This is a genomic window from Microbacterium lushaniae (assembly GCF_008727775.1).
Taxonomy (GTDB): Bacteria; Actinomycetota; Actinomycetes; order Actinomycetales; family Microbacteriaceae; genus Microbacterium; species Microbacterium lushaniae.
Genome location: NZ_CP044232.1, coordinates 170,227 through 227,897, shown reverse-complemented (window position 1 = coordinate 227,897; position 57,671 = coordinate 170,227). Strand labels below are relative to the sequence as shown.

At 72.6% G+C, this 57,671-nt stretch carries 44 protein-coding genes (2 of these 44 only partly in view); 12 read left to right on the top strand and 32 right to left on the bottom strand.

Annotated elements, in window-relative coordinates; genetic code table 11:
* The 4 genes from F6J85_RS01005 to F6J85_RS00990 form a co-directional block, all read left to right on the top strand.
* Positions 1-948 carry the 3' portion of a glycosyltransferase gene (locus F6J85_RS01005; RefSeq protein ID WP_150923466.1) on the top strand. 186 nt of this gene lie to the left of the window's left edge, so only the last 948 of its 1,134 coding nucleotides appear in the window; its start codon lies beyond the left edge, outside the window; the stop codon is at positions 946-948.
* A 66-nt stretch (positions 949-1,014) separates the two neighbouring features.
* Positions 1,015-1,248, top strand: coding sequence for a glutaredoxin family protein (locus F6J85_RS01000; RefSeq protein ID WP_150918177.1), 234 nt, complete (start codon positions 1,015-1,017; stop codon positions 1,246-1,248).
* A 49-nt stretch (positions 1,249-1,297) separates the two neighbouring features.
* A complete protein-coding gene (locus F6J85_RS00995) occupies positions 1,298-2,164 on the top strand; it encodes an LLM class flavin-dependent oxidoreductase (protein ID WP_150923464.1) in 867 nt (288 codons plus the stop codon).
* A 56-nt stretch (positions 2,165-2,220) separates the two neighbouring features.
* Positions 2,221-3,966, top strand: coding sequence for an aldehyde dehydrogenase family protein (locus tag F6J85_RS00990; RefSeq protein WP_238707019.1), 1,746 nt, complete (start codon positions 2,221-2,223; stop codon positions 3,964-3,966).
* Between the two features lie 43 nt (positions 3,967-4,009).
* Here the strand turns inward: F6J85_RS00990 and pip are convergent, their stop codons facing one another.
* Positions 4,010-4,984: a prolyl aminopeptidase gene (pip, locus tag F6J85_RS00985; RefSeq protein ID WP_150923462.1), complete on the bottom strand. Its 975-nt coding sequence runs from the start codon at positions 4,982-4,984 to the stop codon at positions 4,010-4,012.
* 90 nt (positions 4,985-5,074) lie between these two features.
* On the opposite strand from pip, the gene F6J85_RS00980 reads away from it, so the two are divergent.
* On the top strand, positions 5,075-6,817 hold the full coding sequence (locus F6J85_RS00980) for a cation:proton antiporter (protein ID WP_150927082.1): 1,743 nt from the start codon (positions 5,075-5,077) through the stop codon (positions 6,815-6,817).
* Positions 6,818-6,866: 49 nt separating this feature from the next.
* Entirely contained in the window at positions 6,867-7,346 is a 480-nt protein-coding gene (locus tag F6J85_RS00975) for a dehydrogenase (protein ID WP_150923461.1), read from the top strand.
* Between the two features lie 128 nt (positions 7,347-7,474).
* Here F6J85_RS00975 and F6J85_RS00970 read toward each other — a convergent pair whose 3' ends face one another.
* The 18 genes from F6J85_RS00970 to F6J85_RS00880 all read right to left on the bottom strand — a co-directional run bounded on the left by F6J85_RS00970 (position 7,475) and on the right by F6J85_RS00880 (position 36,968).
* Entirely contained in the window at positions 7,475-8,314 is an 840-nt protein-coding gene (locus F6J85_RS00970; protein ID WP_150923460.1) for a DUF4097 family beta strand repeat-containing protein, read from the bottom strand.
* Positions 8,311-8,988 (bottom strand): LuxR C-terminal-related transcriptional regulator, encoded by a 678-nt coding sequence (locus F6J85_RS00965; RefSeq protein ID WP_150919804.1) that lies wholly within the window; start codon positions 8,986-8,988, stop codon positions 8,311-8,313. The genes F6J85_RS00970 and F6J85_RS00965 overlap by 4 nt, the downstream gene beginning before the upstream one ends.
* On the bottom strand, positions 8,976-10,319 hold the full coding sequence (locus tag F6J85_RS00960; protein WP_150923459.1) for a sensor histidine kinase: 1,344 nt from the start codon (positions 10,317-10,319) through the stop codon (positions 8,976-8,978). Before F6J85_RS00960 ends, F6J85_RS00965 begins: the two co-directional genes overlap by 13 nt.
* Positions 10,320-10,495: 176 nt before the next feature.
* Positions 10,496-11,089: a fasciclin domain-containing protein gene (locus F6J85_RS00955; RefSeq protein WP_150919802.1), complete on the bottom strand. Its 594-nt coding sequence runs from the start codon at positions 11,087-11,089 to the stop codon at positions 10,496-10,498.
* A 141-nt stretch (positions 11,090-11,230) separates the two neighbouring features.
* Positions 11,231-12,910 carry a serine/threonine-protein kinase gene (locus tag F6J85_RS00950; protein ID WP_150923458.1) on the bottom strand — a complete coding sequence of 560 codons (1,680 nt, stop codon included), beginning with the start codon at positions 12,908-12,910 and terminating at the stop codon, positions 11,231-11,233.
* On the bottom strand, positions 12,907-13,395 hold the full coding sequence (locus F6J85_RS00945; protein WP_150923457.1) for an FHA domain-containing protein: 489 nt from the start codon (positions 13,393-13,395) through the stop codon (positions 12,907-12,909). The genes F6J85_RS00950 and F6J85_RS00945 overlap by 4 nt, the downstream gene beginning before the upstream one ends.
* 826 nt (positions 13,396-14,221) lie before the next feature.
* Positions 14,222-15,088 carry a PP2C family protein-serine/threonine phosphatase gene (locus F6J85_RS00935; RefSeq protein ID WP_150923455.1) on the bottom strand — a complete coding sequence of 289 codons (867 nt, stop codon included), beginning with the start codon at positions 15,086-15,088 and terminating at the stop codon, positions 14,222-14,224.
* Positions 15,085-15,408, bottom strand: coding sequence for an FHA domain-containing protein (locus F6J85_RS17615; RefSeq protein ID WP_191906696.1), 324 nt, complete (start codon positions 15,406-15,408; stop codon positions 15,085-15,087). The genes F6J85_RS00935 and F6J85_RS17615 overlap by 4 nt, the downstream gene beginning before the upstream one ends.
* Positions 15,405-17,915, bottom strand: coding sequence for a transglutaminase-like domain-containing protein (locus tag F6J85_RS00925; protein ID WP_150923454.1), 2,511 nt, complete (start codon positions 17,913-17,915; stop codon positions 15,405-15,407). The genes F6J85_RS17615 and F6J85_RS00925 overlap by 4 nt, the downstream gene beginning before the upstream one ends.
* Positions 17,912-19,177: a DUF58 domain-containing protein gene (locus F6J85_RS00920; protein WP_150923453.1), complete on the bottom strand. Its 1,266-nt coding sequence runs from the start codon at positions 19,175-19,177 to the stop codon at positions 17,912-17,914. Before F6J85_RS00920 ends, F6J85_RS00925 begins: the two co-directional genes overlap by 4 nt.
* Positions 19,177-20,148, bottom strand: a complete 972-nt coding sequence (locus F6J85_RS00915; protein ID WP_150923452.1) for an AAA family ATPase — start codon at positions 20,146-20,148, stop codon at positions 19,177-19,179. Before F6J85_RS00915 ends, F6J85_RS00920 begins: the two co-directional genes overlap by 1 nt.
* Before the next feature lie 30 nt (positions 20,149-20,178).
* The gene (locus tag F6J85_RS00910) at positions 20,179-26,250 is read right to left on the bottom strand and encodes an Ig-like domain-containing protein (RefSeq protein WP_150923451.1); all 6,072 of its coding nucleotides are present in this window, start codon (positions 26,248-26,250) and stop codon (positions 20,179-20,181) included.
* Positions 26,251-26,443: 193 nt separating this feature from the next.
* Positions 26,444-28,900 (bottom strand): acyltransferase family protein, encoded by a 2,457-nt coding sequence (locus tag F6J85_RS00905; RefSeq protein ID WP_238707018.1) that lies wholly within the window; start codon positions 28,898-28,900, stop codon positions 26,444-26,446.
* 76 nt (positions 28,901-28,976) lie between these two features.
* A complete protein-coding gene (locus tag F6J85_RS00900; RefSeq protein WP_150923450.1) occupies positions 28,977-31,340 on the bottom strand; it encodes an ATP-binding cassette domain-containing protein in 2,364 nt (787 codons plus the stop codon).
* Positions 31,341-31,531: 191 nt separating this feature from the next.
* On the bottom strand, positions 31,532-33,787 hold the full coding sequence (locus F6J85_RS00895) for an LLM class flavin-dependent oxidoreductase (RefSeq protein ID WP_150923449.1): 2,256 nt from the start codon (positions 33,785-33,787) through the stop codon (positions 31,532-31,534).
* Position 33,788: 1 nt separating this feature from the next.
* On the bottom strand, positions 33,789-34,382 hold the full coding sequence (locus F6J85_RS00890; RefSeq protein ID WP_150923448.1) for a TetR/AcrR family transcriptional regulator: 594 nt from the start codon (positions 34,380-34,382) through the stop codon (positions 33,789-33,791).
* Positions 34,383-34,548: 166 nt separating this feature from the next.
* The gene (locus F6J85_RS00885) at positions 34,549-36,060 is read right to left on the bottom strand and encodes a DEAD/DEAH box helicase (RefSeq protein ID WP_150923447.1); all 1,512 of its coding nucleotides are present in this window, start codon (positions 36,058-36,060) and stop codon (positions 34,549-34,551) included.
* Between the two features lie 332 nt (positions 36,061-36,392).
* The gene (locus F6J85_RS00880) at positions 36,393-36,968 is read right to left on the bottom strand and encodes a DNA-3-methyladenine glycosylase I (protein ID WP_150923446.1); all 576 of its coding nucleotides are present in this window, start codon (positions 36,966-36,968) and stop codon (positions 36,393-36,395) included.
* Between the two features lie 51 nt (positions 36,969-37,019).
* Between F6J85_RS00880 and F6J85_RS00875 the strand changes: the two genes are divergently transcribed.
* Positions 37,020-37,337, top strand: coding sequence for a hypothetical protein (locus F6J85_RS00875; RefSeq protein WP_150923445.1), 318 nt, complete (start codon positions 37,020-37,022; stop codon positions 37,335-37,337).
* A 144-nt stretch (positions 37,338-37,481) separates the two neighbouring features.
* Here F6J85_RS00875 and F6J85_RS00870 read toward each other — a convergent pair whose 3' ends face one another.
* The 3 genes from F6J85_RS00870 to F6J85_RS00860 form a co-directional block, all read right to left on the bottom strand.
* Positions 37,482-39,587, bottom strand: a complete 2,106-nt coding sequence (locus tag F6J85_RS00870; protein ID WP_150923444.1) for an acyl-CoA dehydrogenase family protein — start codon at positions 39,585-39,587, stop codon at positions 37,482-37,484.
* A gap of 133 nt (positions 39,588-39,720) precedes the next feature.
* Positions 39,721-40,620, bottom strand: coding sequence for an SDR family NAD(P)-dependent oxidoreductase (locus F6J85_RS00865; protein WP_150923443.1), 900 nt, complete (start codon positions 40,618-40,620; stop codon positions 39,721-39,723).
* A complete protein-coding gene (locus tag F6J85_RS00860; RefSeq protein ID WP_191906695.1) occupies positions 40,617-41,255 on the bottom strand; it encodes an NAD(P)-dependent oxidoreductase in 639 nt (212 codons plus the stop codon). The genes F6J85_RS00865 and F6J85_RS00860 overlap by 4 nt, the downstream gene beginning before the upstream one ends.
* Before the next feature lie 57 nt (positions 41,256-41,312).
* Between F6J85_RS00860 and F6J85_RS00855 the strand changes: the two genes are divergently transcribed.
* Complete coding sequence (locus F6J85_RS00855) at positions 41,313-41,882, top strand: TetR/AcrR family transcriptional regulator (protein ID WP_150923441.1); 570 nt, start codon at positions 41,313-41,315, stop codon at positions 41,880-41,882.
* A 56-nt stretch (positions 41,883-41,938) separates the two neighbouring features.
* Here F6J85_RS00855 and recQ read toward each other — a convergent pair whose 3' ends face one another.
* Positions 41,939-43,948, bottom strand: coding sequence for a DNA helicase RecQ (recQ, locus tag F6J85_RS00850; RefSeq protein WP_150923440.1), 2,010 nt, complete (start codon positions 43,946-43,948; stop codon positions 41,939-41,941).
* Positions 43,949-44,176: 228 nt separating this feature from the next.
* Here recQ and F6J85_RS00845 point away from each other — a divergent pair, with 228 nt between their 5' ends.
* The gene (locus tag F6J85_RS00845) at positions 44,177-44,902 is read left to right on the top strand and encodes a hypothetical protein (protein WP_150923439.1); all 726 of its coding nucleotides are present in this window, start codon (positions 44,177-44,179) and stop codon (positions 44,900-44,902) included.
* 8 nt (positions 44,903-44,910) lie between these two features.
* On the opposite strand, the gene F6J85_RS00840 is transcribed toward F6J85_RS00845, so the two are convergent.
* From F6J85_RS00840 to F6J85_RS00815, 6 genes are read right to left on the bottom strand one after another with little or no spacing between them, the layout of a single operon-like run.
* The gene (locus F6J85_RS00840; protein ID WP_150923438.1) at positions 44,911-46,365 is read right to left on the bottom strand and encodes a sodium/solute symporter; all 1,455 of its coding nucleotides are present in this window, start codon (positions 46,363-46,365) and stop codon (positions 44,911-44,913) included.
* Positions 46,362-46,748: a heavy metal transporter gene (locus F6J85_RS00835; protein WP_150923437.1), complete on the bottom strand. Its 387-nt coding sequence runs from the start codon at positions 46,746-46,748 to the stop codon at positions 46,362-46,364. The genes F6J85_RS00840 and F6J85_RS00835 overlap by 4 nt, the downstream gene beginning before the upstream one ends.
* Positions 46,745-47,509, bottom strand: a complete 765-nt coding sequence (locus F6J85_RS00830; RefSeq protein WP_150923436.1) for a LytR/AlgR family response regulator transcription factor — start codon at positions 47,507-47,509, stop codon at positions 46,745-46,747. Before F6J85_RS00830 ends, F6J85_RS00835 begins: the two co-directional genes overlap by 4 nt.
* Entirely contained in the window at positions 47,506-48,684 is a 1,179-nt protein-coding gene (locus F6J85_RS00825) for a sensor histidine kinase (protein ID WP_150923435.1), read from the bottom strand. Before F6J85_RS00825 ends, F6J85_RS00830 begins: the two co-directional genes overlap by 4 nt.
* 13 nt (positions 48,685-48,697) lie before the next feature.
* Positions 48,698-48,937 carry a YbdD/YjiX family protein gene (locus tag F6J85_RS00820; RefSeq protein WP_150923434.1) on the bottom strand — a complete coding sequence of 80 codons (240 nt, stop codon included), beginning with the start codon at positions 48,935-48,937 and terminating at the stop codon, positions 48,698-48,700.
* Between the two features lie 13 nt (positions 48,938-48,950).
* Positions 48,951-51,239 (bottom strand): carbon starvation CstA family protein, encoded by a 2,289-nt coding sequence (locus F6J85_RS00815; protein ID WP_150923433.1) that lies wholly within the window; start codon positions 51,237-51,239, stop codon positions 48,951-48,953.
* A gap of 201 nt (positions 51,240-51,440) precedes the next feature.
* On the opposite strand from F6J85_RS00815, the gene F6J85_RS00810 reads away from it, so the two are divergent.
* Complete coding sequence (locus F6J85_RS00810; protein ID WP_150923432.1) at positions 51,441-51,779, top strand: GNAT family N-acetyltransferase; 339 nt, start codon at positions 51,441-51,443, stop codon at positions 51,777-51,779.
* 3 nt (positions 51,780-51,782) lie between these two features.
* Here F6J85_RS00810 and nhaA read toward each other — a convergent pair whose 3' ends face one another.
* Positions 51,783-53,147, bottom strand: coding sequence for a Na+/H+ antiporter NhaA (nhaA, locus tag F6J85_RS00805; RefSeq protein WP_150923431.1), 1,365 nt, complete (start codon positions 53,145-53,147; stop codon positions 51,783-51,785).
* Between the two features lie 136 nt (positions 53,148-53,283).
* On the bottom strand, positions 53,284-54,477 hold the full coding sequence (locus F6J85_RS00800; protein ID WP_150923430.1) for an MFS transporter: 1,194 nt from the start codon (positions 54,475-54,477) through the stop codon (positions 53,284-53,286).
* A gap of 194 nt (positions 54,478-54,671) precedes the next feature.
* Here F6J85_RS00800 and F6J85_RS00795 point away from each other — a divergent pair, with 194 nt between their 5' ends.
* A complete protein-coding gene (locus F6J85_RS00795) occupies positions 54,672-55,031 on the top strand; it encodes a YciI family protein (RefSeq protein WP_150923429.1) in 360 nt (119 codons plus the stop codon).
* Positions 55,032-55,035: 4 nt separating this feature from the next.
* On the top strand, positions 55,036-56,274 hold the full coding sequence (locus tag F6J85_RS00790; RefSeq protein WP_238707017.1) for an RNA polymerase sigma factor: 1,239 nt from the start codon (positions 55,036-55,038) through the stop codon (positions 56,272-56,274).
* 99 nt (positions 56,275-56,373) lie between these two features.
* Here F6J85_RS00790 and F6J85_RS00785 read toward each other — a convergent pair whose 3' ends face one another.
* On the bottom strand, positions 56,374-57,671 hold the final stretch of the coding sequence (locus F6J85_RS00785) for a S8 family serine peptidase (protein ID WP_191906694.1). The gene runs 2,281 nt beyond the window's last position; only the last 1,298 of its 3,579 coding nucleotides appear in the window; its start codon lies beyond the right edge, outside the window — the gene reads right to left on this strand; its stop codon occupies positions 56,374-56,376.

The window sequence follows — 57,671 nt, the reverse complement described above, 5'->3', positions numbered from 1 at the left end:
CATCGCGCCGAGGCGGTCGGCGGACTCGGCGGCGCGGTCGTCGCCGGCATCCAGGCGGCCACCGCCGACTGGTGCCTCGTGATGGACGGCGACCTGCAGCATCCGCCCGAGGTCATCCCCCAGCTGCTCGCCCGGGCCGCGCGGGGCGACGTCGACGTCGTCGTGGCGTCGCGCTACGTCTCCGGCGGCACCTCGAAGGGGCTGGCCGGCTCCGTGCGCACCGCGGTGTCACGCCTTTCGACGCTGCTGACCAAGGCGATGTTCCCCCGCAAGCTCCATGGATGCTCCGACCCGATGACGGGCTTCTTCCTCCTGCACCGTCCGGCCGTCGAACTCGACACGCTCCGGCCGCGCGGGTTCAAGATCCTGCTCGAGGTCCTCGCGCGCCGGCAGCTGCGCCTGGCCGAAGTGCCCTTCGACTTCGCCGAGCGGCACGCCGGCGCATCCAAGGCCTCGTTCACCCAGGGAGTGCGGTTCCTGGCGCAGCTGACGATGCTGCGGTTCGGTCGCATGTCGGCGTTCGCGGTCGTCGGAGGCGTGGGCGCCGTGGCCAACCTCGCCATCATGTGGGCGCTGATCGCGCTCGGCATGGAGTACGTATGGGCCGCGATCATCGCCAGCGAAGTGACGATCATCGGCAACTTCCTGCTCCTGGAGTACCTCGTCTTCGCCGACATGCGCGCCGACTCGGGCCTCATGCGCCACCGGTTCCTGAAGTCGTTCACGTTCAACAACCTCGAGGCGGTCATCCGCATCCCGGTGCTGTGGGTCATCGTGGAGGCCACCCACATCCCCAGCGTCGTCGCGGCCGCCCTCACCCTCGTGGCGGCCTTCGTGGTGCGCTTCGTCTTCCACGCCCTCATCGTCTACGCACCGCAGCGCCAGCGTGCGGGAGCCGCGGCGCCGGCCGCCGCAGCGCCGGTCGCCGCCGACGAACGCGCCGCCTGAGCGCCCAGGGGTCTCCCATGGGCGCTCGCCTAGCGTGAAGGTGTGACTTCTTCTGCCTCTGTGACCATGTTCGGCGCCGACTGGTGCCGCGATTGCCGCCGCACGAAAGCCCAGCTCGACGAGCTCGGCCTGCCCTACGAGTACGTCGACCTGGAGGCAGACCCGGCCGCCGCCGACGTGGCGCGGGAGATCTCCGGCCGCACGAACATCCCCGTCGTGGTCTACCCCGACGCCTCTCACCACGTCGAGCCGACCAACGCCGAGGTGGAAGCCAAGCTCCGCGAGCTCGCGCTCATCTGACCGGTCCCCGCGAAGGGCCCGCGTCGGCGGCCCATGCCAGAGTGAGGGCATGAACCGCATCGGCGCGATCTTCACCCCGTACTTCCCTCCCGAGGCGCTGCGCGACGCCGCTCAGGCCGCCGAGGAGTCGGGCGTCCCGGAGCTGTGGCTGTGGGAGGACTGCTTCCGCGAATCCGCGTTCGCCTCCGCCTCCGCGGTCCTGGCATGGACGGCGCGGATGCGTGTGGGCATCGGCGTCGCGCCCATGCCGATGCGCAACGTGGCCCTCACCGCGATGGAGATCGCCACCGTCGAGCGGATGTTCCCCGGCCGCCTCATCCCCGGCGTCGGGCATGGCGTGCAGTCGTGGATGGGACAGATCGGCGCTCGCGCGGCCTCACCGCTGACCCTCATGCGCGAGTACGTCCCCGCACTGCGCTCCCTCCTCTCCGGCGCCGAGACGACCACGTCCGGCCGCTACGTGTCCCTGGACCGCGTCCGGCTGGACTGGCCGCCCGCCGACCCGCCGCCCCTCGTGGTCGCGGGCGAGGGACCGAAGACCGTGCGCCTCACAGGCGAAGTGGGCGACGGCACCGTGCTGCCGGCCAGCAGCACGCCCGAGCGGGTGTCGCGCACCCTCGCCCTGGCCCGGGAAGGCCGGGCGGCGGCGGGGCGGACCGGCGCACACGAGCTGGTGGTGTTCGTCGAGGCGGCCTTCGATCCGCGCCACGCCCCGCCGGCACCGAGCGAGCCGACGGACGGCGACGCGCCTGCAGTCCCCATCGCCGGCGCACCGGAGGAGGTCGCCGCCGCGCTCGACCCCTACTTCGCCGCCGGGGCCACCCGCGTCATCCTGCAGCCGCCGCTGGCCGACCGTGACATCGCCGGATTCATGGCCGGCGCGGGCGCGGTCGCGACCCTGCTGCAGAACGCCTGACCGCAGGCCCTTCAGGGGCCGCACCTATGCTGGGAGGCCACCGAAGGAGAGCCCCCGTGACCCTCGAGCAGCCCGCCGCCACCCCCGCCGACGCCACGCGAGAGCGGATCGAGGCAGACCTGCAGGCCCTCACCACCGGCTCGCGACTGTGGTCGACCCTCGACCTCGCCCAGCGGGCGCGTCTGCTGGGGCGCCTGCGCGACACCGTCGGCGCCGCGGCCGAGGAGTGGGCGCTCACCGCCGCGGTCTCCAAAGCCCTCCCCGCCGGCTCGCCGCTGCGGGGCGAGGAGTGGCTGAGCGGTCCGTACACCACGCTCACGGCGCTGGATGCTGCGGTGCGGACGCTGCGCGCCCTCGCCGGCGGCCGCAGCCCGCTCGACGGCGTGCGCCTGACCGACGCTCCCGGCGGCCGCATCCGCGCGCACGTGCTCCCGGCCGAACCCATCGACCGGGTGCTGCTGTCGGGATTCCGCGGAGAGGTGTGGCTCGAACCCGGCGTGACGCGCGCCGAGGCGATCGCCGCGGCGGGACTCGGGCAGCGCACGCCGACGGACGCCGGTGGCATCGGGCTGGTGCTCGGCGCCGGCAACGTCACCTCCATCCCGATCCTCGACGTGCTGTACGAGCTGCTTTCGGCCAACCGCGTCTGCATGCTGAAGGTGAACCCGACGCAGGATGCCCTCGTGCCGGTGTTCGAGCGCGCCTTCGCGCCACTGATCGAACTCGGCCTGCTGCGGATCGTGCACGGCGGCGGGGACATCGGCGCGTACCTGACGCAGCATCCGGCGTTCTCGCACGTGCACATCACCGGGTCGGCGGCGACCTTCGACGCGATCGTGTGGGGAACGGGCGAGGATGCCGCGCGCCGCCGTGCCGCGGGAGAGCCGGCGCTCACCGTCCCGATCACCGCGGAGCTGGGCGGGGTGTCGCCGATCATCGTCGTCCCGGGCCGGTGGAGCGACGCCGACCTCCGTTTCCAGGCCGAGCACATCGTCACGATGCGCCTGCAGAACAGCGGGCACAACTGCGTCGCGGGACAGGTCGTGCTCCTCAGCGCCGACTGGCCGCAGCGGGGCGCCTTCCTCGCGGCGCTGCGGAGCGCCTATGCCGCCGCCCCCGCCCGCACGGTCTGGTATCCCCGCAGCGGCGAGACCCTCGCCGCGGTCGCCGCGTCCTATCCCGACGCGACGTGGTCGGCCGACGGCACGCGCGCGATCGTCCAGGTCGACCGGGATGCCGACGCCGACCCGGTGGAGACCACCGAGTACTTCGCCCCCGTGCTGGGCGTGCTGACGCTCCCGGGTACCGGGCGGGCCTTTCTCGACGCCGCCGTCGCCCACGCCAACGACCGGCTCACCGGCAGCCTCGGCGCCAACGTGCTCATCGACCCCGTCACCGAGGCCGAGCTCGGCGACGGCCTCGACGATGCGATCGCCGCACTGCGCTACGGCAGCATCGCGGTCAACGCGTGGACCGGGGCGATGTTCACGATCCCGGGCCTGTCCTGGGGCGCCTTCCCCGGCGGCACGCCCGCGCACGTGGGCAGCGGCATCGGCGTCGTGCACAACGCGCGCCTGCTCGACCGGGTCGAGCGCTCGGTCATGCGGGGGCCTTTCCGCCCCTTCCCGCGCATGATCCCCGGAGCGGTGCGCGGCCGCGGCGCCTTCACGGTGCTGCCCAAGCCGCCGTGGTTCGTCACGGCCCGCACCGGCGCGGAGGTCAGCGAGGGCCTCACCCGCTTCCGCGCGGACGGCAACCCGCTGCGCCTGGCCGCGACCCTCACGAAGGCCTTCGGCGCCTGACCCGCGGCCGGGTCCTCGGCCCGCGGGGCCCCGCGGCGCGGGGTCAGGCGAAGCGGTCGGCGGCCGCGCGCAGCGCGCGGGCGATCCCCGGCTCGGTCGCGGAGTGGCCCGCGTCGGGCACCACGACGAACTCGGCCTCCGGCAGCATCCGGTGCAGGTCCCATGCCGTCATCATCGGGGTGCAGACGTCGTAGCGCCCCTGCACGATGACGGTGGGGATGCCGCGCAGGCGCACGGCATCCTCGATCAGCTGCCCCTCGCGGAGCCATCCGCCGTTGACGAAGTAGTGGTTCTCGATGCGGGCGAAAGCCGTCGCCTTCGCCGGGTCGCTCATCTCGGCGATGAACCCCTCATCCGGCACGAGGGTGACGGTGGCTGCCTCCCACCGGGTCCACGCCAGCGCGGCGGGGCCGTGGACGGCTGGGTCGGGATCGTTGAGGCGCCGGTGGTACGCCTCGATCATGTGCGAGCGCTCGAGCACGGGGATGGGGGCGACGTACTCGTCCCACAGATCGGGGAACAGCGCCGAGGCGCCGCCCTCGTAGAACCACTCCAGCTCGTGGCGGCGCAGCGTGAAGATGCCGCGCAGGACGAGTTCGCTGACCGCGTCGGGGTGCGCCTCCGCGTACGCCAGGGCGAGGGTGCTCCCCCAGGATCCGCCGAACACCTGCCACTGGGCGATCCCCAGGTTGCGGCGCAGCAGCTCCATGTCGGCGACGAGGTGCCACGTGGTGTTGTGGCGCAGGTCGGCGACCGGGTCGCTCGCGTGCGGCGTCGAGCGGCCGCATCCGCGCTGGTCGAACAGGATGATGCGGTACTTCTCGGGGTCGAAGAAGCGCCGCTGCCACGGGCTGGACCCGCCCCCGGGGCCGCCGTGCAGATAGACGACCGGCTTGCCCTGCGGATTGCCGCTCTGCTCCCAGTAGAGCCGCTGACCGTCGCCGGCCAGGAGCATCCCGCTCTCGTACGGCTCGAGCGGGGGATACAGGATGTCGTCGAGGTGGGCTGGCGCGCTCACGCCCGGTGTCCTTCCGAACTCATGCCTTCACCGTATCGGTGAACGCGGCCCGCACACGGCGCGACAGGGCCACCCTATGCTCTGAGGGTGATGGCGACGCTCCTGATCGTGGTCGTCGCGGTGGTCGTCATCGCCGTGGCCACCGCGCTGGCGCCGCGCGTCAACGTCGCCGGGCCCCTCGTGCTGATGGCGATCGGGCTGGGCGTGAGCGTGCTTCCCTTCGTTCCCGCGTGGGAGATCGACCCCGAGTGGATCCTCGTGGGGATCCTGCCGCCGCTGCTGTATTCCGCCGCCGTGCAGCTGCCGGCGGTGGAGTTCCGCCGCGACTTCGGGCCGATCGCCGGCCTGTCGGTGGTGCTCGTGGTGATCTCCTCGCTCGTGCTGGGTGCGGTCTTCACGCTCCTCATCCCGGGCATCGGCCTGCCGCTGGGCATCGCGCTCGGAGCGATCCTGAGTCCCACGGATGCCGTTGCCACCTCGATCGCGAAACGCCTGGGCCTTTCGCCCCGCGTCGTGACGATGCTCGACGGCGAGAGCCTGCTGAACGACGCCACCGCGCTCGTGCTGCTGCGCACGGCGGTCGCCGCGATCGCCGGCGGGTTCGCGTTCGGAGATGCAGTGGGGGCGTTCGCGTGGGGCGTGGCGATCGCCCTCGTGCTGGGGGCGGGCGTGGGGTGGCTGAACCTGCGCGTGCGGCAGTGGGTGGCGCATCCGGCGGCGAACACCGCGCTGAGCTTCACCGTCCCCTTCCTCGCCTACCTTCCTACCGAGGCCCTCGGCGGATCCGGGCTCGTCGCCGCCGTCGTGGCCGGGATCGTCACGGGGCAGGGCGCCGCGCGGCGGTTCACGCCCGAGCAGCGAATGAGCGACCACCTGAACTGGCGCACCATCGAGCTGCTGCTGGAAGGCGCCGTCTTCCTCATCATGGGCCTGGAGCTGAAGGAGATCGTCCGCGCGAACCTCGAGGAGCACGAGGGCATCTGGTACGCCGCATCCCTCGCCCTGGCGGCGCTGGGCATCACGCTGGCCGTGCGCGCGGCCTACGTGTCGGTGCTGATCTGGGGCCAGGGGCGGCGCGCCCACCCGCGGCTGCGGCAGCGGGCGGATGCCGCCGGCGAGCGCCTGGAGGACTTGGAGGCGCAGCTGAACCGGCGCCTGACCGCGGACGCGCCCGGGGATGCGGTGGGTGCCCGTGTCCGCGGTCAGCGGCGCCGGCTGGGGTGGATGCGCCGGCGCTTGACGCGCCTGATGCGCGACATGGACTACTACCGCGATTCGCCCCTGGGCTGGCGGCACGGCACGGTGATCGTGTGGGCGGGGATGCGGGGCGTGGTGACACTCGCGGCGGCACAGACCCTGCCGCGCGAAACCCCCGACCGGGCGCTGCTCATCTTCATCGCGTTCCTCGTCGCCGTCCTCAGCCTCACCCTCCAGGGGCTGACTCTGCCGTGGGTGGTGCGCCGGCTCGGGCTCTCGGGCGAGGGCACCGACGGCCCCTCCCACCAGGAGCAGCATGCGCTGTCGGCCGAGCTGCAGGCCGCGGCGGCGGCGGCCATGGCCGCCGAGGACGTGCGCCGCCGTGACGGCGAGGCCTTCCCCGACAGCGTCGTCGAGCGGGCGAGCGCGCGGCTGACGCGTCCCCCGGAAGACGACGACAGCGCCCGCGCACACGACCTGCTCGAGCTGCGCCTCGCGCTGATCGGGGTGATGCGTGAACGCCTCGTCGAGCTGTCGCGCGACGGGCGCTTCAGCACGGCCGCCCTGCGGCACGCCCTCGCCGAACTCGACGCCGACCAGCTCAGCCTCGAGCTGCGGCTCGACGGTGAGGACTGACCCGTCGCCTCGGGCGGGAAGCAGGCACAATAGAAGGGCGGGAGGTGCCATGAGCGACACGCGAGACACGGCTGAGGTCGCGCGCACCCAGCCGCGGGGAAGCCGGGCCGACACGAGCCCCCTGCATCTGCCGCACCCCGCCGCGCAGTGCCCCAAGTGCTTCACCGAGCTCCAGCGCGACCGGGACTGGTGGCTGGCTCGCCCCGCCGGTGCACGCCTCGTGGGCCTGGTGGTGTCGCGACCGGGTATGCCGTCGGTGGTGCAGCAGCGCGACGACCTCACGCGCTTCGGCGTGCCCATCGAAGGCTTCCGGCATCCCTCGCCCGAAACGCTCGAGGACTGGTCGGAGCGACTCGCGCGGTTCTTCGCCACGCTCGGCCGGGGCGACGTCCTCGTGGTGGCCAACGTCCACGCCCTCGGGACGACGCTGGAGGAGGAGACGCGCGCCGTCGCCGAGCTGCACGCGCGCGGGGTCGTGGTCAAGGTGCTCGGCCACGGCGGCCGCCACCTCTACGACACCGGCCGCTGAACCCGCCTCTCGCCGACCCGCCTTTCGCCGAAAGTGCACCAACCCCGCGAGAGTGCACCGGATGTGGTGCACTCTCGACGAGTCGATGCACTTTGGGGGCGCGGCCGGGGCCGCCGGGGCGGCGCGGGTCAGTCGGCGAGGAGACGGGCGTTGCCGGCGGCGACCTCCACGAACACCCGGGCGGATGCTCCGGACGCGGTGCGCAGGTCGTTTTCCAAGCCGCCCGCCGAGACTTCCGAGCGCACGTCGTACACGTCGTCCGGGAGCGTCAGTTCGAGCGAACCGGCGCTGACGGTGGCTCGCACCTCGGACGGGGCCGAACCTCCCAGGCGCGCGAACAGGTCGCCGGCGCTCACCTGCAGGTCGGCTTCCCGCACACCCTCGATGTCGATGTCGGCCCGGCCCGCGCTGACCTCCGCGACGAGCGTCTCGGCGCTGCCGGTGACGGTCATGTCGCCCGCGCCCATCCCGAGGTCGAGCTCTCCGAAAGCCCCGTCGGCCGTCAGGGAGCCGGCCCCCACGGCGAGCCGCGCGTCGGAGCCCTCGAGCTCTGCCGGGAGGGTGAGGATGGCCCGGCCGTTGCCGTTTCCGAACCATGTCGTCCACAGCAGGCGCGGGCTGTGCACGAGAAGCGTCTGACCCTCCTGCCGGAGCGTCCATTCCCCGTTGGTGGAGTTGCGCACGTCGAGGGTCGCCTCCGCCACGTCGTCGAAGCGCACCGTGAGGTCGGCCGCGCCCACCTCGATGTCGAGGCCTTCCACGCGGTCCACCTCGACGCTGCTCGTGCCGGTGTACGCGAAGGCCGAGGCCATGCTCGCACGCATGCCGCTCCACACGACGGCCACGAGCACGCCGGCCCCGAGCAGGGCGACGAGGATCGTGATCACCCGGGCGGCGTCGCGGTTCGGACGTGGCCCGACCGGCTCGGCGGCCGGGGGAAGCGGCGGCGGGGTGAGTGTGCTGGTCATCGTCCTGCTCCTGTCTGCGGCGCGGATCCGCCATGTTCGATGTGGGCGAGCGCAGCCTGCACGCGCCGGTTGCCCGACTCGTCCTGCTCGAGCCCGAGCTTCTGGAAGATCGCGGTGATGTGCTTCTCGACGCTCGCCTCCGACACGAACAGCGTCGCGGCGATCGCCTGGTTGGACTTGCCCTCGGCGATCAGGGCGAGCACCGACCGTTCGCGTTCGGTCAGCCGCTGCATCCGCTCGTCGCGGCTGCGCCGGCTCAGCAGCTGGGCGACCACCTCGGGATCGAGGACGGTGGCGCCCTCGCCGATGCGCGCGACCGACTCCAGGAACTCGGCCACATCCGCCACGCGGTCCTTCAGCAGGTAGCCGAGCGCGCCGCCGCGCCCGCCGATGAGGTCGGTGGCGTAGCGCTCCTCGACGTACTGCGAGAGGACGAGGACGGGAAGCTCCGGATGCTGCGCCCGCAGCCGCACCGCGGCGCGGATGCCCTCGTCGGTGTAGGTGGGAGGCAGCCGCACGTCGAGGATGCACAGGTCGGGGGCGGTGGCGGCCACGGTCTCGTCGAGGACGGAGGCGTCGGGGAGGGCGGCGACGACGTCGTGCCCGGCGTCGACGAGGAGCCGCACGAGCCCTTCGCGGAGGAGGACACTGTCCTCGCAGATCAGAATGCGCATGGCACGCTCACCTCCAGGGCCGTCGGACCACCGTTGGGGCTGTCGAGTCGGTACGTGCCGCCGGCGCCGACGATGCGGTTGGAGATGCCGTCGAGGCCACCTCCCGGAAGGATCCGTGCGCCTCCGATGCCGTCGTCTTCGACACGGGCCCACAGGGTCCCGTCCTCCCGGCGGCGGGCGACCACGCGCACGGCGCTCGCGCGGGAGTGCTTCGCGGCGTTGGTGAGCGACTCCGCGATCGCGAAGTACACCGCCGCCTCGGCGCTGCGCTCGCACCGGCCCTCGATGCGCACGTCCAGCTGCACGGGCACGTGCGAGCGGGCGGCGAGCGCCGACAGTGCCGCATCCAGCCCCCGGTCATCCAGCACCGACGCGTGGATGCCGCGGGCCAGCTGGCGCAGCTCGGTGATGGCGGCCTTGGTGGAGGTGTGCGCCTCTTCGATGAGCGCGGTGGCCGCGGCCGGGTCGTCTTCGATCTTCTGGCGAGCCAGGCCCAGGGTCATGCCGACAGAGACCAGGCGGGGCTGGACGCCGTCGTGCAGGTCGCGCTCGATCCGGGTCCGTTCGACGTCGGCGGCGCGCACCGCGCCCGCCCGCTGCTCGGCGGACTGCCGGGCCTGCGCGGCCAGCTGCGCCTCCCGGGAGGGCACCATAATCAGACGCGAGAGCACGCCGTGCAGGATCGCGACGCCGATCAGGGCGGCCGCCGACAGCGCCACCATGACGGGCCCGACCACGAAGGCCCACGTCAGGGGCAGCTCGAGATCCCACCCCCACAGGCGGGAGACGCCCTCCCCGACCAGCAGCGGAGACAGGGTCAGGGCGATGCCAGACACCAGCACGGCGACCAGCATGATCGTGACGATGCCGAGCACGGTCGCGATCGCGAAGTTCGCGATGCCCCGCCACACGCCGGGGTCGATCGCCTGACGCCAGAACATGAGCATGACCCCGCCGAACCCGGGACGGGGCGGGCGGCGCAGCGCCGGGGCGGGCACGCCGACGTGGTAGAGCCCGTCCACGCGCGCCGCCTCGACCCACGCCACGGCCCACAGCGTGTAGACGAAGCCGATCAGCAGGAGCAGGCCGATCCCGAGGACCACCACCAGACCGATCCCCGTGCTCAGGAGCGTGATCAGCAGAGTGAACACCACCGGTCCGACCAGGCCGAGCGCGGCCAGTTGCGCGATGGTGAGGAGCACCCGCAGCGGCGAGGCCACCGGGGAGCGCAGAACGGATGTCGCGGCGGAGCGGGAGCCGTCCGCGGTCGCGGGCGCGGGCCCGGTCTCGGGAGCGGGGGGCGACGCGGGCGCCGCAGTGTGCGAGGTCATGTCCCCACGCTAGAGCCGCGGGCCCGCCGTCGCCCCCGAGTCATCCCGACGCCTGCTTCGGGTTTTCCCTACCCCCGCTCCCCGACGCGTATGCGCCCGCGGGCATTCCGTACGGGCGGCACCCCGGCCCCGCCCCGCCGCGTCCCACCGGGAGCCGCGGGGCGGGCCGGACCGGCTCAGAGGGCGGGGACGAGGACGCGGTCGATCGTGTGGATCACGCCGTTCGTCGCCGGGATCCCGATCGCCCACGGCACGAGCTTCGGGTCCTTGAGCGCCGGCGACTCGTCGCGCAGGGTGATGCCGCGCGGCTGGATCGTGCCGCCGTCGGCCATCGTGAGGGACCTCGACGTGATCACGCGGATCGGACCGAGCTTCTGACCCGGAACGACGTGGTACAGCAGGATGGTGGTGATCTGCTCGGTCGTGAAGGTGGACGTGATCGCCGCCAGCGCATCGGCCTCGGAGGCCGGACGCGATCCGGTCAGGTCTTCGACCAGGCGCAGGAACGCGCGGTCGTTCGGGGCGAAGACCGTGTACGCGGTCGAGGTGTCGGCGAGCGTGGCATCGAGCCCGGTCGCCACCACGGCCTGCACCAGCAGGTCGTAGTCCCACGGGTTGCCGTCGGGCGTACCGCCGCCGGATGCGCCGACGGCGACGTCGACGATGGTCCCGGACGGGGCGGAGCCTCCCGTGGCGTGCGCGGGGGTGGCTGCCAGTGCGAGACCCGCGGCGGCGGCGAGGGCGACGGTGAGGCGCAGCGTCTTCTTCATTTCCAGCTCCTTCGATGGGCGGCACCCGACCGGGGGTGAGCGGGTGTCCACAGGGTTATTCCGCCCGCACGCCCGATCTGGATGCAGCCGCGCCGAAGTCCCGGGACCGCCGGTGCCGGGGAGAGAGGAGAGAAGCGGGGGTCAGGGAGCGCAGGCGGTGGCCGGGTCGGAGGCCTGGCCGTTCGCGCGACGGATGAGCACTTCGATGCAGGTGGTGCCGGAGGGGTCGGCGGGCACCGTGACGGTGGTCTCCGACACCGGCTGCAGCGCCGTGTCGCCGCCCCCGCGCTCCACGAGACCCCACAGATACGCATCGCCCTGCGCGGGGTCCGGGTTCACCCACGTGAAGACGACACCCTCGGGGGTGACCGTGCCCGTCAGGTCGGCCGGCGGCTGCGCGGTGACGGGAATGACGTCGATCGGCTCGTCGGTGGGTGACGCCGTCGGCGTCGGCTCGCCCCCGCCGCCGAGGACCGCGGGCAGTGAGAGGGCGAGGATGACGGCCATCACGAGAACGAACGCGCCGGCGCCGACGGCGAACCACAGGCCGCGGCGAGACGCCGGCGGCGCGGCCTCGGGGGCCGGCGCGGCCGCGTCCCCCGACAGATCCGGGGTCGGCTGGGTGTAGGGCGCCGCACCGGCGCTCGCGCCGCCGGGTGCGGCCGGGGGCAGCGGCGGCGGGACGGCGGGACCGGCCGGATGCGTGGGCCGCAGCGGTGCGGCGGACATGCGCGCGACCGGGGACTGCGGGATCACCGACGGTGGCCGGACACGCGTGGCGTCGTCGGCGACGGCACGGCGGGTCGCCGCCTCCGGAGCCCACTGGTCGTGCCGCGGCAGCGGCGGCCGCGTGGGTCCGGCGGCGGGGTGTGTCTCGGGGTCGATGCTCACGACGCCGCGGACGCGCGTGAGGCCGTCGTCTTCGTCGTCCACGACGCCGTCGGGCGTGCCGTCGTCGAGGATGTCGATCGGCGTCACGGCATGGGCGGACTCGATCTGCACCTTCTGCAGGGCCCGCGCGAAGGCCAGCGCGGTGTCGTACCGGTCGGCGGGGGACTTGGCCATCGCCCGCTCGAGGACGCGCTCGAGCGAGGACGGGGCATCGGGCCGCTCCAGAGGCGGCAGCGGCAGCGTCTCGATGCGGGAGATGAGCTCGGCCCCGGTGTTGCGGTGACCGACCAGCTCGAACGGCGACCGGCCGGCCAGCAGGCTGTACACCGTCGCTCCCAGCGACCACACGTCCGAGCGCGCGTCGCCGGTGGGCACGGCGGCCAGCGCCTCGGGCGGTGACCACGGGATCGACAGTCCGCCCGCGTCGGCGGCCCCCGCCGTGGTCGATGCGATGCCGAAGTCGGTCAGCGCCGGGCGGTTGTATTCCGTCACGAGAATGTTGGCGGGCTTGATGTCGCGGTGGAGGACGCCGGCCCGGTGGGCGGTCTCCACCGCCGCGGCGACCTGCACGCCGACCCGCAGGGCCTCGGCCACCGAGAACGGCTCGCGCCGGTACCGGGCCTGCAGGTTCGGCCGCGAGCAGTACTCCATCACGAGGTACGGCCGCCCGTCGCCGGCCACCCCGGCCTGGTGGATCGTCACGATCGCCGGGTGCGTCGACAGCATCGCCATGACGTTGGCCTCGGCGGTGAACTCCACGATCGAGCCGCTCGTCATGCGCTCGGTGAGGAGCACCTTCACCGCGACCCGCCGCTTGGGCAGGTGCTGCTCGTACAGGAACACGTCGGCGAATCCGCCGGAGCCCAGCAGCTCCAGGTAGGTGAACCCGGGCAGATCGGGGGGAGACTGCGGCGCGCGGCGCGAGCTCACCGAACGTCCTCGACGGCGACGGTGATCCCGTCGCCGAGGTCGAGCACATCACCGGGGACCACGATCGTCTGCTCACCCGGGTGCAGTCGCACCGGGTCCGAGCCTCGGCGCAGCAGCCGTGTGCCGTTGGTGGTGTTCAGGTCGGTGGCGAGGATGCTGTCGCCCTCGACGCGCACCTCCAGGTGATTGCGCGAGATGTCCTGCTGCGGGCTGTCCACGGCGATGAGGTGGGGGAGGTCGGCGCCGCTGATCCGTGTCGAGCGGGGACGGCGTCCGATGATGACCGTGCGCTCCAGCAGCACGCTCTGCCCGCTGGAGACCCGCAGCAGCCCGGCGGCGGAGGAGGGCACGGGCGGCGAGAGCGGCGGCGCCACCGGCGGCAGCTCCCCGGCCGCCCGGAGCCGGCGCGCCTCCTCGAGGGTGATCGTGGCGTCATCCGACTCGCCGTCGGTCTCGCCGGGGCCGCGGATGATCGTGGCTTCCACATCTTCGTCCAGCGGCGGCACTGCCGGGGCCGCGGGGGCGGGCGCGGCCGGCACCTCCGGCGCAGGCGTCGCGGGAGCGGGAACGGCCGGCACCTCCGGCGCAGGCGTCGCGGGAGCGGGAGTGGGAACGGTCGGCACCTCCGGCGCGGGGGCGGCGGGGGCGGGCGCGGGGCGGCGGGCGCGGCGGGGGCGGGCGCGGGAACGGCCGGAGTCGGACGCGTCGGCGGGGCCGGGGTGTCGGGGCCCGCGGCCGCGGTGACGGGGGCTGCCGGCGGAGTTGCGTCCTCGCGCACCTCGGCCACGCTGTGCGGCTGCACCGGCTCGACGGGAGCGCCCGAACGGCGCGGCCCGGCCGGAGCCGCGGCGGGCTCCGCCTCCGCGGGGGCTGCGGCCGCGCTCTCCGCACGGGTGATGACGACCGACGCCGCCGCGACCACGCCGTCGCGCAGGGGCAGTGTGGCGGCGTCCGTGTCGGCGGGTCCGATCAGCAGGGTGTCGGCCGATCGGATGCTGCGCTCGGTCCACGTCGAGACGCCGGCACCGTCCACGCGCTCGGCTGCGGCATCCGCGCCGAGCGACACGGCCAGGTCGCCACGCACCGCCACGCGCCATCCGCCGTCTTCGTCGAGGGCGACCGCGAAGGGCGGAAGGGAGGACAGCGGCCCGCCGGCGGCGAGCGCGTCGACCACGCCGGCGAGGCCCGCGCCGCGGTGCAGCTGCTCCCACACGGCTTCGGCCGTGGCATCCGTCGCCCCCTCCCCCAGGAGGGCGATCGCGTGCGCCGCGACGACGGCTCGCAGGGATCCGGGGGTGTAACGCACGACGGTCATTGCAGTCCTCCTCGGACTCGCGCTTGCGCGCGTGGAAGGGTCTCGCCCTCGATCTCGTCGAACGACGTGGACGGGATGGTCTCGCTGCGGTCGCGGATGCCGCGGATGCGCACCGCGAGCGCGTCGACGATGACCGCGGTGACGTTGTCGCGCCCGCCCGCTTCCACGGCCTCGCGCACGAGTCGTTCGGCGGCGGCCTGCGGGTGGCGCTCGGAGCGGAGGATCACGTCGATGCGCTCCTCGTCGATCTCGGTGGGCAGCCCGTCGGAGCAGATGAGGATGCGGTCACCCTCCTCCGCCGGCAGCAGCCAGAAATCCGGCTCGCTGTCGCTGCCGGCGCCGATGGCGCGGGTGATCACGTTGCGGCGGGAGTCCTTCGCGGCCGAGGCGGCGTCCAGCTGGCCCGAGTCGATGAGCTCCTGCACGACGGAGTGGTCCACGCTCACCTGCTCGAGCACGCCGTCGCTGAGACGGTAGGTGCGGGAGTCGCCGAGGTTGACGGTGAGCCAGTACCCCTCCCCCTCCACGTCGGCGATCGTGACGCCCGCGAGGGTCGTGCCGGCTCCGGCACCGCCGCCTTCGGGGAGCGCGTCGATGCGGTCGCGCGCCGCGCGCAGCGCCCCCTGCACCTCGTGGATCGTGAGACTGTCGCGCCCTGCCAGCCGCGCGAACTCGTCGATCACGGTCGCGCTGGCGATCTCGCCCGCATGGTGCCCGCCCATGCCGTCGGCGACGAGGAACAGCGGCGGCATCGCCAGGAACGCGTCTTCGTTGAGGGAGCGGCGGCGGCCCACGTCGGTGGCCGCGCCCCACACCACCGTCACCGGCGGAGCCGGGCGCCCGGCATCGGGTCGGCCGCTCATGCCGGCCCGCTCACGGTCGCGGTGCGATCGCCCAGTTCGAGGCGGTCGCCGGGCCGCAGCGCGACCCGCTCTCCCGGGCGGAGGGCCGTGCGGACGCCTTCGCGCACGAGCACGGTGCCGTTGCGCGACCAGCGGTCGGCCAGCCACACCTCGGGGTGCTCGCCGCCGATCTCGAAATGCGTCCGCGACAGCGACAGGGTCTCGTCCCGCACGACCACGGTCGCGCACGGCCCGCCGAAGGGGTCGCGACCGAACACGGTCCTGCCGTACACCGCGACCTGCTCTCCGTTGTCCCACGTGAGCACGGCGACCGGGTTCACGAGCTGCTCCCCTCGTCGCGCGACGATCGGATGCGCCGCACCGCGGCGCTCACGCGCTGCCACTGCGAGGCGGCCCCCTGCCCGAGGGCCGTGCCGCGCTCGCGCAGCGACGGGCGCGCCGGGGCGGAGCCGGGTGCGTCGCCCGAGGGTGCGGCAGCACGCGCGGGGCGCGGCGGCCGGGTGCGCGTGATCCGGCGATCGGGCAGCGCGAAGCGCGTGCCGGCCAGGAGCGCGCGCACGTCCAGACGGGCCTTCAGACGCCGCCAGAAGCCGACGCGCTGTCCCATGCCGCCGACGATGCCGTCCACCTCGTGCCAGAACTCCTCGATCTCGGCCGGTGTGGGGTCGGACGGGCCGAACACCTCCGCGTCGGCCCGGCGCGCGAGGGTGGCCACCTGGGGCTGCTCGAACGCGGTACTCACGACCGAGGCGTCCTCCGCGCGCGTGCCGCCACGGCGGACGGGCGTGCCGTAGTCGCTCGCGCGGTCGATCAGTTCGTCCCATCCGCCGCTGATGCGGTCGGCCGGACGCTCGGCCTCGCGCCTGCGGCGACGGCGTGCCGCCTTCAGCGCGCCCACCACGAGGAACGGCCCGAGCAGCAGTGCGAGGACGCCGACGATGCTGGCCAGCACGATGGCGATGAGACCGAGGATGCCCGCCAGCGGGTTCTCCTCGTCCTCGGCGCCGCGCTCGTCGGGCACAGTGGGCGGAAGGTCGACCGGCTCCTGCTCGGGCGGCGGGGGCTGGAGCACCTGCGGCTTCGGGTCGGCGCGGGGCTTGGTGGTCTGGTCGGTGGGCACCTGGTCTTCGGGCGGCGTGGGGTCGAACGCGACCCAGCCCGACTCGTCGAAGGCCACCTCGACCCACGCGTGCAGCGTCTCGCCGGTCGCGGTGAACAGCCCGCCGGAGGCGTCCTCCTCCGGGTAGAAGCCCATGACCACGCGCGCGGGGATGCCGAGTTGCCCGGCCAGCAGCGCCATCGTGACGGCGTACTGCTCGTCGTCGCCGATCCACTGGTCACCGCGCAGCAGCGTGGCGATGCGCTCGGCGCCGTGACCTGCGCGCGAGAGAACCTGTCCCTCCAGCCCGTGGCTGAAGAACCCGTCCTGCGACAGGGTCTGCTCCAGGGCCCGCACCTGCTCGATCGGGGTTGCCGCGTCACCGACGATGTCGGAGGCGATCTCGGCGAACTCCGGCGGCACGCCCTTCTGCTTGGGCATCCGCAGCGGCGCGAACTTCTCGTCGGCCAGCCGTTCGTCGCTCGGGTCGCCGGGCAGGAGCGTCTCCAGCGTGTACGCGTCGCCCTCGCCCAGGCGCATCGTCACGACCCCGGTGCCCGTGGCGTCGTTGTAATACGCGCTGCGGCGCAGCTCATCCGCGCGCGGCCCGTCGAACTCGACCGAGCGCACCGCCCCGGCATCCGGGAGCCACACACCGCGCATCCCCTCGATCTCGATCCGGATCGTCGCCGGGGTTCCCTCCGCCTCGGGCGACATGATGCTGCGCACCGGCGTGAAGGCGCTGGAGGAGCCGGCGCCGTCATCGGCGACGTTGAAGACGGTGCCGGTGTAGGCGTCCATCGTGGCGAGGCGGATGCGGCCGCCTTCGGGGAGCCCGGACGCGGTGAACAGCGGCTCGTCGGCGAAGTCGCGCACGTAGCCGCGGAAGGACTGCAACGGGCTGGGGTACTGCCGCACGTCGAACGGCGGGATGACGACGTCGCGCAGAACGTAGCGCGGCCCCTCGGGTGCGGCCGCCGCGCCTGCCGCGACGCCCGCGCCGGTGGCCACCGCCAGGACGGCGGCCCCCGCGATCAGCCGGCGCGCCAGCATCCCGGTGGGCTCGCCGCCCTCGCCGACCGAGATCGCCGCGCGCACGGGCTGCCACGCCTGACGCACGGCGATCCACACCGCCGCGACGAGGGCGAAGACGACCCCCTGCACGATCGGGGCGGCCGGTTCCACGGTGCCCAGCGCGATCTGGCCCACGAGGTAGGCCACCGCCGGGACCAGCGCCCAAGCCGGCGGACGCACGCGCAGGGCGAGGCTTGCCACGAGGACGGCGGCGACGAGGGTGAGGAGAAACGGCACCACCAGATGGCTGTCGCCGGTACCCACGGGCGCGACGGTGGTGAGGAGTTCCTTCCACGACGTCACGATCGCGATGACCAGGCGCCACAGCGACTCCGGTGTCGGGATGAACCCGAGGAGCCCCACGTGCGGCACCGCGAGGACGGTGCCGAAGACGATGTAGGCGGCGAGGGTGAGGCCGGCGATCACGAGCACGCCCCACCGCCGCCACGTGGCGACGGTGGCGATGGCCAGGCCCAGGATCAATCCGCCCACGGCGGCGGGGAGGTACGCCGGTCCGCCGAAGGTCGGCCAGAAACCGGCGATCCCGACGGCGAGCAGCAGCGTCGTGGCCCCCAGATCCAGCGCCCAGCGGCGCACTTCGAGACCGCCGATCACGTGCGGCTCCCCGTCTGCGGGGCGGGCGGGCGCGGTCATGCGAGCACCCGCGCGAGGGCGGAGGGCAGCTGATCGAGGGCGCCGAGGGAGAGGACGTCGGCGTCGGCGATGCGGCGCAGGGCCGGCGCGTCCAGCGTCGTGTCGGCGACGACGACCAGTGCGCGGGCGCCGAAGGGCACACGACCGCACGCGACGCGCAGGCGCGCGGCATCCACGGCACTGCCGCACAGGAGCACGACCACGCTGGCCGCCGGCGCGGTGGCCGAGATGTGCCCGGCCAGGTCGACGATGTCACCGGTGCGCCCGCGCGCGAACGACAGCCCCGAAAGCCCGTCCAGGAACTGCTTGCCCGTGCCCGAGGGCAACTCGGAGCCCTGGACGCGCACCTCGACCCGCTGGGAGTCGCGCAGCGCACGCAGGCCGAGCGATCCGGCGGCCGAGATGGCGAGTTCAAACTCCTCCGCGTCGGCGTAGTCGCCCGGATTCCGCGACAGCCCGATCACGAAGTGGGAGCGCCGCGTCTCCTCGAACTGGCGCACCATGAGCTTGCCGGTGCGCGCCGTCGAGCGCCAGTGCACGTTGCGGCGGTCATCGCCGGGCTGGTACTCCCGCAGCGCGTGGAAGGAGATGTCGTCGCGCGAGAGGTCGGTGGCGGGCAGGCCCTCCAGGTCGCGGAGGAACCCGAGCGACTGCCCGTCGAACAGCACGGTGCGAGGGTGCACGTACAGGTCGACCGGCTCGTCGCGGCGGTGCACGCGCTCGAACACCCCGAGCGGGTCGCCGCGGACGACGCTGACGGGTCCGACGGCGAGCACGGCACGACGATTCGTGGGGATCGCGAACAGCTCTTCGGCCTCCTCGCCGGGGGCCAGCCGCTTCACCGCGAACTCGCCGCGACCGGCGCCGACGGGCAGAACGACGCGCGAGGGCAGGATCGCCCGCGACCCCGTGTTCGCGAGGGTCAGCGCACCGACGGCCCGCTCCCCCACGACCACGCGCGTGCGCGTGAGGTCCAGGCCCACGTCGTAGTCGGTGCGGCCGATCAGGAAGAAGGCGCAGATCACGAGCAGGGCGGCCAGCACGAGGGCCGCGACGATGAGCTCATGCCAGCCGAGCAGCTGCCCCGTGATCCACAGGACGACCGCCGTCACCAGCACGACCCAGCCCAGCGGCCGGACGACGCTCAGCACCTCCCGCGTCCCGCGCAGCACGCGCGCCGCCAGCGGCGCGGCGAGTTCACGCAGCACCTCCGTGCGGGTGGTGCCGGCGGGCACGGTGGTGCCCAGCGTCTCGCTCGTCATCAGGCCGCGGACCTCGCCTGCGGCGCCGGGATCGACTCGAGCGTGCGGGCGATCACCGTGGCGGGGGTGACTCCGCTGAACTCCGCCTCGGGGTCGAGGACGAGACGGTGCGTCCACGCCGGCGCCACGAGCTCCTTGACGTCGTCGGGCACGACGTAGTGGCGGCCCTGCGAGGCCGCCCGCACCTTGGCGATGCGCACCATCGCGAGCGAGCCGCGCACCGAGACGCCCACACGCGTCGAGGGGTCGGTGCGCGTGGCCTCGGCCAGCTGCGCGATGTAGCGCAGGACGGCGGGTTCGGCGTGGGCGCTCGCGGCGAGGTCGGCCATGTCGGCGACGGCGGAGGTCGTGATGAGCGCCGGCAGGCTGGCCGACGGGTTGCGGTCGGCGGCGCCGGCGAGGATGCGCTCGGCGATGGCGAGGTCGGGGTAGCCGATGGAGGTCTTGATCAGGAAGCGGTCGAGCTGGGCCTCGGGGAGCTTGTAGGTGCCGGCCTGCTCGATGGGGTTCTGCGTCGCGATGACGAGGAACGGGCGGCCCACCTCGTGCGGCACGCCGTCGACGGTCACGCGCGACTCCTCCATGACCTCCAGGAGAGCCGACTGGGTCTTCGGCGACGCACGGTTGATCTCGTCGGCGAGCAGGATCGAGGCGAAAACGGGGCCGCGGTGGAACTCGAACTTGTGGCTGGCCTGGTCGTAGATCGTCACGCCGGTGACGTCGGAGGGCAGCAGGTCGGGGGTGAACTGGATGCGGGCGCTCGTGCCCTGCACCGTGGCGGCGAGCGCCTTGGCCAGGCTCGTCTTGCCGGTGCCCGGCGCATCCTCCAGCAGCACGTGCCCTTCGGCGAGCATCGCCGACAGGACGAGGCTCACGACCTCGCGCTTTCCCATCAAGGCGCGGTCGACGTTGTCCACCAGGCGCGTGAAGGTGGTCTCGAACCAGGCGGCCTGGTCGGGGGTCATGGTCATGCGGTCATCCTCGTTCTCGTCTTCGTCGAATCACCAGGTGGATTTCTCGTACGCCTTGCCGTCGATCTCCACCCACACCTGCGTGCCGGGCTTGCCGTAGAAGCAGCCCAGCTGCGTGACGCCGTTGGCCGGGAGCGCCTTGTTGCTGCCCGAGGTGAATTCGCCGTCCGGCCCGCTGTGGCACGACACGCGGTACGTCCCGGCCGGGAAGTCCTTCGTGTTCACGGCGAAGTACGCGCACGACGCGGTCGAGCACTGCGAGTTGTTCACGCCGCCACCGCGGCTCACCCAGGCCCGCGGGGGGTCGGGCTCGGGCTTGTTGTCGGTACGGGCCTCCGCGCTCGCGGTCGACGTCTGATTGGCGGCATCCGTCGCACGCACCTGGATCGTGTGCTTCTCGCTGTACCCGAAGTTCACCGTGCGGGAACCGCTGCGGACAGCGACCTGCTCCCAGCCGCCTCCGGCGATCTTGATCTCCAGGTTCGTGATCGCACGCCCGTTCGCCGCGGGCGGCGACCACGCGAACTCGATCTGGGTCCCGCTCCCACGCGCACTCGCGCCGGGCGCCTGGATCGGTCCGTACGGGATCACCTGCGCGGTGGTGTTGGAGTCGGGGCTGGCGTACGTCGTGCCGTCCTGGGTCGTCACGGCGCGCAGCGTCACGGTGTAGCCGGAGCCGTTGGAGATGCCGCTGGTGATCCGGTTGCCGTTCAGGGGCGCCCAGCCGCCGCCGTTGAGCTTGTACTCGTACCGCACCGCGCCGGCATCGGCGCCGTTGGTCTCCGCCGGCTGATACGCGACGTGGATGGAGTTGTCGGGCGAGGGCGTGGACGCGCTCACGCCCTGCGGCGCACCCGGCGGGGTGAAGGCGCGCCGCGGGGCGGACGGCGCGCTGTCGGCGCCCCAACCGGCTTTGTTCACGGCGGCGACGGTGAACGAGTAGTCGGTGCGGCTGGGCTCGACCACGACCGCCTGCGAGGTCTGCCCCGCGCCGACGGAGATGGTGTTGACGAGGGCGCCACCGCGCAGCACGTTGAGGCGGTAGCCGGAGATGGCGTCGCCGTTCGGGTTCGGGGCCGCCCACGACACCTGCAACTGAGCCTGCGAGCCGACCGGGTCCAGCCGTGTCGTCGAGGGTGCCCCCGGGGCGGCCGGCGGACCGGCGGGGATCTCCGTCGCCGAGTACCCGCTCCAGCTCGACGGCTCGGGCGCGCGGTTGTGCGCCTGGACGCGCACCTGGTAGGCGGTGCCGTTCTCCAGCCCCTCCCACACGAGGGAATTGCCCGACGCCGTCTTCTGCGTGATGCCCGACGGCGGTGCCGGCGAGATCTCGAGCGTGAAGGATTCGACCGGCGAACCCGGGGTGCTCGGCGTGGTCCACGCAACATTCAGCGAGCGGTCGCCGAAGCGCAGCGTCGGCGGGGCCGGGGTGTCGGGGCGCGCGTCGGGACGCGCGGTCTCCGACGGGGCCGACGGGTCGGACTCGCCGACGCGGTTGGTGGCGGTGACGACGAAGTTGTACTCGACGTTGTTCGTCAGCCCGCTCAGCGTGCACGTGGTGGCCGGGCACTCGCGCGTGTAGTTGCCCGCCGTCGAGGTGACGGTGTAGCCCGTGATCGCGGCGCCGTTGTTCGGCGGCGGCGTCCACGACAGCACGACTGTGCGGTCCTGCACGCTCGACACCGTCGGGACGCCGGGGGCGTCGGGGCGGCCCTGCACGGTGAGGCGGATGCGGCCTTCGACCTCGCGATCGACGTCGGCCGTCGCATCCTGGATGCGGTAGCGCACGACCATCGTGCCGAAGAAGCTCGCCGACGGCGTGACCGACACCTGGTCGCCGCTGACCTGGGCGACGCCTTCGCCGGTCTCGGTGGACGCCGCGACGACCTTCAGCGGCGTCTCGGGGAACGGATTGAAGTCGTTCGCGAGCACCGGCACCGAGATGGTCCGGCCCTGATCGGCCTCGGGCAGCACGTCGTCGTTGGCGGTGGGGAGGGGACGCGTGGATGCGGTCACCCGCACCGTCACGGTCCCTTCGACGGGGTCGGTCTCGCCGTCGTCGATCCGCACCCGCACCTCGGCCGTGGTGCCCTTGCGCGTGTCGGCCTCGGCGCTGACCCGCAGCGTCTGACCGTCGACGGAGGCGCTCATGCCGCTGGGCGATCCGCCCACGATCGTGTACCGCATCCCCTCGAGGTCGCCCTCATCCGGGTCGGTCGTGAGCGCGACGAGGTCGAGGCCGGTGGCGTCCTCGCCGGGAGCGACGTCCATCTGGCCGTTGACGAACGTCGGCTGCTGGTTGTCCGGCGGCAGCACCGTCACCGGCAGTGTCAGCGTCGCCTTGCGACCCTCGGGGTCGTCGGGTCCGGTGCCGTCGGTGACCTCGAACGTGATGGCGTCCTGGCCGAAGTAGCCGTCGGCCGACGTGTAGACGAGGGTTCTCTCGTCCTCCACGAGCGAGGCGCCGTTCGCGTGTGCGGCGCTGACCTTGCCTGCCTCGGTGATGACGACGTCGCGGCCCCCGGCGGCGCGGACGTGCTCGGACAGCGGGATGCTGATGGTCTCGCCGCTCTTGACCTCGACGCCCTCGGTCGAGATCAGCACGGGCGGCAGGTCGCGCAGGCCTGGCACGTGGATGAACGCCGACGCGGTCAGGTCGTCGCGGTCGGTGATCGTGTACATCACCAGCTGCGCCTCTTCGAGGATCGGCAGCCGCACGACGCCGTCGCCGAGCACTCGCGCGCCTGCCGCCTCGACCGAGATCTCCAGCGCATCCACGGTGCCGTCGGGGTCTTCGTCGTTGGCGAGCACGTCGAGGTCGACGGAGGCCTCGTCCTCCACATCCGTCGGGCGCACCCGGTCATCGCGCGCGATCGGACGCTGCAGCGGCACGTCTTCGGCCACGGTGACCTGCAGGACTGCCCGCGCCTCGGCCCCCCGGGCGTCGCGGATCGTGTATTGCAGGCTCGTCTCGATCGGCTCGCCCGGGGAGGTCACGACCACCCGGTCACCGAGCACCCGCGCCTCCAGGCCGCCGGAATCGGCCATGATCAGGCCGTTGGAGACGAGCGTGATCGCGTCGCCCTCGGGATCGGAGTCGTTCGCCAGCACCGGCACCGCCACCTCGCGCCCGGGCCGCATGACGACGGCATCCTTCACCGCGTAGGGGGCCTGGTTGGCCGCCTCGGCCGGGGCGATGCCCACGCGGATCGACGCGATCGCCTCGGCGCCGAAGCGGTCGCGCACACGGTAGGTGAACGCATCCGGCCCGCTCTCGCCCTCGAACGCCTCGTACCTGAGGAAGTTCGCCCCGACCTCGCTGACGCGGCCCTTCGACGGCGCCGAGTCGATCCCCATCAGCTCCACCGAGTCGCCGTCGGGGTCGAGCCCGTCCAGCGGCACCGGGATGCGCACCTCGGATCCCGCCAGCACACGGCCGGTGATGTCGCGGGGGCGCGGGGCCTGGTTGGTCTCGGCGTCGACGGGGAGCACCTGGATGGTGACGTATCCGGCGTCCTTCTGGCCGGTGGAATCCTCCACCTCGTAGGTGGCGTACACCGTGCCCGGCTCATCGCTCGCCCGGAAGCGCACGGTGTCCTGCGACACGAAGATCGTGCCCTCCTCCGCGGCGGGCACCGGCTCCACCAGGTCGGGGGCGAGTCGGAGCGTGTCGTTGTTGGGGTGGTAGTCGTTGTCGAGCACCGGGATGGTGACGACGTCGCCGGCGCGGACGACCGCCGTGTCATCGCTGGCCACCGGCGGTCGCAGCTGGTCGGGCGCGGGCACCGGGATGACGACGACCTCACCCTCCGCGGTCTGCTGCCCGTTGGAGATGCGGTAGGAGATGCGCGTCTGCTCGCTCAGGGCCGACTGATCGGTGATGCGGAGGGTCTCGTGACCGATGACCGCGACCGAGATGCCGCTCGCGGGATCCACCGTCACCGACTGCACGACGAGGATCCCGCCGGAGGGATCGCTGTCGTTCGCGAGCACGTTGACGAGCACGTCGGCGCCGCTGGGCAGGAGCGCCACATCGCGCACCGCGACGGGCGGCAGGTCGGTGTCGGCGTCGGGGAGCACGTCGATGCGCACGAGGCCCGGCACGGCGTTGGGGCCGGCGGCCACGAGGTACTGCGCGTAGTACGTGCCGGGCGCCGAGGAGCGGAAGGTGAAGGTCTTGTTGGGGTAGTCGGGGACGATCTCGGCCCCGGGAACCTCGTCCACCCGCGTCAGGCGCAGCGTCTCCCGGCCCGAGCTGGTGTCGTTGGACAGCGGTGCGACGGTCGCGGACTGCCCGGCGCGCACCACGACGTGATCGGCGTTGGTGACCGGGACGGTGGAGCCGGGGGGACGCACGTCGAAGCGCACGATGCCCTCGGTGACCTCCGAGCCGTCGGAGACGATGATGGGCACGTCCTTGCGCCCCTGCGTGCCGCCGATCGCCCGATAGGTGATGCGGCCGTCGGCGGTGAAGTCGGCCTCGTCGCCTTCGGCGGGGACGACCGAGGCGAGGAAGACCTCGTCGCCGTCGGGGTCGGTCCAATCCGGCAGGACGTTGTACGTGATCGCGCCGCCGGCCTCGACGACGACCGTGGTGACGCGCTTGGGCTCAGGCGGGGCGTTGACATCCCACCCGCGGACGCTGAGCCGCACGTTGGCGGTGTCGGTGCCGCCGCGGCCGTCCTCGATCTCGTAGCGGAAGGTCTCCGACCCCGAGGCATCCTCGGGCACGGCGATCTGCAGCGCGGAGCCGTCGTGGATCGGCTGCACCTCCCCGAGCCCCGGCTCACCGTCGGGCAGGCTCACGACCAGGATGTCGCCGTCGGCGTCGGTGTCGTTGTCGAGCACCGGCAGCACCGTCGTGCGGCCCGGCCGCACCCCGAGGTCGTCATCGGCGGCGATCGGCGGGGTGTTCACCTCGGTGCGTTCGGGAAGCGTCGTCTCGACCGTCTCCTCGGTGGTCTGCTCGTCCTCTTCCGAGTCGCCCTCGGGCGGGATGATGTCGTCCCAGTTGTCCACGCGCTGCATCGCGTCGGTGGCCATCCACGCGGCGCCGCCGATGACGTCGTTGAGGATCACGACGTCGCGGTTCTGCCGGAACCGCAGCTGCGCGGTGGGCTCCAGGTCTTCGATCTGCATCGCGAGGTCGTTCGCGTCTCCGGAGCAGTCACGCACGAACCCACCCGAGCCGCTCCACGCGGCATACGTGCAGCCGGCGAGCGTCACCGGCGCCGTGGGCGCGCCCTCCCCCGCACCGGAGGGGGTCTTGGCGGGTTCGGAGCCGTCGAAGGGCACCCGCACGACCTCGGATGCGGTGGCCAGCACGAGCGCGTCGCCGGTGGCGGCGGGCTGCTGCAGGACGGCGGACTCGGCCCCGTCCACTTCGGCGCGCAGGCCGCCGGTGGTGTGCACGGTGCCGGTGTCGGCATCCAGCACGGCCGCCGTCGTCCCCACGACGGTGATCGACAGCTGGGCGTTCTCGTCGACGCCCTCCATGCCGCGGCGGGCCGCGTCCCCCGTCTCGCCGTCCGCGGTGACGGGCACCGTGACGATCTCGCCCGATTCCGCCGAGACGCCGTACACGGTGCCGTCGCGGCCGACCGCCACGTCGGCCCCCTTGCCGAGTTCGGTCACCGGCTCGGCGCCTTCGATCGTGAACGCTCCGGCAGCGCGTGCGGGGGTGATCCACAGCGAGCCCGACGCCGTGTCGAGCACGGCCATCGTCGGACCGCCGAGGGCGACCTTGGCGCCGGGAGGCACGTCGGCGGTGTCGGTGAGCATGACCATCGCCGGGTCGACCGCCGTCACGGTGGACTCGGCCTGGTCCACCACGAGGACGGTGGAGCTCTCCTGGAGGATGTCGTACTCGTCGCTCGCGGCGCGCAGGCCCGCGTCGAGCACGCGGGATTCATGGTTGAAGTGCCCCACCAGCACGCTGGACTGCTTCGTGATCCACACGCCGCCGTCGTGGAGGTCGACCTCGGTGGTGGGGAAGCCCTGATAGGCGACCGCCATCGTCGTGACCGCCAGCGCGGACACGGTCACGACGCCGGCGGACATGAGTGTCCGGCGGCGTCGTCGCAGCCATGTGAACGACCTCACGCGACGTCTGCCTCCCCCGGGCGAAAACGAGCGGATTACCCGTCAGAGCGGGCGGAATCCCCCTCAGCCTAGCGGGAGAGTACACGACCGCACGCCACCGCCTGCCGCCGCTTGCTCAGCGCTCGCGCCGTCTGGGTATCCGGTCCATGCCGTTCGCGGCACATTCGGTTGCGGCCCGTGCCGGGGTACCGGCTCAGAGGAGCCCGCGGGCACTCATGCTCCAGGATAGGAATCCCGTGATGTGCTCGGCGTACGGCACCGTGAGGTGCGTGGCGTCGTAGCGGATCGGAAGGTCGCCCGCGAAGGCGGGGCACGCGTCCTGCCAGCAGCTGAACTCGAGCGAACCGATCGCGTCGGCCTGCGTGGCCGCAGCCGTCGCCTCGGCTGCGGCGTGCATGTCGCGCCACGTCTGGTCGACCGCCGTCAGACACTGCGCCGGGGCGGTCACCGGCGAGAAGCAGCGCGCCAGGTCGCCGCCCGGGGGCGGTGGCGCCAGGTAGACGACGCCGGCCGCGCCATAGGCGGACACCTCCGCGTGCGTCGCGGCGAGCAGGTCGGCCGCGGACAGATCACGCCCCTCCACCGTGCGCCCCAGCGTGTAGGCGTTGGAGACCACCACGAGATCGGCCGGCTCGGCGGCCATGAGCGCCCGCACGTAGAGCTTGCGCTGCGGACAGGCGGCCATGACGGCCGGATCGGGGTTCTGCACGAGCACGTCGGTGAAACGGCAGCCGTACAGCCCCACCGTGGTGATCCGCCATGTACCTCCGCTGTCTTCCGCGAGCTTCTTGAACGCCGGCGCATACGACATCGCCGTGGAGTCGCCCACGAGGTACATGTGGCGCGCGGCATCCGCATCGCCCCACGTGCACCGGCCGGAGTCGACCGGCACGTCGGGAGCGAAGCAGTCGCGCGCAGGATTGACGCTGGAGGAAGCCGCCATCACCTCGTCGAGGGAGGGACGGAGGTCTGGCCATGCCTCCGCCGACACCGCTTCGGCCAGCTCTGCCTGCAGCGCGGCCGTCGGGTCCTCCGCCGGGGCGGCCACCGGGTCGGCCACCGGCGGCACGAGCGGCCCGATCACCGGCGAGCCGAACGCGGTCTGCAGCATCAGGACCACCACGATCGCCCCGATGCCGAGAGCGGCCGCCGACATCCCCATCTGAGCGCCGTACCGCGCGCGCCACTGCGCCCACGGCGACGGGGGTGCGCCCGCCGGCTCCGCCGGTCGCAGCGGCAGCCGGCGCAACGGCGCCTGGACCGGCGCAGCCACCACCACCGGCGCGGGCTGCGGTGCGTGCTGCGCCCCGCGCGGCGGTGCATGCTGCGCCGCGGGCGGCGGTGCGGCGGGCGCCCGGTCGGGGCGTGGCTGCCGGCCCGGGTAGTACCGCTGCCCCGGCACCCACCCGGCGGGGCGCGTCGTCACGACTCCGTGCCGGGCGGATGCCGGCTCGCGCGGCGGCGCCGGGGCCGGGTCGCGCGGCGGGGCGGAGGCGGGCTCGAGCACCGAGGCGGGCTCGTCCTCCGTCTGCGGTGCGGCGGCGAGCGCCGGCCTCGCCGCCCGGCGCAGCAGGAGCGGTGAGCGATGCAGCGGCTGCTCCACGCCGTAGTACGTCGACACCGCCAGAACGGCCGTTGCGACCAGCACGATCGCGGTGGTCCCGTCGCCGGCCGGGAGGAGCACCCCCGCGAACACGAGCACGGGGAAGTGCCACAGGTACAGCGCGTACGACACGTCTCCCAGCCACACGCTGACCGGGTTGGTGAGCGGGAAGAGGTGCCGGTGGCGGGGATCGCCGCCCACTCCCCCCGCCACGACGAGCGCGGTGGCCGCGACGGGCAGCACCGCCCACGGCGCGGGGAAGGCCGACGACGGGTCGATCACGAGGCACGACCACACCACGCCGGCAAGACCGGCCCACTGCAGGAGGCCGCCGACCGCGGCGGGGATGCGGGCCAGCGCGGGAGCGGCCACGGCGAGCAGCGCTCCCACGGCGAGCTCCCACGCCCGCGTCGTCGTGGAGAAGTACGCCACCGTGGGCTCGGCGGCAGTCTGGGCGACGGCCCATCCCCACGACGCGGCGCCCACCAGCAGCGCCACCGCGCCCACGGCCGCGCGTCCCGCCCGGCCCCGGCGACCGTCACGGGGCGCCAGCAGCACCGCGACCACCACCAGCACGGGCCACACGAGGGAGAACTGCTCCTCGACCGACAGCGACCAGAAGTGCTGCAGCGGGCTGACCGCCGCCTCCGAGAAGTAGTCGGTGCCCTCGGCCGCGAAACGCCAGTTCGACACGAACAGCGCCGCGGCCACCGCATCCGCCCACGTCGCATCGGCCCGCGCACGGTTGAAGAGGAAGAACGCCGCGACGCAGACGGCGAGCAGCACGAGGACTGCAGCCGGCATCAGCCGGCGGATGCGGCGCCCGAAGAACTCTCGCAGCGAGACGCGGCCGGTCTCGGCGACCTCCCTCAGGAGCAGCCCCGTGATGAGGAAGCCGGAGACGACGAAGAACACGTCGACACCGGCGAAGCCGCCGCCGGGCCACCCCACGACGTGGGTGGCGATGACCATCACGACCGCGAGCGCGCGGAGCCCCTGGATGTCTCGCCGGATCGGCGCGCGGGGGGAGGTCGGGTTCGAGGTCACGGTTTCTACGGGGTACGGCCGGCGCTCAGTCTAGGGGCGTCGGCCGCCGCGCCGTGCGCACGGCAGCCCTCGCGCGTCAGGACGCGACGTAGGCCGCGAGGTGCTCACCGGTCAGGGTGGATGCGTCGGCGACGAGGTCGGCCGGAGCCCCCTCGAAGACGATCGTCCCGCCGTCGCGCCCGGCACCGGGGCCGATGTCGATGATCCAGTCGGCGTGCGCCATCACCGCCTGGTGGTGCTCGATCACGATGACGCTGTTGCCGGCGTCCACGAGACGGTCCAGCAGCCCGAGGAGGTTGTCGACGTCGGCCAGGTGAAGGCCCGTCGTCGGCTCGTCCAGGATGTAGACCGCGCCCGACTTCGCCATCGAGATCGCCAGCTTCAGGCGCTGCCGCTCACCGCCGGACAGCGTGTTCAGCGACTGCCCGAGCGTCAGGTAGCCCAGGCCGACATCGACCATGCGCGCGAGAGTGGTGTGCGCGGGGCCCTTGGGGAAGAACTCCGCCGCGTCGGCGGCCGACATCGACAGCACCTCGGAGATGTTCTTCCCATCGAGCCGGTACTGCAGCACCTCGTCGGAGAACCCGGTGCCCTCGCACACCTCGCACACCGTCTCCACGGTGGATTGGAACCCGAGGTCGGTGATGATGACGCCCAGCCCCTTGCACGCGATGCACGCGCCCTCCGAATTCGCGCTGAACAGGGCCGGCTTCACGCCGTTGGCCTTCGCGAAGGCGGAGCGCACCGCATCCAGCACTCCCGTGTACGTCGCCGGGCTGCTCCGCCGCGACCCTCGGATGGGCGCCTGGTCGACGATGACCACGCCGTCCAGGCCCGTGAGGTTGCCGTGGATGAGCGACGACTTGCCCGACCCGGCCACGCCGGTGACGACGGTGAGCACGCCCAGGGGCACGTCGACGTCGACGTTCCTGAGGTTGTGCTGCGTGGCGCCGCGGATCTCCAGGGCGCCCTGTGGTGTGCGCGTGGAGTCCTTCAGCCGCGCGCGGTGGTCGAGATGGCGCCCCGTGAGCGTGTCGGAGGAGCGCAGGCCCGCGACATCCCCGGTGAACTGGATGCGGCCGCCGTCGCGCCCCGCCCCCGGACCCAGGTCGACCACGAAGTCGGCGATCGCGATGACCTCCGGCTTGTGCTCGACCACGAGCACCGTGTTGCCCTTGTCGCGCAGGGCCAGCAGCAGCGCGTTCATCCGCTGGATGTCGTGTGGATGCAGGCCCGCGGTCGGTTCGTCGAACACGTAGGTGACGTCGGTCAGGCTCGAGCGCAGGTGCCGGATCATCTTCGTCCGCTGCGCCTCGCCGCCGGACAGCGTGCCGCTGGCGCGGTCGAGGGAGAGATAGCCCAAGCCGATCTCGACGAAGGAGTCGACGGTGTCGCGGAGCCCGGCGATCAGCGGACCCACCGCAGGGTCGTCGATGGTGCGCAGCCACGCGGCGAGGTCGGTGATCTGCATGGCCGTCGCATCCGCGATGCCGACCCCGTCGATCTTCGACGAGCGGGCACCCTCGTTCAGGCGCGTGCCGCCGCAGTCGGGGCACGCGGTGAAGCGCACGGCGCGGTCGACGAAGGCGCGGATGTGCGCCTGCAGCGAGTCGCGGTCTTTCTGCAGCATGCTCTTGGTGATCTTGGGGACGAGGCCCTCGTAGGTGATGTTGATGCCCTGCATCTTCACCTTGACCGGTTCCTTGTGGAGGAAGTCGGCCAGCTCCTGCTCGGTGTAGTCCTGGATCGGTTTGTCGGGGTCGAGGAATCCCGACTCGGTGAACTGCCGCACCATCCAGCCGTCGACGTTGAAGCCGGGGATCGTCAACGCGCCCTCGGCGAGCGACTTCGTCCGGTCGAACAGCTCGTCCAGGTCGACCTCGCTCACTTCGCCCAGGCCCTCGCACCGCGGGCACATCCCGCCGGTGATCTCGAACGAGCGACGCTCCTTGACGGTCTTGCCCCCGCGCTCGGAAGTGATCGCGCCGCCACCGCGCACGGAGGGGACGTTGAAGGAGAACGCCTGCGGAGACCCCACACGCGGGACGCCCAGGCGGCTGAACAGCATCCGCAGCATCGCGTGCACGTCGGTCGCCGTGCCCACCGTGGAGCGGGCGTTGGAGCCCATGCGCTCCTGATCGACGAGGATCGCGGGGCTGATGTTCTCCAGCGCGTCCACCTCGGGCCGCGGGGGCGTCGACATGAACGCCTGCACGAACGTCGGGTACGTCTCGTTGATCAGCCGCTGCGATTCGGCCGCGATCGTGCCGAACACGAGGGACGACTTCCCCGATCCGCTCACGCCGGTGAACACCGTGAGGCGCCGTTTGGGGATCTCCACGCTGATGCCCTGCAGGTTGTTCTCCCGCGCCCCCACGACGCGGATGACGTCATGGCTGTCCGGCGCGGATGCGGTGGACTCGGGCGATGCTGCGGCCATGCGTGCTCCTCCTCGGTCGGTGTGCCCAGTGTTCCGCACATTGCGGACATCCCGCTTCCGCATTCCTGACCGATCCGCCTCCGCGCCCCATCCCCGCGAGGTCAAGATCCGCGAGACTGCAGCGTGCTGACGAGACCGCGACATCATGTCGCGGTCTCGTCGCGGGGATGCGGTCTCGCTGCGTAGCGGGCTCAGGACGCGGCGGCGACCTCCGCGGCGTCGTACTGCGCCACGGAGAAGTTGTCCACGAACAGGCCGTCGGGATCGACCTCGTGCTTCAGGGCGAGCAACCGCTCGAGCTTGTCCGGCGGGAAGGCGTCGAGGATGCGCTCGGGCCTCGTGGACGAGTCGAAGCTCAGGTACATGCCGCGTCCGTGCACGCGCACCGCCTCCCACGCCGCGTCCAGACGTACCGGATCGGCGCCGAGCGCCACCACGGAAAACTGCGCCGCGCGGTGCGAGTACGCGGTGTCGTCCTCTCCGACGTCGCTCACGGCCCCGCCGACGGAACGGAGCTGAAGGAAGTACGACGCGCCCGCATCGAGCATCCGCACGGCCTCCGCCGCGAACTCCGGCGTGATCTCACTCAGCAGAAGCGACCGGGCATGCGGCTCGCCGCGCCCGTGCTGGGGCCCGAGGTCGGCGTTGGCCATGACGCCCGCATAGCTCGTAACCTGCACCGACTGCTGCACGAGCGGCGCGAGCTCGGCGAACGGCTGCAGTCGCGCGATGATCGTGTCCGGATCGGAGGAGTCGACCATCGCCATGATCTGCGCAATGCGGGGCTGACCCGGCCGGCGGGCGCCCATGATGAGGAACGCCGTCAGATCGCGCGGAGCCGCCGCCATCACGGCACCGTAGCCGGTGAGGAACTCTTCGGTGTCGGAGGCGTCGAACGCCAGCTGAGCCCATCCGACTTCGCCGACCTCGTCGACCTCGAACTCGAAGCTCGTCACGATGCCGACGTTCGCGCCCGCGCCGCGGATCGCCCAGAACAGCTCGGGGTGGGTGGCGGCGTCCGTGCGCACGACCGAGCCGTCGGCGAGTACCACCTCGGCGGCACGCAGGTGATCGATCGTGAGACCGTGCTCGCGCACGAGGAACCCGATGCCGCCGGCCGTGGCGAGCCCGCCGACCCCGACCCCGCCGTAGTCGCCCGAGCTGAGCGCCCAGCCGTGCTCATCCAGCGCTGCGGCAACCTCTCGCCACCGCGCCCCGGGACCGATGCGCACCAGCCGGCGGGACGCGTCGAGCACCTCGATGGCGTTGAGCCGACGCAGATCGATCACGATGCCGCCATCGTTCGTGCTGCGCCCGCTGATGCCGTGCCCGCCGCTGCGGATCCCGAGCGGCACCCCCCGGTGTCGCCGCGCATATGTGACGGCCTCGACCACCTGCGCCGTGGAGTCGGGCTGCAGGACGATGCCCGGCGCACCGCCGCGGAGGTAGGTGGAGCTCACGTCGGCGTACGTGAAGTCGCCCGGCTCGATCGCGCGCATGCCCGCGGGCACACCGTTGTAGTCGATGCCCGCCCGTCGCCGCGCGAGCGAGGCGACCGATCGCACCGGCGCCTCCGTGGTGCCGCGCGTTCCGCGCTCACGGGCGACCAGCTCCCGCACCGCCGGTGCCAGCTCCTGGCCCACGACCTGGAACACTCGCGGATCGTCGCTGGCCACGATGAACGTCGACACGCCATCCTCGAGCGCATACCGGGCCATCTTCGCGGCCCACGCGCTCACATCACCGCTGGGCGGAGCCACGTTCAGCAGGCGGCGGATCTCCCGCGGGTCACGCGCGGCCCCCTCGGCCGCCTCGTCGATCGCGGTGTTCCCGCGCGCGAGGTCGCCAGGCTGCATGTAGGCCTCGGAGGGCAGCCAGCCGTCTCCGAGCCGACCGGTCAGCGCCAGCATCCGCGGCTTGAGAGCCCCGATCAGCAACGGGATGCGGTGTGCCGGGCGCGGGCCGCGCTTGGCCCCGTGCACGCGGTGGTACCGGCCGTCGGTGAAGACGCCGCCGCGCGCCGACGTGTCCCACAGCTCGCGCATGACCACGATGGCCTCCTCGAGTGCCGTCACGGCCTGACCGGGCGTGAGCCGAGGTTCACCCATGGCCTCGATCGCATCCCAGAACGCGCCCGCGCCGAGCCCGAGATCGAAGCGTCCGCCGGAGAGGAGGTCGAGGCTCGCGGCGGCGCGCGCGACGACGGCGGGCGGACGCAGCGGCATGTTCAGCACGTTCGGCGCGATGCGCACGCGCTCCGTCTGCGCGGCGACGTAGGTCATGAGGGTCCAGGTGTCCAAGAACGCCGGCTGGTACGGGTGGTCCTGGAACGTGACCAGGTCGAGCCCGGAGGCCTCCGCCATCTGCGCGAGGGTGACCGGAACCTGCGGGTCGACCGCGGTGGGTGTGATGAAGGCTCCGAACTCGAGTCCGTGACCGTAATCCATGTCAGCTCCCTGCTGTCTGAGGGGTGGGGGAAGAAGAAGAAGAGGGTTCGGCGGCCCGCGCGGGGCGGAGGCCGCCGAGGACGACGTCGAGGAGTATCGGCCGGTCATCGGGTGAGCCGAGGCGCACCGCGTGCTCGATGCCGCACAGCATCCGCCGCACGTGGTCGACGGTGATGTCCGGACGCACGGCCCCGGCAACCTGTGCGCGCTCGAGTGCCGCGCGCAGGCTCGTGACGAATGCGCACTTTGCCTCGCGGGCCGCACCCAGTTCGGCGTCAGGCGCGGTGATGACCGCCTGCACGCCTTCGTCGGCGAGTTGCAGCTCGAGCGCGGCGGCCAAGAGCGTGTGCAGTGCGGCGCCGGCGTCCGGCGTGCGCTCCGCCTCGCCCGCGAGGACCCGCAGGCGCTGGATCGAATCGAGCGAGAGCGCTTCGGACAGCGCCGCGACCGTCGGGAAGTGCCGATACACGGTCGCGACACCGACGCCCGCCTCGCGCGCGACGTCGTTGAGCCTCAGCTCGCCGCGAGGGATGCGCCGCGCGGCGCACAGGATCGCGTCACGGCTGCGTGCGGCGTCGGCTCGAAGGCGAGTCATGGGCGCTAGCGTACTCCTGAAACGGATGACTCATCCGTTTCGGCGTTTCGCCCCCCGCGAACTCCGTTCCCGCGAAACAGCACGCCACCGGCGAGACCGCGACATGATGTCGGGGTTTCGCCGGTGGCGTGCAGTCTCGCGGACGAGAAGAGGTGGATGCTCCGGGTCAGCCCTGAGCGCGACGGCTCGAGCGTGCGCCGTTACCGCGCACGACGTCGCCGACGCGGATGCCGCTGGGGCGAGCTCCGGCCGCGGACCCACTGGAGCGCGATCCCGTGTGCCCGCCCGAGCGGGAACCCGCGGTCGAGGCGGCAGCGCCGGCACCCACGGGCGCTGCACCACGGCCGCCGGAACGGCGACCGTTGGCGGCTCCGTCGGAGCGGCCACCCGAGCGACCGGAGCCGGCCGGGGCGCCACCGCGGGCCGCGCGCTTGCGCTGCGCGTTGGCACCCTGCGAGGAGCCGCCGCCGCGCTGCTGCGGGGCGACGACGGGAGCGGGCGTGACGTACGCCGCGACCTCGCCGACGAGGGCGGTCACTTCGGCCGAGGCCGGGGTGACCGGGGTGGGCGTGGCCGAGATGGCGGCCTTGCGGAGGATGTCGAGCGTGTCGCGACGCTGCTCGGGAAGCATCACGGTCACGACGTCACCGGCGCTGCCGGCACGGGCGGTGCGGCCCGAGCGGTGCAGGTACGCCTTGTGCTCGACGGGCGGGTCGACGTGCACCACGAGGGCGATGTCATCGACGTGCACGCCGCGCGCGGCGACATCCGTGGCCACGAGGACACGGGCGGTGCCGGCGCTGAACGCCGCGAGGTTGCGGTCGCGCTGGGGCTGCGACAGGTTGCCGTGCAGGTCGACCGACGGGATGCCCGCGGCCGTCAGCGTGCGGGCCAGCTTCTTGGCCTGGTGCTTCGTGCGGGTGAAGAGGATGCGGCGGCTCGAGCCGGACGCGAGGGTGCGCACGAGCGCGGTCTTGGCCGTGGCATCCGCGGCGACGAAGACGTGGTGGGTCATCGCGGCCACGTGCGAGGTGGCCTCGTCGACCGAGTGCAGCACCTCGTTGCGGAGGAACTTGCGCACGAGCTTGTCCACGCCGTTGTCCAGCGTCGCCGAGAACAGCATGCGCTGTCCGCCGGCGGGCGTGCGGGTGAGCAGGCGCGTGACGCCCGGCAGGAAGCCCAGGTCGGCCATGTGGTCGGCCTCGTCGAGCACGGTGATCTCGATGTCGTCCAGGCTCGCGAAGCCCTGGCTGATGAGGTCTTCCAGGCGACCGGGGCACGCGACGAGGATGTCGACGCCGGCGGCGAGCGCGTCGACCTGACGGCGCTGGTTGACCCCGCCGTACACGGTGGTGGTCGTCAGGCCGTATGCGGCGGCGAGGGGCTTGATGACGGCGTCGATCTGGTTCGCGAGTTCACGCGTGGGTGCCAGGACCAGGGCGCGCGGACGACGTCCGCGGCGCGTCGAGGTCTTCGCGCCCAGGCGAGCGACCAGCGGGAGGGAGAAGGCGAGGGTCTTGCCCGAGCCCGTCTTCCCGCGCCCCAGCACGTCGCGCCCGGCGAGGGTGTCGGCGAGCGTGTCGGCCTGGATGGGGAAGGCCTCGGTCATGCCCTGCGAAGCGAGGACGTCGACGAGAGGAGTGGGCACGCCGAGATCGGCGAAAGTAGGAGCAGTCATATGTCTTTCATGCCGACGCGCAGACGCGCAGACGGCGGATCAGAATGCGGCTGAGCCGCAGAAGATTGGCGAAGGCGTCGGGCGACGCATCCGTTCGCCGTGAAAGTTCGGGCCCTGGTCCCTGAGATTCTCGAAGGGGGCCGATGCGTTCGACGACGCAGGGAGCAGGAATCGCTCCGCAGTAGGTCCAGTCTACCCGGTGACGCGCCGTCGGCTCGCATCGAGCGGAGGATGGATCGGCAACGGAGGACCGATCGGGCCGGATTTCTCCTCCTTTCCCGGCATCTCCTCCGCTCGCGGACGGGAGATTCGCGGCGCGGCGGCGACGCGCGTCACCCGGCGCGCCAGCACCCTTCGACGTGGTCGTCGACCATGCCCGCGGACTGCATGAGGGCGTACATCGTGGTGGGTCCGACGAAGCGGAATCCGCGCGCGCGCAGCGCCTTGCTCATCGCCGTGGACTCGGGGGTCACGGCGGGCACGTCGGCGAACGAGACGGGATGGCGCGGGCGCGGCGCGGGCGCGAACGACCACATCAGCGCGTCGAGCTCGCCGTCGGCCATGCCGGCGACCAGGCGCGCGTTCGAGATCGTGGCCTCGATCTTCGCGCGGTTGCGGATGATGCCGGCGTCCTGCATGAGCCGCTCGACGTCGTCGGGGCCGAAGGCGGCGACCCGCTCAGGTTCGAACCCGGCGAACACCTCCCGGAAGCGTGGGCGCTTGCGCAGGATCGTGATCCACGAGAGACCGGCCTGGAAGCCCTCCAGGCTCATCTTCTCGAACAGCGCGCGGTCGCCGTGGAGGGGGACGCCCCACTCCTCGTCGTGGTAGCGGAGGTACTCGGCATCATCCGCCGCCCACGCGCAGCGCGCGACGCCGTCGGCTCCGGTTCGCACCTCGGTGGTCACGGCGCCACCCTATCCATCCGCTCCGACGTGCGGATGCGGAAAGGTGGAGGCATGACCTCTCCCGATCCGGATTCCCGCACCCGCGCCGCCGACATCCTGCAGGCGAGGCTCGAAGATCGTCGCATGAGCCGGCTGAACAAGGCCGTGCGGGTGGTCTCGTCGTACGCGATCGCCCTCGTCAGCGGCGGCACCGACGAGCTGCTTCCCGGAATGGACCTCGTCGTCACCCGCATCGACACGGGCGCGGAGGTGCTGCGCGTGGCTGCGGGGCAGCCGCAGGAAGCCGACCACATGCTCCAGGCGACCCGGCGCGACCTCGACGAGATGTCCGTCTCGCAGTTCGTGGCCGCGTGGCGGCCGGCGGGCTGAACCGCCGACTCGCCCGAGCATCCGTCCGTCTCCGCCGCGGCTGCGCACAACGGCGGGGATCGTCGGCGACACGCCGCAAAACGAACCCCGCCCCCGGCGTGGCGCGGACGATGTCCGCGGTTGTGCCGGGGGCGGGGGCTGGGGCTACTTCTTCGCGGGCTTGCGCTCGGGCACGGGCGCCCTGCCGGATGCGGCGAGCTCGGCGTAGTACGCCGCCGCCTCGTCCTGGCGGGCCTGCTCCGCGCCCGAGGCGATCGGCGCGCGCACGTGCTCGGGTTCGTAGCCGAAGGCGTCCACGAGGTCCTGAGCGTGCGGCCGCAGCCGCAGGCACAGGCGATCGATGTAGCTCGACACGGCCGCGGCGCGCTGAGCCGACAGGCGCCCGTTGATGAGGTACCACGCGAGGTGCTTCTCGACGACGGTCAGGCCGAACAGGTCGCGCAGCCAGGTCAGCACGGTGCGGGTGCTCTCGCCCTGCGTCTTGTTGACCGCATCCGTGAACGCCTCCCACATCAGCAGCTCGCCGTGGGCGCGGGCGGCCTCGATCAGCTCGGCCTGGTTCGCGTTGAACAGGGCCGCGGCCTCCTCGGGGGACAGCTTGGCGGCCGGGCGGAGCCGACCGGCCAGATCGGCGACCATCTGCTGCACGCGCCCGGCGAGCAGCTCGTGCTGCTGGTCGGCCCGCAGGCCGCGCTCGACGGCACGCGCGGTCGAGCCGAAGTCGCTCACCGCCTGGCCGAACTGCCGCAGGCCCGCACCGTGGAACACCTTGCCGGCGGTCTGACCGACCGCGAAGGCGGCGAGGGCCTTGGCATCCTTGCCCTTGAACTGCCGGCCGTAGTCCGACAGCAGGCGCTTGCCCACCAGCTGCAGCAGGACGTTGTTGTCGCCCTCGAACGTGGCGTAGATGTCGAGGTCCTGCCGGAGGCCCACCAGACGGTTCTCGAACAGGAACCCGGCTCCGCCGCACGCTTCCCGCGCCTCCTGCAGCGTGTCCAGCGCGTGCCACGTCGACAGCGGCTTCAGCGCGGCGGCGAGGGTCTCCAGATCCTGCCGGTCGTCGTCGGTGTCGGTGACGCCGCTGAAGACCGCATCGAACTTCTGCAGGAACTCATCGTGCGCGAAGATGTGCGCGTACGTCGTGGCCAGGCGCGGCAGGAGGCGGCGCTGGTGCTTGCCGTAGTCCAGCAGCACGACCTCGGGCGTCCCGAGGCCGGAGTCGAACTGGCGGCGCTGGTTGCCGTACGTGATCGCGATGTACAGGCCCAGGGCCGAACCCCAGGATGCGGCGCCGTCGAGGGAGATGCGGCCCTGCACGAGCGTGCCGAGCATCGTGAAGAAGCGGCGGCCGGGGCTGGCGATCTCGCTGGAGTACGTGCCGTCGGGGGCGACGTCGCCGTAGCGGTTGAGGAGGTTGGTGCGCGGGACGCGCACGCTGTCGAAGTGCAGGCGGCCGTTGTCGATGCCGTTGAGGCCCCCCTTGAGCCCGTCGTCCTCGCCGCCGATCCCGGGGAGGAAGTCGCCGTTGTCGTCGCGCAGCGGCACGTAGAAGCAGTGCACGCCGTGGTTGACGCCGTTCGTGATGAGCTGCGCGAACACCGTCGCGGCGATGCCGTGCAGCGCCGCGTTGCCGAGGTAGTCCTTCCACGCCCCGCGGAACGGGGTGTTGATGACGAACTCCTCGGTCTCGGGGTCGTACGTGGCGGTCGTGCCGATGGCCGCGACATCCGAGCCGTGCCCGGTCTCGGTCATGGCGAAGGCGCCGGGGATCTCCAGGCTCATGATGCCGGGGAGCCACTTGTCGTGGTGCTCCTGCGTGCCCAGCTGCAGCACCGCGGCGCCGAAGAGACCCCACTGCACGCCCGACTTGATCTGCAGGCTCGGGTCGGCCACGACGAGCTCTTCGAAGCCGGCGATGTTGCCGCCGTTGTCTTCGCTGCCGCCGAAGCGCTTGGGGAACGCGCGGTGCACGGCCTTGTTCTCCACCAGCAGGTGCAGCTGGCTCAGCACCCGCTCGCGGTGCTCCGCCATCGACAGGCCGTCGACGCGCCAGAAGGCGGGGTCTTTGATCATCTCGCGCGCCGTGCGGCGCGTGTCGGCCCACGTCCCCAGCAGCAGGTTCGTCACGGCGGTGACGTCGATCTGGGCTTCGGATGCTTCGGCCGCCGTGTGCGCGGCGGTGGGGGCGCCCCCCGCGGGGGTGCGCTTGTCTTCGGCGGGCGTGGTCGGTCGGACGGCGGCGTCAGCCATGTTCAACACCTTTCGGCGGGACGAGAATCGACTTTCACCGTAGGACTCCCACAACCGCCCTCCAAGCTGGTTGGCCTATCCCCACAACGCGGGTCGTCGACGTCGGCGCCCCTCCTTGTGCTCCCCGCACAGTTCAGGCGACCGCATCACCGCGGAAGAAGCGGTCGCTCGTTTCCCGGAGCCGATCCTGCACGTCGGGGTCGTAGGAGATGGGCGGCGTCGGGGTGTCGGCCGCGCGGACGAAATAGCGCCCGGTGACACCCTCCAGCGCCGCGTCGACGGCAAGGCGGAGGGTGGCCGCGGCACCCTGCTCGGGGGTGAGCAGGATGGGGCGGATGAGCCCTTCCAGCGGCCGGAGCGGGGCAGGGATGAGGCTGTCGATGATGTCGGTGGAGACGATGCCGGGGTGGACCGCATTCACGGTGACCTCGCCGGCGAAGGTGCGGGCGAGGCGGTAGCCGGCGGTGACCGTCAGCAGCTTGGCCCGCGCGTAGGCCTCGAAGGGGATGAAGCCCGCCGCCGGGTTGAGGCGCGCGAGGTCATCCAGACCGCCCACGTCGAGCGTGACCGGCCGCGGCGTGCCCAGGAGCGTGATGCGGCGGGTGTCGCGGAGGCTGTCCGAGGCGACGTTCACGACCCGCGCCCTGCCCCGCCGGAGCTGCTCCTCGAGCAGGACGGTCAGGCCGAACGCGGCCAGATAGTCGACGGCGATGTGCATCTCGATGCCGTCCGATGACCGTCGATGGTGCGCGTAGTGCGCCCCGGCGTTGTTGACCAGGACATGCACGGCATCGTGACGATCCGCGATCGCGCCGGCGACCCGCATGACGCCCGCTCGATCCGAGAGATCACCGGCGACCACTTCCCACGTGCCGCTGCCCGGCATGCCCTGGGAGAGCACGGCTTCTGCTCGAGAGGCGTCTCGGGCCACGGCGACGACGTGCATGCCGTTGCGGACGAGCTCCCGGGAGATGACCCGCCCCATGCCGCCGGTGGCTCCCGTGACCACGGCGACGCGACCGGCGACGCTCATCGACGGATCCGGGGGTAGCGGCGAACGTAGTGCGGCTCCTCCGCCTCGCGAACGAGGAAGTCGGCGAGGTCGGCGCGGCCGATGAAGTGCCAGAGCCGGATCGGCAGATCCTCCCCGGTGCGGTAGGCGCCCGTCGCCGGGCCGTCCCGGAGCATCGGCGGCCGGACGATCGTCCAGTCGAGGCGGGAGGCGGCGATGAGCGGCTCCATCGACTCCTTGTCGGCCATCTTCTCGCCCACTCGCGACCACACCGCCCGCGCGTACAGCGACCGGTCATGGGTCTCGCGCGCCCCGTGCGCACTCACGGCGATGAGCCGGGGGACGCCGGCTGCCGTCATGGCCGGGACGAGGGTGCGCATCGCGTCGGTGCACACGGTGGTGACGCCCGTCGCAGAACCTCCCAGTGCGCTGATCACGACGTCCACCCCCTCGAGCGCGTCGCGCAGCCCCGCCCCGTCCGAGACACCGGTCCAGGCCACCTCACGCACTCCGCTCTCGGGTGCGAAGGTCCCCTCGCGCCGGACGAGGGCGACGACCGCATGCCCCGCCCCGCCGCCTCGGGCGACGACGTGGCGACCCGTGCGTCCCGTGGCACCGAGCAGAAGAATGGTGCGTTTCGATACATTCTGTCTCATAGCCGAGAGGATCCCACGCGCTGGCTTTTGAGTCAACATGTCTCATAGACTGATCGCGTGACGGACGAGCCGGACCCCCGCTTCCTGCGCAGCCGGCAGGCGATCCTGGATGCGGCGCGCGAACTGCTCCTCGCGCACGGCCCCGTCGCGGTCACCCACCAGCGCATCGCCGAGCACGCGGGGATCGGCCGCGCCACCGTGTACCGGCACTGGCCGCAGCCGGAACAGCTCCTGGCCGAGGCGATGACCACCGTTCCCCTGCCGTTCTTCGAGTCGCCCGCCGCTCCGTTCCGGCCGTGGCTGACCGGTGAACTCACCTCGCTCGCACGCCAGCTGGAGCTCGATGCGGTGCGAGCCGTCGCGACGACCCTCGCCAACGCAGCCCTGTGGAACCCGGGCATGGACGCCCGGCGCGCGGGTTTCGCCGCCGCGGTATCGCAGCGCCTGGCTTCGGCCCTCACGGAAGCGGAGCGGGCAGGCGAGCTCTCCCTGAGGGGAGAGCTCTCGGATGCGGCCGCCCTCGCGATCGGTCCCCTCTACTATCGGGCGACCATCGAGCGAGCTCCCGCCGACGCGGCTCTGATCGAGCGCTGCGTCGCCGCTGTCGGGGTGTGGACGTCACCGTGACGCCCGCCGCATGCAGCCGGTGACCTGGCCCGGTCTGGGCAGCCCCCGCCGCGGCGTCAGTGGGCGGCGACGACGGCGAGGATGCGGTCGCCGTAGGCCTCGCGCTTCTTGGCGCCGATGCCGGTGATGCCGTCCAGATCGCCGAGGGAGGAGGGGCGGGCTTCGGCGAGCGCGCGCAGCGTCGCGTCGCCGAAGACGATGTAGGCCGGAACGCCCTGCTCCCGCGCCTGCTCGGCCCGCCAGGCCCGCAGCGCCTCGAACAGGTCGCGGTCGCCGGCATCCACCGACTCGGCCGCGGAAGACTTGCGCACGCGCGGCCCGCCGCCGGTGCGTCCGAGCGTGTCGCGGCGCAGCGGCACGGGCGTCTCGCCGCGCAGCACTCCTCCGCTGGCCTCGGTGAGGCCCAGCGTGCCGTAGTCGCCCTGCGCGACGAGGAGTCCCCGTGCGAGCAGCTGCCGCACGACGCTGCGCCAGTCCTGATCCGACAGGTCGGCGCCGATGCCGTAGGTGGCGAGCTTGTCGTGCCCCTGCGTGGCGATGCGGTCGGTCTTCGCGCCGCGCAGGATGTCGACGAGGTGCCCGGCACCGAAGGACTGCCCGCGCTCGCGCTGCAGGCGCACGATCGTGGAGAGGAGCTTCTGCGCGGCGACCTGGCCGTCCCACGTCTCGGGCGGCTCGAGGCACGTGTCGCAGTTGCCGCACGCGCCGGCGTGCTCCCCGAAGTAGGCGAGCAGGTTCTGCCGGCGGCAGGCCACGGTCTCGCACAGCCCCAGCATCGCGTCCAGGTGCTGGCCCAGGCGCATCTTGAAGGTGCGGTCACCGGGCGACTGGTCGATCATGCGACGCTGCTGCACGACGTCGCCGAGTCCGTACGCCATCCACGCGACGGCCGGCTCGCCGTCGCGGCCCGCGCGACCGGTCTCCTGGTAGTAGCCCTCGACCGATTTGGGCAGATCGATGTGGGCGACGAAGCGGACGTCGGGCTTGTCGATGCCCATGCCGAAGGCGATCGTCGCGACCATCACGACGCCGTCCTCACGGAGGAACCGCGACTGGTGGGCGGCGCGGACGGAGCCGTCCAGACCCGCGTGATAGGCCAGCGCGTCGATCCCCTGCCCGCGCAGGAACTCCGCGGTCTGGTCGACGGTCTTGCGGCTGAGGGCGTAGACGATGCCGGCCGAACCCTCCGGCTGCGCGCGGATGAAGGCGGCCAGCTGCTTGCGCGGCTCGACCTTCGGCGCGATGCGGTACTGGATGTTGGGACGGTCGAAGCTCGCGACGAACCGGCGGGCGCCGTCCAGGCGCAGGCGCTCGACGATCTCGCGCGCGGTCGCGGGCGTCGCCGTCGCGGTCAGCGCCATGCGCGGGACGCCGGGGAACCGGTCGGCGAGGTCGCCGAGCGCGAGATAGTCGGGGCGGAAGTCGTGTCCCCATTGCGACACGCAGTGCGCCTCGTCGATCGCGATGACGCTGAGCCGGCCGCGCGCGAGCAGGTTGAGGGTCTGCGCGCCGTTCAGCCGCTCGGGCGCGACGTAGAGGAGGTCGAGGGTGCCGGCGAGGTACGCCTGCTCGACGGCCTGCCGTTCGCCGGGGCTCTGGGTGGAGTTGAGGTAGGCCGCCCGCACGCCGTTGGCCACGAGCGCGTCGACCTGATCGTGCATGAGGGCGATGAGCGGGCTCACGACCAGCCCGGTGCCCGGCCGCACGAGCGCGGGCACCTGGTAGGTGACGCTCTTGCCACCGCCGGTGGGCATGAGCACGACCGCGTCGCCGCCGCCGATGACGTGCGAGACGACGTCGCCCTGATCGCCGCGGAACGTGTCGTAGCCGTAGACCTCGTGCAGCACGTCGCGCGGATCGCGCCCGGTGAAGTCGCGCACCGCGGCGTCCAGGCCCGGGACGGATGCGGCGCCGGCGACCGGTCCGAAGCCCGCGGCATCCCCCGGCGGGGGCGGCGAGAAGAGGTCGTCGGGCGGCGGAGCGTCGTCGGGGTCCCAGTCGAACCCGGCGTACGGGTCTTCGAGGTCGGCGTATCCCGGGTCGGGGTCGTATCCGGGCGCACTCACCCCTCCACGGTAACCCGCTCCCCCGACGCAGCCGCACCCGTACCGCCGATCGGTGGACGGGCACCCTCCGGGCGACGGCGGGTGCTCGCGGTCGGAGGGGGCGGACGAGGACCGCTAGATTTACGCGTGGCGCACGGGAGCGCCGACGGGGGAGGACGTCCGTGCGGACGGCATCACCGTCATCATCGTCGCCGCGCGCAGGAAGCGGCCTGCCCAAGGAGGAACGCCGTGACCGCGAACCCGGAACAGACCCGACCGCGGCGCGAGCGGCCTTCGGGTTCGCGACGGTCCCGTGTGCCGGCGGCGATGGCCGTCGCCGGTCTGCTCCTTGCGACCACGGCGTGCGCCGCATCCGAGCCGCCGCGGCCCGACCCCACCGAGGTCGTCCTGGAGTACCTCGACGCCATCGCGGCCGGCGACGCCACCACGGCGCGGCAGCTCGACGCGGCGGCCATCGGCGACCCGCAGTTGCCGGATGTCGACGCCGACACGCTGCGCACCGACGCCGTGCTGGCCGGGGCCCAGCGCATCGAGAACGTGACGATCGAGGCCGACACCACCGGCGACGAGGACACGCGCAACGTGTCGTTCCAGTACGAGCTGGCCGGACAGCAGGAGAAATCGGTGCTCACCGTCGCCTGGAACGCCGAGGCGGGTGAATGGCAGTTGGCCGACTCGCTGACCACTGACCTGATGGTCACCGCGGAAGTCAGCCGGATCGAGATGAAACTCGTGTCGTTCGCGGTCCCGGGAGCGACCGTGACCCAGGTCGACGACCCGGCTGCGGCGACGATGAGCTTCCTCATCTATCCGGCGGTCTACTCCGTCACAGCCGACATCGACCCGGCGACCCTCGTCGACCCGGCCGCCGGGATCACGCAGGAGATCGCCGTCGACCTGTCGGTGCAACCGACCGCGCGCTTCGCGGTGACGCAGCTGCCCGCGTCGGGGTAGGCGCGCTCTCAGGATTCCGGCGTGTGCAGGCGCGCGAGGAAGCGCTCGGTCCGCGGCGGCGCGCCGCGCCGGTCCAGGAGCGACACCACGACGATGACGGCGGTGCTCAGCGGGATGGTCCACGCCGCCGGCTGACTGAACACCACCGCCCACTCCCCCGCGTTCCGCGCGAGCGCTCCGCCGATGAGCGCTCCGCCGCACGAGATCGCGCCCACGACCATGCCGGCCACCGCGCCGCGTGCGGTGAGGCCCCGCCACCACACCCCCAGCAGCAGCACCGGCGACAGGCTCGACGCGGCGAAGACGAACACGAGGCCCACGGTGGAGACCAGCCCCTCCGGCACGGCCACGAGAGCCACAGCGAGCGGAACCGCCGTGCACAGCACCGCCGACAGCCGGAACGAGCGCACCGTGCCACCGAACAGGTCCTGGCTGACGACGCCGGCGAGCGAGACGACGAGCCCCGACGAGGTCGCCAGGAAGGCGGCGAAGGCCCCGGCCACGATGAGCGCCGTGAGCAGCTCGCCCACCGGGCCGGGGAAGACGCGGGAGGGGAGCAGCAGGACGACGGCGTCCGCGAGCCCGGGCCGCGCCAGGTCGGGCGCGACCACACGGGCGATGAGGCCCATCGTCGACGACACGGCGTAGAACACACCGATCATCGCGATCACCAGCACGGTCGTGCGCCGCGCCGACCCGCCCTCCGGGCTGGTGTAGAAGCGCACGAGCACGTGCGGCAGGCCGATCGTGCCGAGCAGCAGCGCCACCATGAGGGATGCGGTGGCGTAGGCGTCGGCGGCGGCCGGACCCCGCTCGAGCGGGAACACCACGTGCGGGTCGATCTCGTAGCCGCCTCCGGACAGGGCCACGAGCAGGAAGACGGCGGGCACCAGCAGGGCGGTGAGCTTGAGCCAGTACTGGAACGCCTGCACCGCGGTGATCGCCCGCATCCCGCCGGCCGCGACGATCCCGGCCACCAGCACCGCCACGAGCACCGCGCCCACCCAGGGCGGGAGATCGGCGACGACGCCCAGGGTGATGGCGGCCCCGTGCAGCTGCGGCACGATGTACAGCCACCCGATGACGAGCACGACGATGCTCGTCACGCGCCGCGCGCCGATCGATTCCAGGCGGGCCTGGACGAAGTCGGGGATCGTGTACGCGCCGCTGCGGCGCAGCGGTGCGGCCACGAACAGCAGCACGAGCAGGTAACCGGCCGCGTACCCGACGGGGAACCAGAACCCCTCCGCGCCCGCGAGCAGCACGAGTCCGGCCAGACCCAGGAAGGTGCCGGCCGAGAGGTACTCCCCGCTGATGGCCGACGCGTTCCACACCGACCGGACGCTGCGCGAGGCGACGAAGAAGTCGCTCGTGGTGCGGGAGAGGCGGATGCCGGCGAATCCGAGCACGGCGGTCACGAGGATCAGCAGCCCGACGGCGGCCAGATCCAGCGCCGGGTTCACCCGTGCTCCGGCTCGACCAGTGCGCGGTACCGCCGTTCGTTGCGCGACGCGCCGCGGGCGTACACGACCGCGAATGCCAGGATCACGGGATAGAAGCCGTACGCGTGCAGCAACCACGACACCGGCACGCCCCACACCACCGGATCGGCGACCGCCGGCAACAGGAACAGCGCGCCGGTGAGCGCTCCGGCGACCACGAGGAATCCGAGCAGGCACGCCGACGCCAGCCGCAGCTGCGCGCGCACGAGCCCGCGAGAGAAGACGGCGTCGGCCTCGTCGGTGCGCGAGCCGGGCAGCGCGATGCCGCGCGTCGCCGTCCGCGGAACGTGGCGGGCGGCGGATGCGGTGACCCGCACCCGCGCGGGCGGCCGCTCGCCGCTCACACCTGCCCCCGGCCGGGGCGCGGGAGCAGCGCCTCGCGCACGGCCGGCACGAGCCGGCGGCTGACGGGGAGCTCGATCTCGGCCAGCCCCACCGTGGGCGCCGGGCCCGACAGGCGCACTTCGACGATGGCGTCACGGTGGACGAGGTACGACCGGTGCACACGGATGAAGCCCGCGTGCGCCCAGCGCTCGGCCAGCTCCGAGAGGGGGACGCGCACGAGGTGGTCGCCGCCGGCGGTCCGCAGCCTCGAGTAGTCGCCCTGCGCCTGCACCCACCGCACGTCACTGCGGCGCACCATCCGCGTGGTCGACCCCACCGTCACCGGGATGGTCTCGGCATCCCCCTCGGTCGCCGCGGCTTCGGGCCCGCCCGCACGCGCGCCGCCGGCCGCCTCCGCGGCGGCCTCCACGGCCCGGCCGATCGCTCGCTTCAGGCGCTCGACGCGCACCGGCTTGAGCACGTAGTCCACGGCATCCAGGTCGAACGCCGCCACCGCGCCGGCGTCGTCCGCGGTGACGAACACGATCGCCGGTCGCGCCCGCAGCCGGGCGAACGCGCGGGCGAGGTCGAAACCGCTCATCCCCGGCATGTGGATGTCGAGGAAGGCGGCCTGCACGACGCCGGTCTCCAGGATCCGCAGCGCCTCGGCTCCGTTGCGCGCGGTGCGCACGACGCCCACGCGGTCATCGGCGCGCAGCAGAGCGGCCAGGTCGTGCAGGGCGGGCGGCTCGTCGTCGGCGACGAGCACGTCCAGGCTCACGCCGGCCCCGTGTCGTGCAGCGGCTGCGACTTGGGCACGCGCATGCGCACCAAGGTACCCGCGCCGACGTTGGTCTCCACCACCAGTCCGCCGCCGCTGCCGTAGAGCTGGCGCAGTCGCGTGTCGACGTTGCGCAGGCCCACATGCGCCGAGGCCGCTTCGCCGTCGAGCAGCTCGGCCAGCTGCGCGGGATCCATCCCGGCCCCGTCGTCCTCCACGGTGATCTCGGTGTGCGTGCCGTCATCCAGCGAGGCCAGTGTGATGACCCCGCCCTCCTCGCCGGGCTCCAGCCCGTGCCGCACGGCGTTCTCCACGAGCGGCTGCACCGAGAGGAACGGGATGACGGTCGTGAGCGTCTCCGGCGCGATGCGCAGCCGCACCGTGAGGCGGTCGCCGAAGCGGGCGCGCTCGAGCTCCAGGTACGAGTGGATGCTGCGCAGCTCCTCGGCGAGGGTGGTGAACTCCCCCTGCCGGCGGAAGGAGTACCGCGTGAAGTCGGCGAACTCCAGCACGAGGTCGCGCGCACGGGGCGGGTCGGTGGAGATGAACGACGCGATCGCCGTCAGGGCGTTGTAGATGAAGTGCGGACTGATCTGCGCACGCAGCGCCCGCAGCTCCGCCTCGGCGAGCGCCGTGCGCGAGGCATCCAGCTCCCCCAGCGCCAGCTGCGCGGCGCACCAGCCGGCGACATCCCCCGCCGCCCGCACGAGGGGACCGCGCACCGGCGAGGCGAATGCCACCACGACCCCCCACACCGCCCCGTCCACGACGATCGGGGCCCCCACCGCATCCGGTGCCGACCCCTCCGGATGCGGGAACACCTGGCGCCGCCCGGTCTCGCGCACGCGTGCGGCCACACGCCGGGCGGCCGGGGCGAGGTCGTCCGCGCCGTCCAGCGCAACGGCGTCGCCGGGGCCGACGATCGCGACCGCCGAGCCGCCCAGCAGCGTCCGCAGGTGTCGCACGGCGCGGTGGGTGTCGGGCTCGGCGCGACCGCCCCGCAGTGCGGCAGCGGCCTGCGCGGCCACGTGCAGCGTGCGGTGCGTGGCCCGCTCGGCGTCGCTGCCGAGGTCGCGGGAGGCGCGCCCGAGCCGCCGGGCGAAGACGAGGGCGAGGGTCAGCAGCACGCCTGCGACGACGCCGACCGCCCCTCCCAGCAGCGCGGCGTCCGGCATCCTCAGAGCCTAGTCAGCAGCACCGCGCCCCCGGGTTGCGATCCTGCTGGTCGAGCCGGTCGCGCCAGAACTCCCGCTCAGTCATCGGCTGCTGCGCGGGATGGTGGACGCGCAGGTGTGCGACGTAGGTGTCGTAGGCCCGGTCGCCCATCAGGGTCGTGACGTACCACCGGATGCTCCGGCCCGTCCTGGCGAGGGGCTCGCGCACGCGCACCCACCACGCGGCGGGGGCCGGAGCATCCGAAGAGGTCATGTCCGTCGTCCCGTCACGAGTGAGCGGGCGACGTACGGTCGGCCCGGTCGCGGCCGGGCAGCGCCTCCCACTCCTTCTCGATCTCGCGCTCGGCCTTGGTGGCGAGGAAGCCCGCGGGGGCGAAGCGGCGCGACGGAACCGGCGGGTCCTCCGTGTTCTCGCCGCCACCCCGCCGCACCGCGACGATCGTGACCCCCACCGCGATCGCGATGACGAGAATCGCGAGGGTCACGAAGATGATCGACAGAGTGCCCTGCACGGCGGTGTTGCGCACGACCGCCTCCATGGCCTCGCGGCTGGTCGCCGTCCCGAACTCGGTGAGCCCATCGTCCAGCGCGGCACGGAAGGCGGCGTTGTTCGCCCAGTACCCCACCGCCGGCACCGGCGAGAAGATCTTGTACATCGACGCGGTGATCGTCACGACCGAGGCGAACGCCAGCGGCACGGCGACGATCCACAGCCACTTCGCGTAGCTGCGTCCCCGCTTGGCCACGATCGCCATCACGACGGCCAGCGCGATGGCGGCCAGCAGCTGGTTGGCGATGCCGAACAGGGGGAAGAACGTGTTGATGCCGCCCAGCGGATCGGTCACGCCCAGGATCAGGATCGACCCCCATCCCGCCACCATGATGGCGGTGCAGATCCAGACCCCCGGCCGCCACGACACGTCGCGGAAGCGCGGCAGGAACGTGCCGAGGGAGTCCTGCAGCATGAAGCGCGCGACGCGGGTACCGGCATCCACGGCGGTCAGGATGAACAGCGCCTCGAACATGATCGCGAAGTGGTACCAGAACGCTGCCAGCGCCGGTCCGCCCAGGGCTGCCTGCATGATGTTCGCCAGTCCCAGCGCGAGGGTGGGAGCGCCGCCGGTGCGCGACACGATCGTCTCCTCGCCGACGGCGGCGGCTGCCGAGGTCAGCATGTCGGGCGTGAGGTTCACCCCGGCCAGGCCCAGGCCGTTCACGAACGCGACGGCGCCCTCCACGGTGCCGAGGGTCGCGGCGGCGGAGGAGTTCATCGCGAAGTAGATGCCACGGTCGATCGAGAGCGCCGCCACGAGCGCCATGATCGCGACGAACGATTCCATCAGCATCCCGCCGTAGCCGATGAAACGCGACTGACGCTCCTTCTCGAGCAGCTTCGGCGTGGTCCCCGACGCGATGAGCGCGTGGAACCCCGACAGCGCCCCGCACGCGATCGTGACGAACAGGAACGGGAAGATCGGGCCGGTGAACACCGGGCCGAGCTCGCCACCGGCGAATTCACTGAACGCGGGCACCTCGATCTCGGGACGCACCAGGATGATCGCGCCGGCGAGCATGACGATGACGCCGATCTTCATGAACGTCGACAGGTAGTCGCGGGGGGCCAGCAGCAGCCACACCGGCAGCACCGCGGCGACGAAGCCGTAGATGATGATGCCCCACGCGATCGTCGTGCGGTCCAGCGTGAAGATCGCCGCGCCCCACTCGGTGGAGGCGACCCAGCCGCCGGCGATGATCGCGCCGATCAGCAGCACGAAGCCGATGAGGGAGATCTCGGTGATCCGCCCCGGGCGGATCCAGCGCAGGTAGCACCCCATGAACAGCGCGATCGGGATGGTCATCGACACGCTGAACACGCCCCACGGGCTCTCGCCGAGGGCGTTGACCACGACGAGGGCGAGGATCGCGACGATGATGAGCATGATCAGCAGGCTCGCGATGATCGCCGCCGTGCCGCCGATCCGGCCGAGCTCCTGACGGGCCATCTGCCCGATCGTGCGGCCGCCGCGGCGCATCGAGAAGAACAGGACGAGGTAGTCCTGCACGGCGCCGGCGAGCACGACGCCGACGATGATCCAGATCGTGCCGGGGAGGTACCCCATCTGCGCGGCCAGCACCGGCCCGACCAGCGGCCCGGCGCCGGCGATGGCGGCGAAGTGGTGGCCGTAGAGCACGCGACGGTCGGTGGGGACGTAGTCCTTGCCGTCCTGCTTGCGCTCGGCGGGGGTGGCCCGGCGGTCGTCGGGGCGCACGATGTAGCGCTCGATGACCTTGGAGTAGAAGCGGTAGCCGATCAGGTACGTGCAGACGGCCGCGAAGACGAACCAGATGGCGTTGACGGTCTCACCCCGCACGAGGGCGAGCATCGTCCAGGCGACACCGCCGAGCAGCCCGATGGCCACCCACAGTGCGATCTTCGGCCAGGTCCACCGGGTGCGGAGCTCATCGGCCGGCACCGCCACCGGGGGAAGCGAGGGATCGGTCGGGATGGCGTCGTCGACGGGGGGACGGTCGGATCCGACGGGGGATGCGGACATGGTTCTCCTCGGGCGCGTCGTTGCGGACCCGACGAGGCTACGGATCCCGCCCGTGGCGTGCCGCCCGGGCGGCACGCGGTGCGCCGAGCGGCAGCATCCGTGCGGTGAACGGCATCCCGCCCGCCGCTCTTCCGCCACCGGCGGATGGCGGAACACCCGGGGCGCCGCCTACGTTGGGGACAGCGACCGGAAGGACATCCGATGACCGACGACATGACCGTGACCCGCAACGACGAGCAGTCGCGCTACGAGATCCACGTGGGGGACCGCCTCGGCGGATTCCTCGTCCTCGAGCCGTCCGAGGAAGGCGCGGTGAACCTGCCGCACACCCAGATCGACCCGGACTTCAAGGGGCAGGGACTCGGAACGACGCTCGTCGCCGAGGCCCTCGCGGATCTGGCCCGCCGGGGCGAGGCCGTCCGGCCGACGTGCCCGTTCGTGACGCACTACCTGCGCGAGAACGAGGTCGCCGGGCTCATCGTGGACTGGGCGGACGATGACCCAGAGGAGGCGGCGGCCCCGTCGGAGAGCTCCGGCTGACCGCTACCTCTTGTCGCGGCGGGGCGCGCGCTTCCGCTTCTCCGGGAGCGGCGTCTGATAGACGTCGGGCACCCCGTCGCCGTCGTCGTCGATCTCCTCGGCCTCGTGGATGCGGCGGTACCGGCGGTTGCGCACCAGCAGGATGCTCGAGGCCAAGAGCGACGCGAGCACCGAGGCGAGCATGATCGCGATCTTGGCGTCGCCGTTGTGGAGCGATCCCTCGCCGAAGCTGAGCTCTGCGATCAGGAGCGAGACGGTGAAGCCGATCCCGGCGAGGAGGCCCACGCCGAGCAGATCGACCCAGCGGAGGGCCGGGTCCAGACGGATGCGGCCGACGAGGGTGATCAGGCGCACCGCCAGCAGGATGCCGATGGGCTTTCCCAGCACGAGAGCCGCCACGATGCCGATGGTGACGGGGTCGGTGGCCGCGCGCACGATCCCGTCGACGCCACCGATGGAGACGCCGGCGGCGAAGAACGCGAACACCGGCACCGCGAATCCCGACGACAGGGGGCGGAAGCGGTGCTCGAACTCCTCCGCCAGGTCGTGGCGCGAGCCCGCACCCCGATCCCGCCGCGACGCCCGCACCGGGATCGTGAAGGCCAGGGCGACCCCGGCGATGGTCGCGTGCACCCCGGAGGCGTGGAGGAACGCCCACGCGACGAACCCGATGGGCAGCAGGACGAGCCACGCCGCGAGCGGCCGGCCCGCGAACAGCGCGCGATAGCGCTGGGCGATGACCCCGTAGACGGCGATGACCGCCGCAGCGATCACGAGCGGGACCACCTGGATCTCGCTCGTGTAGAAGATCGCGATGATCGCGATGGCGATGAGGTCGTCCACGACGGCCAGGGTCAGCAGGAAGATCCGCAGCGGGCTGGGCAGGTGCGACCCCACGAGGGCCAGCACGGCCACCGCGAAGGCGATGTCGGTCGCGGTCGGGATGGCCCACCCCTGCGCAAGGGAGGACTGCGGACCCACGATCGCGATGTAGATGAGCGCCGGCACGACCACGCCGCCCACGGCGGCGGTCACCGGGACGATGGCGGTGCGGAAACGACGCAGGTCGCCGACCACGATCTCCCGCTTGAGCTCGAGCCCGACGAGGAAGAAGAACACCGCGAGCAGGCCGTCTGCCGCCCACGCCCCGAGGCTCAGCTCCAGATGCCACGGCTCGTACCCGATGCGCAGGTCGCGCAATGCGAAATACCCGTCGGCAGCGGGCGAATTGGCCCACACGATGGCGATCACGGCGGCCAGCACGAGCAGGCCACCGCCGACGGCCTCGGTGCGCAGGAGCGCGGTCACGCGCCGGACCTCGGCGTAGCCGGGCCAGGCGGGGGTGCGGACGGGCGGGGTACGAGTCACGAGGAATCCCTGGGAGTCGACGGAAGAAGTGTCGACCAGACTTCCCGACGCGCCATCCCCAGCCTATCGCGACCACGGCCCGCGCGCGCCGCCGCGGAAAGCGCTCCCCGGGCGGAGCGCGCCTCCGCGGGCGGAGTCACGTGCGCGGGAGGCGGCTCATCGCCCGCCCCGCCACGACGGTCACCGCGACCAGCACCGGAACAAGCGTCGCCATCGTGACGACGATCCCGACCCATCCTGCGGCGGCCCCGATCACGGCGGGTCCGAGCAGGATCCCCGCATAGGCGAAGCCGGTGAAGCGGGTGACGAGCACGCCCGCGGTCACGTCATCGGAGGCGGCGCGCCCGACCGTGCTGAAGAGCAACGGCAGCAGAGCCGACATGCCCAGCCCGGCCACGGCGAAGCCCGCCACGGCGAGGGCGGGTTCCGGCAGCAGCACCGCAGCGGCGAGACCGCAGGCCCCGAGAGCCCCCGCCGCGAGGAAGACGGCTCGCGGCCCGTACCGGTGGGCGAGGCGGTCCCCCGCCAGCCGCCCCGCGGTCTGGCCGACGGCGAAGCCCGTGACCGCCGCCACGCTCAGGGCGAGCGAGGCGCCGCGCCCGTCGTGGAGCATGACCGCACCCCACGCCAGCGCACCCCCTTCGCACACCATGAGCGCCGTCCCGGCAGGACTCAGGAGGAACATGGACCGCGGCCACCGCCCACGCTGCCGTGTCCGGATGCCGGGGCGCCGTGGGCGGGCGGGACGACCCGCCGTCAGGGTGGAGGCGACGAACACCGCGCCGCCGAGGGCGATCGCCGCCACCGCAGCGGTGCGCACGCGAAGGTCCAGCCCGACCGCAGTGGTCACCGCCATCGCCAGCGAAGCGACCACCGCGCTCGCGCTCCACGCGGCGTGGCACGAGCTCACCAGACGCCGGCCGTGCGTGCGTTCGATGCCGACGGCGTAGACGTTCATCGCCGCATCCGCCGCACCGTGCACGGCACCGAAAGCGCTCACCGCCACGAGAAGACCCCCGAAGCCGCGAGCCGAGGGGAGCGCGATCAGCAGCAGCGGCAGGGCCACGAGCGCCACCCGCAGTACGATTCCGGCGCCCACGACCGCGGTCAGGCGACCCGTCGCCTGCATTCCCACGAGCGCGGCGAAGGCGAAGGCGAAGCTGACCCCGCCCAGCGCACCGTCGTCCAGTCGGAACGCCCCCTTCAGCGCCGGAAGCGAGGCGATGTAGCTCGCGCACACGAGGCCGTTCAGGAAGAAGACCGCGCGGGCCGGCCACGCCCCCTTCGCCGTCCCGGCCACGACCCCTCCCAGCCGTTCGCGATGGGTCATCGTGCACTCCTTCCCGTGTCCGCCACTCCTGCCCTGGAAGGACGACGTTCGCGGGCCACCGTGGATCGACAGCCGCCGGGCATCGGGCGCACACTCGGAAGAGGCGGTGATCCTGTCGATTCGGGCGGATCCCGATTCGTCGGTGAAGTGAGCGGACTCCCTTTCGTGTCCGCACGACGGCTGAGGAGAGTGAAATGGCGACGTACATGCTGCTGATCACCGGCGACCGGGCGAGCTGGGAGGACATTCCTCCCGCCGAGCGCCGCCGCATCGACGACGGCCACCGCCGGTTCGCGCAGACCGCGGCCGGAGCGATCATCGCGGGGCACGAGCTGGCTCCGGCCAGCACCGCGACCACGGTGCGCTCGCGCGGGGGCGGACGACCGGAGGTCACCGACGGACCTTTCCTGGAGACGAAGGAGGTGGTCGGCGGCTACTACCTGGTCGACGCGCCCGACCTGGATGCCGCGATCGAGCTGGCCTCCCTGCTCCCCGAGACGGCAGCGCCGTATTCCGCGGGCGTAGAGATCCGGCCCGTCCTCGATGTCACGTGAGTCCGTGCCCGCCGCCGTCGCCGACACGGTGACGGCGGCGTACCGCCAGGAGTGGCCCGCCGTGGTGGCGGCCGTCGTGCGTGTCACGCGCGACCTCGATCTGGCGGAGGACTGCGCGCAGGAGGCGTTCACGTCCGCCCTGACGCGCTGGGCGGCGCACGGCGTCCCCGACCGGCCGGGGGCGTGGCTCACGACGGTCGCGCGCAATCACGCGCTCGACGCGCTCCGCCGCAGGGGACGAGCGGCCCGCCTCCTGCCGCTGCTCGTGATGGACGAGGATGCGATCCACGGCGACCCGGGCGAGCGGGCGGGGACGGGCGTGGACGATGACCGGCTGCGGCTGATGCTGACGTGCTGCCACCCGGCGCTGGAGCGCCCCGCGCAGGTCGCGCTCACGCTCCGTCTGGTCTGCGGCCTGTCCACGGCGGAGGTGGCCCGCGCCTTCCTCGTGCCGCAGGCGACGATGGCGGCGCGCATCACGCGGGCCAAGAAGAAGATCGCCATCGCGCGCATCCCCTTCCGCATCCCGGACGACGACCGGCTGCCGGAGCGGCTGGACGCCCTGCTCCAGGTCGTCTACCTCGTCTTCACGACCGGGCACGCGGCACCCTCCGGAGCATCCGCGGTGCGCGACGATCTGGCCGACACCGCGCTCCGGCTGGCCCGGCTCGTGCATGACCTGATGCCGCACGACGCCCGGGTGGCGGCGATGCTCGCGCTGATGCTGCTCACGACGGCGCGGCGGCCCACGCGCGTGGCGGCCACGGGCGAGCCGGTGGCCCTGCCCGAACAGGACCGGTCGCGATGGGACCGTCCGATGATCGCGGAGGGCGCGGCGCTCGTGCGCCGGAGCCTTCGGACCGTCCCCACGCGCTACGGACTCGAGGCGGCGATCGCGGCGGTGCACGCACAGGCCGGGGACTGGGAGAGCACCGACTGGGCGGAGATCGTCGACCTCTACGATCTCCTCGCTCAGCAGTGGCCCTCGCCCGTGGTCGCCTTGAACCGCGCGGTCGCGGTCGGGTTCCGCGACGGACCCGAGGCAGGGCTGCAGGCGCTCGCCCCGCTGATCGCCGACCCGATCGCGCAGATCTACCCCTACGTGGCCGCCGCGCACGCCGATCTCCTTCGCCGGGCGGGCCGCTCCGAGGAGGCGCGGCAGGCCTACCGCACGGCCATCGGGCTCACCGACAACGCCGCGGAGCGAGCGGGGCTGCAGCGCAGGCTGGACGCGCTGGAGTGAGCACTCCCCGTTTCCGGGATCTCCTCGGTTTCCGTGCGCGTGCGGGGCTCACGCGCGAGGGCGCCCGAGCCGAAGCCCGGACGCCCTCGATGCTGGGGATCAGCGGAGCACGATGAATCCGCTCACCCCCGTGGACGACGCGACGGTGTCACTGCCGCCGTACTGCGCGATCACGACCTTGACGCCCCGCGACTGCGGGGGCAGCGGGATGGTCACGGTGCCCTCGGCGAGCACGCCGGTGTAGGACCGTCCGTTCACCCACACGTCCACCTCGCCGGTCGCCGCTTCACCGCCGGAGGGGGTGACGGCGACGGTGACGGCGTAGTCATGGGACGACGTGCCCACGTAGCGGTTGAGGGTGACCTTGGTCTGCGACGTGAACTTCACGAAGACCCCGGCGCTGTCGGCCACCCCGGGCGTGGGGTTGCCGGCGGCTGTCGCCGTGACCCGCACCGAAAGGGTGGTGCCCACGTCGGCCTTGGTCACCTTGTACGTCTGCGCGGTGGCGCCCTCGATGGGCTGGCCGTCGCGCAGCCACTGGTAAGCGACCTCGACGTCGGCCGGCTCCCAGGTCCCCGGCGTCGCGGTGAGCTTCTTGCCCACACGCGGGTCGCCCGAGATCGTGGGCGCCTCGGTCGCCGCCGGCGGCGCCTGGCCCGATTCCACCGTCAGCACCGTGCGCACCGCCGAGTCGCCGTACTGCGCGACGCCGAGGTACCGCGTCTGCGGCTGCAGACCCGACCACGACAGGGCGTAGGTCGTCTCGACCCCCTGTTCGGCGGGGATCGGGTTCGGGGTCGCCGTCAGCGACCCCTCGCCGCCTTCGGCCGGCACGTTGCCGTGCCACAGGTCCCACGTGAACGGGTCGGTGAAGGAGAACACGTTCGTCTCGATGAGGTACGTGCCCGCCGTCGGGTTCTGCAGCGTCACCTGCTCGTCCGCCGCACCCGTCGCCGACTGCCACACCTGGTAGTAGCGGAGGTCGTCAGGACTGACGACGCGGTACACGGCCAGGTCGAGGTCGCTGGTCTCGTCGTCGGAGGAGTCCAGCGTGAACCGCGACAGCGCGGTGCCCTCGGGCACCTCGACGATCCAGGTGACATATCCGTCGTTGTCGGCACCGGAGTTCTCGTCACCCGTGTGACCTTCCACGGGGTTGTCGGGATCGGCCAGGAGCGTCATCGGCGCCAGGCCGCTGAGGTTCACCGGCAGCTCGCCCGTGATCCCCGGCGTGATCGTGACGTCGGTGCTGCCGGTGATGCCGGTGCCCGACACCTCGGCCGGAGCATCCGCCGTCACGGGCTGGATGACGATGGGCGAGCGCACGGTGGTGTCGCCGCTCGTCCAGGTCAGCCGTCCGCTCGTCCACTCCTCGGCGGCGGCATCGGCACGCGTGA

What these genes read in the sequence shown, in the direction of transcription:
- F6J85_RS01000 (WP_150918177.1), top strand. Translation starts at nt 1,015, where the DNA reads ATGTTCGGCGCCGACTGGTGCCGCGATTGCCGCCGCACGAAAGCCCAG.
- F6J85_RS00995 (WP_150923464.1), top strand. Translation starts at nt 1,298, where the DNA reads ATGAACCGCATCGGCGCGATCTTCACCCCGTACTTCCCTCCCGAGGCG.
- F6J85_RS00980 (WP_150927082.1), top strand. Translation starts at nt 5,075, where the DNA reads ATGGCGACGCTCCTGATCGTGGTCGTCGCGGTGGTCGTCATCGCCGTG.
- F6J85_RS00975 (WP_150923461.1), top strand. Translation starts at nt 6,867, where the DNA reads ATGAGCGACACGCGAGACACGGCTGAGGTCGCGCGCACCCAGCCGCGG.
- F6J85_RS00970 (WP_150923460.1), bottom strand. Translation starts at nt 8,314, where the DNA reads ATGACCAGCACACTCACCCCGCCGCCGCTTCCCCCGGCCGCCGAGCCG.
- F6J85_RS00965 (WP_150919804.1), bottom strand. Translation starts at nt 8,988, where the DNA reads ATGCGCATTCTGATCTGCGAGGACAGTGTCCTCCTCCGCGAAGGGCTC.
- F6J85_RS00960 (WP_150923459.1), bottom strand. Translation starts at nt 10,319, where the DNA reads ATGACCTCGCACACTGCGGCGCCCGCGTCGCCCCCCGCTCCCGAGACC.
- F6J85_RS00955 (WP_150919802.1), bottom strand. Translation starts at nt 11,089, where the DNA reads ATGAAGAAGACGCTGCGCCTCACCGTCGCCCTCGCCGCCGCCGCGGGT.
- F6J85_RS00935 (WP_150923455.1), bottom strand. Translation starts at nt 15,088, where the DNA reads ATGAGCGGCCGACCCGATGCCGGGCGCCCGGCTCCGCCGGTGACGGTG.
- F6J85_RS00925 (WP_150923454.1), bottom strand. Translation starts at nt 17,915, where the DNA reads ATGACCGCGCCCGCCCGCCCCGCAGACGGGGAGCCGCACGTGATCGGC.
- F6J85_RS00920 (WP_150923453.1), bottom strand. Translation starts at nt 19,177, where the DNA reads ATGACGAGCGAGACGCTGGGCACCACCGTGCCCGCCGGCACCACCCGC.
- F6J85_RS00915 (WP_150923452.1), bottom strand. Translation starts at nt 20,148, where the DNA reads ATGACCATGACCCCCGACCAGGCCGCCTGGTTCGAGACCACCTTCACG.
- F6J85_RS00900 (WP_150923450.1), bottom strand. Translation starts at nt 31,340, where the DNA reads ATGGCCGCAGCATCGCCCGAGTCCACCGCATCCGCGCCGGACAGCCAT.
- F6J85_RS00895 (WP_150923449.1), bottom strand. Translation starts at nt 33,787, where the DNA reads ATGGATTACGGTCACGGACTCGAGTTCGGAGCCTTCATCACACCCACC.
- F6J85_RS00890 (WP_150923448.1), bottom strand. Translation starts at nt 34,382, where the DNA reads ATGACTCGCCTTCGAGCCGACGCCGCACGCAGCCGTGACGCGATCCTG.
- F6J85_RS00885 (WP_150923447.1), bottom strand. Translation starts at nt 36,060, where the DNA reads ATGACTGCTCCTACTTTCGCCGATCTCGGCGTGCCCACTCCTCTCGTC.
- F6J85_RS00875 (WP_150923445.1), top strand. Translation starts at nt 37,020, where the DNA reads ATGACCTCTCCCGATCCGGATTCCCGCACCCGCGCCGCCGACATCCTG.
- F6J85_RS00870 (WP_150923444.1), bottom strand. Translation starts at nt 39,587, where the DNA reads ATGGCTGACGCCGCCGTCCGACCGACCACGCCCGCCGAAGACAAGCGC.
- F6J85_RS00865 (WP_150923443.1), bottom strand. Translation starts at nt 40,620, where the DNA reads ATGAGCGTCGCCGGTCGCGTCGCCGTGGTCACGGGAGCCACCGGCGGC.
- F6J85_RS00860 (WP_191906695.1), bottom strand. Translation starts at nt 41,255, where the DNA reads ATGAGACAGAATGTATCGAAACGCACCATTCTTCTGCTCGGTGCCACG.
- F6J85_RS00825 (WP_150923435.1), bottom strand. Translation starts at nt 48,684, where the DNA reads ATGCCGGACGCCGCGCTGCTGGGAGGGGCGGTCGGCGTCGTCGCAGGC.
- F6J85_RS00820 (WP_150923434.1), bottom strand. Translation starts at nt 48,937, where the DNA reads ATGACCTCTTCGGATGCTCCGGCCCCCGCCGCGTGGTGGGTGCGCGTG.
- F6J85_RS00815 (WP_150923433.1), bottom strand. Translation starts at nt 51,239, where the DNA reads ATGTCCGCATCCCCCGTCGGATCCGACCGTCCCCCCGTCGACGACGCC.
- F6J85_RS00810 (WP_150923432.1), top strand. Translation starts at nt 51,441, where the DNA reads ATGACCGACGACATGACCGTGACCCGCAACGACGAGCAGTCGCGCTAC.
- F6J85_RS00800 (WP_150923430.1), bottom strand. Translation starts at nt 54,477, where the DNA reads ATGACCCATCGCGAACGGCTGGGAGGGGTCGTGGCCGGGACGGCGAAG.
- F6J85_RS00795 (WP_150923429.1), top strand. Translation starts at nt 54,672, where the DNA reads ATGGCGACGTACATGCTGCTGATCACCGGCGACCGGGCGAGCTGGGAG.